We start from the raw sequence: 44,715 nt of genomic DNA, 5'->3' as shown, positions 1-44,715 counted from the left end.
GGCGTCGAGCGTCTTGCCGACCACACCGCGAATGTCATATGCCTTGAAGATGGATTGGGAGATCATCGATTCTCTCTCGGTTGCGTGCATGGAAAATAATCTGGCCGCCTTTCGCGCATGCCCGGCATCATACATGCGGGCCCGGCGCTGCAAGGAACGGGACGGCTGGAGCGGCCCCGATCCCACTTATAATCGCGGGTTTTGATGACGCGGATTCCGTCCATTTTAATGCCTAGCCGTTCCGCCGCCGCCACCCTGCCGCCCCCGGGCGCCCTGCCGGCCGCCTCGCGCGCGCGCGGCTGCCCCGCATGCTGAAGCGATTCGGCAACCCCGACGTCGCGAAGGCCGTCGCGAATCTCGTCTGGCTGGGGCTCGAACGGCTCACGCAGATCGGCGTCGCGATCGCGATCAGCGGTCTTCTGGCCCGTTATTTCGGGCCGGACGTGTTCGGCAAATGGCAGTATGCGAATACGCTCCTCCTCGTACTGGCACCGCTCACCTGGGTGTGCGGCGCCGAAATCCTGGTTCCGACCATCGTCCAGCGACCGCCCGCGCAACTCGGCGCGGTGCTCGGCAGCGCATTCGCGCTGCGCATCGGCGTGTCCGCCGCAGCGCTCGTCGCGACCTGGATCGCGATCGGCGCCGGCGCGTTCGACCCGCTCGTCGGCGCGATGCTCGCGGGCCTCGCGGTCACGATGGTGTTCCGCGAGCCGTTCGTCGGCGTGATCAACGCGTGGCTGCAGAGCATGACCTACAGCAAGCCGCAGCTCGTGACCAGCATGCTCACCGCGCTGGCGAAGGCGCTGCTCGTCTGGCTGCTGGTCCGCGCAGCCGCCGGCCCGGCCCGCTTCGCGTGGCTGTGGGCGCTGGAGGCCGCCGCGATCGGCTTCGCGCTGCTGCTCTACTACCGCCATCGTAACGGCGGCACGCTCGGCTGGACGTTCGACAAACCGCTGTTCAGGCACTTTGCCACCGCCGGCACCGTGTTCTGGCTCGGCCTGATCTGCATGTATCTGTTCCTGAAGCTCGACCGCCTGATGCTCGAGCGCCACGTGTCGTTCGCCGACCTCGGCCGATATTCCGCGGCCCAGCAGCTCAACGAGAACTGGATCACGCTGGCACTGATGCTCGCGCAGACCATCGCGCCCGCGTTCGTGTACCGCGTGCAGGACATCGCGCGGCTGCGCCGCAACATCGTCCGGCTGATCGCGATGACCGCCGGCCTGATGACGGCCGGCGCGCTGGTGCTGGACGCAGCCGCGCCGCTCATCGTCGGCAAGGTGTTCGGCCGCGGCTACGAGGCGTCGGTCGACATCTTCCGCTGGGCCGTCTGGCTGTCCGTGCCGGCCGGCATCGAGGCGATAGGCAATCTTATCGTTCTCAAATATCAAGCAAAATTCGTGTTGCTGGCGAAATGGGTGCTCGCGCTCGCGATCGCCGCGCTCGTCAACGTGTTCGCCATTCCCCGGCTCGGCCTGTACGGCGCGCTCGTCGGGCTGGCGGCCGGCTATGTCGCCGCCGCCGCCGTTAATTTTTATTACATTCGTTTCAAGCTGCGCCCATGACGCCTCCCGCTTGCCCGCCCCCGCTCGACGACGTGGCCGTGCTGATGCCGGCCTACAACGGCCACGACGACGTCGTCCGCACCCTCGCGTCGTTTCGCGAGGACGCGCCGGTGCACGTGCTGATCGTCGACGACGGCAGCACGCCGCCGATCGCGGCGCCCGACCTGCCCGGCCTCGTGGTCGAGGTGCTGCGCATGCCGCAGAACGGCGGCATCGAGCGCGCGCTCGAGGCCGGCATCGACGCGCTCGCGGCGCGCGGCTTCCGCTACGCGGCGCGGATCGACGCCGGCGACCTCGCCGCGCCGCAGCGCCTCGCGAAAGAGCGCGCCTATCTCGATACGCATCCGCGCGTGGCCTGCGTCGGCATGTGGACCCAGGTCGTGTCGCGTGCCGGCGAGCCGCGCTTCATGCTGACGCCGCCCGCCGATCCGCGCACGCTGCGCCGCACGCGCTTCCTGCGCTCGCCGCTCGTGCATCCATCGGTCATGTTGCGCATCGACGCGGTGCGCGAAGTCGGCAACTATCGGGCCAAGTACCGCGCGGCCGAGGATCTCGATCTTTTTTTACGGTTAATGCAACGCTACGATTGCGCGAACCTGCCCGAGCTCGGCCTCTATTACGAGCTCAACGAGGGCGGGATCAGCGCGACCAAGCGCCGCCGCCAGCTGATATCGACGCTCTCGCTGCTGCTGCGACACTTCAACGTTCTGAACCCGTACGACTGGGCCGGCCTCGCCAAGAACCTGCTGCATTTCGTGACGCCGTACCGTACGTTGCAGCAGATCAAGCGGACGCTGTTCGCGGCGCGCCCGTCCGCCTAGCCCGCATCCGGCATATTCGACGCTTTATTTTTTCTTTTTTTCATGTCAGCTACCTCCTCGCTGCGCATCGCGCTCGTCTGCAACACGGCCTGGGCGATCTACACGTACCGCCACGGGCTGATCCGTGCGCTCGTCGCGCGCGGCGCCGAGGTCATCGTGATCGCGCCGCACGACCGCACCGTGCCGCTGCTCGAGCAGATGGGCTGCCGCTACGTCGCGCTCGCCGTCGCATCGAAAGGCACGAGCCCGCGCGAGGATCTCGGCACGCTCGCCGCGCTGGTGCGCCATTACCGCGCGCTCAAGCCCGATCTCGTGTTCCATTACACGATCAAGCCGAACATCTACGGGTCGATCGCGGCGTGGCTCGCGCGCGTGCCGTCGATCGCGGTCACGACGGGCCTCGGCTACGTGTTCATCCAGAAAAGCCGCGCGGCCAGTGTCGCGAAGCGCCTGTACCGGTTCGCGTTCCGCTTTCCGCGTGAAGTCTGGTTCCTGAACCGCGACGACCTCGCAACCTTCACCGACGAGCAACTGCTTGCGCACCCCGACCGGGCGCGCCTGCTGCACGGCGAAGGCGTCGACCTCGAACAGTTCGCACCGGTTCCGCTGCCCGCCGGCCGTGGCCCGGTGTTCATCCTGATCGGCCGGCTGCTGTGGGACAAAGGCGTACGCGAATATGTCGAGGCCGCGCGCGTCGTGCGGGCCCGCTACCCGGACGCGCGCTTCCAGTTGCTCGGGCCGCTCGGCGTCGACAATCCGAGCGCGATCGGCCGCGCGGACGTCGACGCGTGGGTCGGCGAAGGCGTCGTCGAGTATCTCGGCGAGGCGCACGACGTGCGCCCGCACATCGCGGCGGCCGACTGCGTCGTGCTGCCGTCGTACCGCGAGGGCGTGCCGCGCACGCTGATGGAAGCGTCCGCCATGGGCCGCCCGATCGTCGCGACCGACGTGCCGGGCTGCCGCGACGTCGTGGCCGATGGCGAAACCGGCTTCCTGTGCCGCGTGCGCGACAGCGCGAGCCTCGCCGAGCAGTTGATCCGCATGATCGCGTTGCAGCCGGAAGGACGCATGGCAATGGGCGCACGCGGTCGACTCAAGGTTGAAGCCGAATTCGACGAGCAGACAGTCGTCGATCGCTACAGGCGTACCATTCATACGTTGACAGGCATCACATTCTGAAGGAGCACATGAGCAATGAGCGCTAAAGGCACCATCCTCGTCACCGGCGGTGCGGGCTACATCGGCTCGCACACGGCCGTCGAGCTGCTCGACAACGGCTACGATGTCGTGATCGTCGACAACCTCGTCAACAGCAAGGCCGAGTCCGTGCGGCGCATCGAGCGGATCACGGGCAGGACGCCGGCGTTCCACCAGGTCGACGTGTGCGACGAAGCCGCGCTCGCGAAGGTGTTCGACGCGCATCCGATCACGGGCACGATCCATTTCGCGGCGCTCAAGGCGGTCGGCGAATCGGTCGCGAAGCCGCTCGAGTACTACCAGAACAACCTCGGCGGGCTGCTCTCCGTGCTCAAGATCATGCGCGAGCGCAACGTCCGGCAGTTCGTGTTCAGCTCGTCGGCAACGGTGTACGGCGTGCCGGAGCGCTCGCCGATCGATGAATCGTTCCCGCTGTCCGCGACCAACCCATACGGCCAGTCGAAGCTGATCGCCGAGCAGATCCTGCGCGATCTCGAGGTATCGGACCCGTCGTGGCGCATCGCGACGCTGCGCTACTTCAACCCGGTCGGCGCGCATGCGAGCGGGCTGATCGGCGAGGATCCGGCCGGCATCCCGAACAACCTGATGCCGTACGTCGCGCAGGTGGCGGTCGGCAAGCTCGAGAAGCTGCGCGTGTTCGGCTCCGACTACCCGACGCCGGACGGCACCGGCGTGCGCGACTACATCCACGTCGTCGATCTCGCGAAGGGGCACATCGCCGCGCTCGACGCGCTCGCGAAGCGCGATGCGAGCTTCGTCGTCAACCTCGGCACGGGCCAGGGCTACAGCGTGCTGGAAGTCGTGCGCGCGTTCGAGAAGGCGTCGGGCCGCCCAGTGCCGTACGAACTGGTCGCGCGCCGCCCCGGCGACATCGCCGAGTGCTACGCGAATCCGCAGGCCGCCGCCGACCTGATCGGCTGGCGCGCGACGCTCGGAATCGAGGAGATGTGCGCCGACCACTGGAAATGGCAGGAGGGGAACCCCCGCGGTTTTGTATAATCCGCTGTCCATTTTTCGAGCGATCCCATGCTCAGCTTCGCATCCGGCTTCATCGTCTCCCTGCTCGTCACGCTGTTCATCGTGCGCTATGCGCATCTGCACGAGAAATTCTCGATCGACAGCGACCTGGCCGGCGTGCAGAAATTCCACGTGCGGCCGGTGCCGCGCGTCGGGGGCATCGGGATCCTCGCCGGCGTCGTCATTGCCGCGCTGCTCCTGACCGAGCGCTATCCGACGATCGCCGGCAGCATTCTCGGCATCGTGGCCTGCGGGCTGCCGGCGTTCCTGTCTGGGCTCGTCGAGGACTTGACCAAGCGCGTGTCGCCGCGCGCGCGGCTGCTGTGCACGATGGGCGCGGCCGCGCTGGCGTTCTGGCTGCTGAAGATCGCGGTCACGCGCATCAGCGTGCCGCCGCTCGACTTCCTGCTCCACTACGTGGCCATTTCGGCGTTCATCACGGTGCTCGCGGTCGCGGCACTGGCCAACGCGATCAACATCATCGACGGCTTCAACGGCCTCGCGTCGATGGTCAGCTTCATGATGTTCGCGTCGCTCGCCTACGTCGCATTCCACGTCAACGACGCGGTCGTGATGTCCGCGTCGATCATCATGATGGGCGCCGTGCTCGGCTTCTTCCTGTGGAATTTCCCGGCGGGCCTGATCTTCCTCGGCGACGGCGGCGCGTATTTCATCGGCTTCATGCTCGCCGAGCTCGCGATCATGCTGGTGATGCGCAATCGCGAGGTGTCGGCGTGGTATCCGGTGCTGCTGTTCATGTATCCGATCTTCGAGACCTGCTTCTCGATCTACCGGAAGAAGTTCATCCGCGGGATGTCGCCGGGGATTCCGGACGGCGTGCACCTGCACATGCTCGTGTACAAGCGGCTGATGCGATGGGCCGTCGGGACGAAGCATGCGCATGACCTCACGCGGCGCAATTCGCTGACGTCGCCGTATCTGTGGCTGCTGTGCCTCGTCGCGGTGATTCCGGCGACGCTGTTCTGGCGGCACACGGTGCACCTGTTCGTGTTCGTGGTGCTGTTCGCGCTGACCTACGTGTGGCTGTATATCAGCATCGTCAGGTTCAGGGCGCCGAGGTGGATGGTGGTGAGGAAGGAAAAGCGCGGGCATTGAGGGGTGGCGGCCAGCGTGTTACTGCTGGCCGCGGTCAACCACAGATCGCTAGCGTCCGGCAGTACTGGTACTCCAGTGCGGCACTTGCGCATAGATCACGACGTTACCATCGTCTTGAACGTAAGTAGCTGCCCCCGGATGCCCACTCGTACCAGAATTCCATAGCGCGGAGCCAGCCGAACTGTAGACGACTAGATTGCCGTCGGTCTGCATCGCCGCATACGCACCGGGATGATTGGAAGTCCCTGAACTCCATTGCGGAACCCCCTGGCGAAGCAGCACCAGATTGCCGTCGCCCTGCATGACCAGAACATTCGCGCCGTTGCCCGAAGTGAAATTCTGGCCGCTCACGAGGGTGGTGCCGCCATTCCAGACAGCAGGCCCGCTTGGAGAGTTCGGATAGCCAGTCGTAGCGGTCGCCGTGGAAAACAAAGGCACATGTGCCTCGTAGATCACCATGTTGCCGTCATCCTGTACGGCGAGATGTTGATCATAAGGCGTGCCGTTGGTCGACGAGGCCCACAGCGCCTTGCCGCCCGCTCCGTAAACAACGAAGTTTCCGTCAAGCTGGAAAGCGGCATATGCCCCCGGATTTCCCGATGTTCCGGAATTCCATATCGCAGCGCCATTAGCCACGTTGTAAAGCACGAGGTTACCGTCATATTGCATGACGAGTTCATGGTTCCTGGAGGCTGAATATAGTATCTGGCCCGGACTCAGCGTTGTTCCTTCGTTGAGATTGCCGCCGTAGATCGGCGTCGTGGGAACGCAAATCGCAGCATGCAATATGCTGACGTTCGGCGTGCCCCAACCGGTCACAAAGTCCCATCCCGGACCAGCACTATATGCACCGTTCGAACCGCTGGAGATATCGCTGAAAATGGACGGCGTCGCCGCTTGAAATCCATACAAGGCCGGCGGTGCGAATCCCGGATTCGCCGCGCAACTGCCGGAGAGGATGCGCGCCCAAGTCGCGGCAAACAACGGCGCGGCCAGACTCGTCCCGCCCCATTGCTGGGTTTGCCCCCCCACAATGATCAGCGCACCACTATTAGGATCAGCATCAAACGCAATGTCTGGCGTGCCGCGATTGGCTCGCCCATTGAGCGAAGGTACGTTCGACTGCCACGACGGAATGGGTTCCACGACGCTGATGCCGCCGCCACCCGCGTTCCATGCCGTCTCGCCGGCATAGCTTCCGTCCGCGTTCGTGTACAGCGTTGTGCCACCCAAGGCGGCGACGTACGGCGAACTAGCAGGATATTCCACAGAGGTTCCGGAGCAACCGTATGCAACACTGCCTGAATCGCCAGTGCTCACCGAGAATGTCTGCCCTTGCGCTACGGCGAGTTTGAGCATCTGGTCGATGGACGCAGTAGGCGCGAAGCTCTCGCATCCGCCAATCGACATGTTAATAACCCGAGCAGTATTGTCCGACACCGCCCGATTAATGGCGCTGGCCATATCGCTCCATGCGAAGGATGACGCAACATAGAAATTGAGTTGCCTCACGCCACCTGACATACCGACAATGCTTTGGCTATCGAGCGACCATTCCGCGTTCGCGCTCGTATCGGAACTTGGCGTTCCTGCATTGATTACCGAAACGGGTACAGCGGGCAACCGGTTGTTATTTGTGAATGTAGTCAGATCAGCAAGAGGTTGTGATAGATTTCCTTCGGCAATGATGCCCACTGTGATATTGCCGGCCGCCGGGGTGTTACCCACAGAGTAGATGGCGGGAAAGGCCGTGGGGTTATGCCCCGTCGTTACTGCCGCGGTTGTCGGCGACTCGCTCGCATAAGGAGCGCTTGTCGAGACTGAAGCCCGAATACCATGTGTGCGCAAGCGGGTCGCGGTATCCAAACCCAAAACGGACCGAACAATGCCGCTGATGGCACTGGGCACCGTCTCGGCGGTTGTGTTTATATGCGTTTGACTTCCATCGGCCATTGCGACCGATACCAATGTCGTCCGGAACGTGCCCGAAACCACACTGGCTGGCGCATCGGCTTCAACAAGCAGATTGTTGTCAGCCACCGTGATGTTCGTGAAGCCATTATTTTGCAAATAGGCTTTCACGGCGGAGACCTGCCCGGTAGTAGGTGCGTATCTCGCCGCGACTTGTGCCGAGCTAAGCACGGCTCCGAAGCTGGCATTGCCTGGCGTCCTTGCTTTCCGTAAAAAATCGTCGAGCTCGGCTTCGTTATTCAGCTTCATAACCAACGCAACGTGAATGGGTGCGGTAGCGCTCAACGGCGTCGAGCCCACAGCATTTCCCGCGGCACGCAGTGTTGATAACTTGTAAGCCTGCGCCGTAGCCGCAGCTGAATTATCGCCATCCCCGCAACCACCAAGCGCCAACGCCGCAAGCGCCCCGATCAAAGATCGTGCAATATGCCCGGTTTTCATTGGATTGGTCTCAATTTATTTATTAAATTTCTTACGGTTTCCTCTCTACCACAACAGCGCGTCGGCAATAGCGGCTTTTCATTGGCCCGCGACGTGTCCGATACATGAAGAAAGGAAGCAAGAGCGAACGCAAGTACCCCAGCTAATCAAGTTCTGCCCCGTCGCCAAACATACGCAGGAGCGTGCCAATAGTCAATCACCTCAACTCGGCTTCATCAAGATTAATGAATTGTTAAATTCAGACGTGTGATGGGGGCAATATTTGCACATTAATTTCTCAAACCGAATGCAAGCACAAGGATCCACCAACATTACGACTTGTATCGAACTTAATATATTCTGAAATTATTTGCCAAGCTTGCAACATGCACCAACGTACGTCACCCACCATCACTTGCCTGTCGCTACCCACCAACAAAAAAGCCGTTCAGCAACTTGCTGAACGGCACAGTTCCACAACACACTGGCTTGATTAGCGCGAGCGTATCAAGCCGATTCACCCGACACTACGCGCCTTCACACTCTGCAACACCGGCGCCACAGCCGTCTGATATTCAGGCACCCAGCGCCGGAGATCGCGCCGCACTTCGTCATCGGTGAGCACGCGGTGCTGCATCAGCCACGGCAACAGCTCGTCGATCAGATGGTCCGGCACTTCCCGCGCACGTGCGATCCGTAGTTTCGGATGCGGCGTGCGCGTGGTGGTCTCGTCGTCCGCGAGCAGTTCCTCGTAGAGCTTCTCGCCTGGTCGCAGTCCCGTGAATTCGATCCGAATCTGCCCTTCCGAGAATCCGTACAAGCGAATCAGATCGCGCGCGAGATCGACGATCTTGACCGGCTCACCCATGTCGAGGATGAAGATCTCGCCGCCGCGCCCCATGCTCGACGCTTGCAGCACGAGTTGCGACGCCTCCGGAATGGTCATGAAAAAGCGCGTGATCTCCGGATGGGTGACCGTCACCGGGCCGCCCTTCGCGATCTGCTGCTGGAACTTCGGAATCACGCTGCCTGCGCTACCGAGTACGTTGCCGAAACGCACCGTCTCGAACTGCGTGCGCGCGCTCGTCTGTTGCAGCGCTTGGCAGGCCATCTCGGCGAGACGCTTGCTCGCCCCCATCACGTTGGTCGGATTGACGGCCTTGTCGGTCGAGATCAGCACGAAATGGCGCACGTCGTGGCGGATCGCCGATCGCGCGACGCGGTAGGTACCCAGCACGTTGTTGCGCAGCGCCTGCCATGCGTTGTGCTCTTCCATCAGCGGCACGTGCTTGTATGCCGCCGCATGGAACACGATATGCGGGGCGTAGCGCGACATTACCTGGTCGAGCAACAGCGAATCCTTCGCGTCGCCGATGATCGGTATCACCGGCTGGTCGGGGAAGCGTTCCCGCAATTCCTCGGCGAGTCGATACATCGCGTATTCGGAGAGGTCGAACGCGACGAGTTGCGCAGGCGCAAAACGCAGGATCTGCCGACACAGCTCTGAACCGATCGAACCGCCCGCACCCGTCACCATCACGACGCGGCCGCGCAGCAGCGCTTCGACGTGCGGCGTGTCGATCGTCACGGCATCGCGTCCGAGCAAGTCCTCGAGGTCGATGTTCCGTACCTGGGACAGGAACCCCTGCCCTGGCATCAGCGCGGTCAGTGACGGCAGCACCATCGCCTTCACGCCGGCGCGCACGCACAATGTCGCAACGCGGCGCTGTGTTTCAACGGATGCCGACGGAATCGCGATGATCGCGTATTCGACCTTCATCGCATCGGTCCAGTGCTTCAGGTCGTTGAACGAGCCGAGCACCTTGTAGCCGTAGATCTCGCGCCCCTGCTTGGTCGGATCGTCGTCGAGGAGGCCCACCAGACGCCATTCCCCCGAGCGCGACAGTTCGCGTGCGAGGCTCGCACCGGCCGTGCCGGCGCCGAGCACGAGCACCGGCTTGCCCTGCCCGACGAGGCCGCCGTACAGGTAGAACTCCTTCGTCGCACGGTACAACGCGCGCGCACCGCCCATCGCGAGGAACAACATCAGCGGCGACACGAGCAGTACCGAGCGCGGAATGATCGGTGACGGCTGGAACATCACGGCCCCGATCATCACGATCACGCCGCCGCCGACCACCGCTTTCGAGATCCGGACAAGGTCGGGGAGGCTCGCGAACACCCACAGCCCCCGATACAGGCCGAACACGTGGAACATCAACGCGTAGACCGGCAATACCCAGACAAGCGCAGTCAGCGCGCCGCTCAGGAAATCAGGCGGAACGCTTCCGTTGAATCGGACGAGATAGGCGAACAACCATGCGGCGGCGACCGCCGTCAGGTCAAACAGGAAAGCGCTCAGCGAAAGCCATGATGCTTTGGATCGCAACATCGGCAGGAAACCTCAAGAGTTATTTTCGGCGGCCGACTGATACCGGCGCCAACGCATGTCGATCACCAATCCGATACATGCTAGGACGCCGTACCACGCGAAGAACGACAACCACTGCTGCAGTTCAGGGCGTCCCTTTGCCCAAACGGCGACGATTATGCCTGCGAGCATGATGAGGTACCAGTAAAGAGCAGTCCGGCGGTGACCTACGCCTGCCCGAACCATCCTTTGATAATAATGCTCCCGGTGGGCCTGCCAGAACTGTTCGCCACGTAACAAACGTCTCAAAAGTGTTACAGATGCGTCAGCAATAAAGGGCGCAAACACAAGCGCCGGAAACCAGATTGGCCACGCGCCTTCGCTCCAACCCCAGTAGCCAAGCGCGCCGGCCAAAAATCCCAGCGGAATCGAGCCGGCATCGCCCAGGAACAGCCGGGCCGGATGGAAATTCAGCAGTAGAAAGCCGAGCGCGGCGCCGGCGACAGCTGCGCCGGCCACGACTAGATCTGGCGATGGCATCGGGCCGGTAAGCGCCGCGATCGCGTACGCACCAAAGCCGAACAGCGCCATGCCGCCCGCGAGGCCGTCGGCGCCATCCATGAAGTTGTACAGGTTCGTTAGCCAGACCATCACGAAGCCGATGCCGATCAGCAGCCACCACGGCGCGTCGGCCGGAAATACAACGATTAGCGCGACAACCGCCGCAAGGTGCGCCGAGAACCGGACACGGGCAGGGAGCCCGCGCCGGTCGTCGATTTGGGACATCGCGGCAAGCCCGCCGGCGGCGGCGGCGATCAGCCACAAGTGCGGTGCCAGCGCGAGCAGCGCGACAACGCAGACCGGTACGATGCCCCATCCGCCGACGCGCGGCGTCGGCAGCGTGTGGAGCGAACGGTCGTTCGGAATATCGGTGGCAAGGCGCCACGCCAGACCGGTCGCCAGCAGGACGCGCAGGATGGCCGTCGAGGCGATGGCAGCGGCCAGCGCCACCGCGGCCGCTTCAGGCCACGTGGTTATCGGGAAATGCATGTCGGCTATTGTTGTGTATCGCGCGAACGATACCATGCGGCAGTCGCTTCGAGACCCTGTCTCGTCGTATAAGGCGGATGCCAGCCGAGCACTCGTGTAATCCGGCCCGTATCGAGTTCGAGGCTCCCCGTCAGGCGATCGATCGCAGCGCGGCGGCCAGTCAGCGTACCGAGCGCGCGCAGCACCGCGGACGGAACCGCGATCAGGCGGGCCGGCTTGCCGAGTGCGTCGCCGACCAGCCGTAACAGGCCCGTGACCGACGGCGCATCGTCGTCGGCCACGTGGAAGCACTCGCCGGCCGCGCGCTGATCGAGCGCGCATTGCAGCAGTGCGTCGGCCAAGTTGTCGACGTAGACGATGCTGCGGCGTGCCGCGATGGAGCCGAGCGGCAGCGGCGTCCCGCGCGCAACCGCGTCCATCATGCGCAGGAAGTTCGCGCGAACGGTCGGACCGTAGACGAGCGGGGGCCGAACGACCACGACCTCCAGCCCGTTCGACGCGCCGAACTGTACTAGCTGCCGCTCTGCGCGTAGCTTCGAGCGGCCGTACGCATCCTGCGGATCGGGAGACGCTTCCTCTGACAACGGCGCCCCGCCATCGCTCTCGCCAACTGCCTTGATACTGCTTGCATAGACGATTCGACGCACACCGTGATGGCGCGCGGCTGCGGCAAGACGCAGAGTGCCTGCGACGTTGGTCGCGTCGAATGCTGCGTCGGGATCGGGCGACTCGTCACGCATCACGTGCACACGGGCGGCGAGATGGATCACGCAGTCGGCAGCCAGACCTGCTGGCCAGCCTGCATGCAGGCCTTCGAAATCGGCAGCATCGTGCACCCATTCACGCACGCCGGCGACGCAACCGCCCGGACGCCTAACCAGGGCAGTTACGGTATGTCCGGCCCTCAATGCACGGCGGCAGAGCGCACGACCGACAAAGCCGTTTGCACCGGTAATGATCAAATGGCTCACCACAGTTTCCAGCCGAAGCGGTTGTAGAACTTGAGGGCCGATGCGGCAAACATCCGAATGTGCGCAAAACCTTTGCGAGACGCCCCCCCGCCATGATGAACGACGTGCATCCTCGGGACATACGCAACGTGGGACACTTCATGCGTGCGCAAACTGAGGTCGTAGTCCTCAAAGTACAGGAAATAGCGCGGATCGAAACCGTCAAGTTTCTTCAGGATGTCTGTGCGGTACAACATGAAGCAGCCGCTGACGATCGGCGGATCCCATATGACGTCTCGGTCGTTCACCATATCGCGCATTTCGTAGCGGGCGAGTCGATGAGCGAACAGTCGTCGCACGGCTGCCGGCATGAAAGCCCGGATCAGCAAATCGATGATCGCCGGATATCGTCGACACAAGTATTGGAGCGCCCCAGTGCCATCCCCCACCGAAGGCGCAACCAGCCCCACCTCGGGGTGCGCCATCAGGAAGTCGCAGCCGGAAATCAGCGCACTCCGATCCAGATCAATGTCAGGATTCAAAATCAAATGGAAGGCACTCGTCGCCAGATCGATCGCCATATTGTGGCCGCGCCCGTAGCCGACGTTACCGTGCCCGGAAATCACCCGGCACTGAACGCCATCCTCGGCGACCATGTCGATCGCGGGCCCAGACGGACCAAGGCCGCCGTTATCGACGAGAAATAGCTCAATCGCACATCCTGGATTCACGCGACGTAACTCGCGACACGCCGCAGCCAGACTGGCGAGCGTACGTTGGAGCAGCATGGCATCCGGGTGATAGACGACTATCGAAACAGACAGCCCGTTGGCCTGTGGGAAAGCTTGGGTGAAATCCATCGGGATCGATACACGTGTTCGATGCGAAGCGCTTGTTCAGACTAACAACGCGCCTCCAAGGTGCCGGATATCGCGTTGCATGTCGCGACCGAGCAAGATGACAAGAGTCATTGTAATGCACGTTACATCGCCTGAAGCCGCCCGTCCCTATGTCCGTCGCCACCCGACCGGTCTTTTCCGCAGCGTCGACCGAATCCGAGAGGCGATCATGACGCACGCGTACGATGCGAAACGCTCGAGCATCTCACGACCAAATGTCCACTAGCACGTCGACCGCCGCACCATGCGGGCAATCGGCTCTGAGGACAAAAACCGGCGCTCCTGATCAGGCCAGCCGCAGTTGATGCGGTGTGCGCGACTGGCCCGCCACATGAAAGCAAGCCGAAGCACCGCTTGGCGCCGCACGATTGTACTGAATGACCATCGTGCGGCCGGACATCAAGATTCAGATGGAAGCTCGGCGAGCTTCGCTTCACCGGCCCCAAGTTGTGACAAAAATGCTCGTAACGCGGGGCGATCCACGACATATCCGCTACAGTATTTGCGATCTGGATAAGAGACGCAGGTTAGCGAATTGCAAGGCGAACAGTTCACGATCGGACCGAGTATCAGGCACTCGCTGCGCTGTTCGACAAACCATTTCTTCGTATTGACATGCTTCGGATGTGTCGATCCATACATGCCAATTTGTGCAATATCGAGGATTGCAGCGAAATGCGATGTCCAGGAATCGACGCCAAGCAATGCGCGTCCATGCTCGAGAATTTCCCGCCACTGGGATGGCATATAGTTCTCGAGGATCGCATCGTCACATTGCGGCATCTTCCGATCAGATGCTCCGCCTATCTGTACCAGCAGGAATCCTGCGGCATGAATTTCGTCGGCAAGCTCGGTCAGAAGATGCTCTGGGATCGACTTCAGTCCCCATCCCCCCAACGGGTGGACAAAAATGACATTTTCACCCAGCGTGGCCCGATGATCCCGAGCGATGCGTCGCGCGTTTTCGCTCACCTCCGGGCGACGGTTCATCAGACGGGTATCACGGGGAAGTCCGACTTCTTCCAGCATATACTCGAGCAGGTTCACCCCAGTCTCGGACAGCCCCCTCGTGGGATGACAACGCGCAATGCGCGGCGACGCGTCATCCCGCTGCGCGACATACTGGTATGAACGCAAAAGCGTCGGATACGTCTCTTCGGCTGATACGACGCCGACGGGGATGGACTCGATCTCGAGCATGGGCGCGAATTCGCGAGCCCACGATACGAGTGAGCCGGCGACGTGCAATCGAATGCGACGACCAGTTTCCGCCACATGCGCTGCGACCTGCACCGCAAGTACCACATCTCCTCGATGAAACGGACACACCAGCTCGATGCGTTCGTCATGAACGGCCGTGCCCGCACGCTTGTCAAGAAGCCAGCGCCAATCATGCAAAGCTTCCCACGGCGCCACTGCGTCGGTCTCGGCTCCTCGCAACGAACGACTGGCGGCCGCACGCGTGCGAACGAGCGGCGTATCATGCGCATGCTTGCTCAACGAAAAGTCCGAAACTGCGACATCGCTGATGAATCGACCGTCGAGCAATCGACCTGTATCGTCCGCCAACGCTGACCGCTCGCCGCCGAAAATACCGTCGCAAAATGATGCGAGCCTCTCGATCAGCGGCCGCTCCGAAATCCGACCGCTGCCTCCCTGGTCGATCCGCACATCGAAGCTAGCGGACGTCCGCATCGCATGGCGCACGTTATCGCGGAGTGCGCCGGGGTCAATGGATCCGCCACGCAACTGCCCGTCCGGTCCCGCGGAGTGCGATACAGCGATAGCCGAGCATTCCGACGCCAATAGCAACTTGATCAAGTAAGTGAAGCATCGACCAATCGGCACGTTATTTCGTCCGACAATCCACGAGTACGGCTGCGCGGTCGCCTGCCAACCACACTCGATCGCATCGGCAAATCGCAGTTCCTGTCGTTCATACGAAACGACTTTGAAACGCGTCATGGGCAACCGCCGGCCCCATGCGGCAACGTGATCGCGGATCGCGACAAGACGCGGCTCTTCCGCTGTTGCATCAACGATAACGAATTCGCCAAACTCGAGTCCCTCGCGTTGTATCGCATCCACCGTCTGCGCGACGTTATCGAACGGAGCGACGCTCATCACAATAACGGCTGACTGTTTCGCCACCGCCGCGACGGCCGCGGCATCGATCGCATGACTCCGATCGAATTCGACACCGGCAGATGTGAGTTCGCTCTCAATGGCTCCCCAATCAACCGACAGCGGGGGGGGCGGTGTAACCAGAGCCGCCTTTAGCCGATCCGCCAAACCAGGAGCCACACGCCGCACGACCCGTTTCAGTTTGCTGGAAATTCGTACGTTAGCCAAAGCTTCAACCTCTCCCACCGTTACATCCGTTGTCTGTTCTGGGCGGGAATGCCAGCGAATAGTCTTCTGATGTAATAGTCAAATTCGGGTTGTAGAAGGGATCGTGATCGATAATATCGCTCCAGCGGGAACGCATATACGCGCGCTCTTTTGCGTCGCGTTCGATCTGCGCGGCGCTCAGGTTCTCTCCTCTGGAAACGGACTCAAGATGATACAACTCGGCAAACGGGGTATAGACGATATCGTAGCCGGCTTCGCGAATCTTCAAGCACAAGTCGACGTCGTTGTATCCGACCGTCAAGTTGACCTCATCATATCCACCTGCTCGATCGAATGCATCTCGCGTCACGAGCATGCAGGCCGCCGTTACCGCAGAGACATTCTGAACCAACATCGGCCGACCAAAATAGCCGACCGAATCGCGCGGGAAGTGCCGATGTCCGTGCGCTGCAACACCATACACGCCGAGTACAACACCAGCATGCTGGATATTCTCGTTTGCGTAAATCAGCTTCGCGCCGACCGCGCCGACATTCTGCTGACTGATTTGTGAGACCATCTCGGCAAGCCAGTCCGAATGAATGACCTGAACGTCGTTATTCATGAACCCCAGAATCGACCCGGTCGCAATCTCGACGGCGCGATTGTTCAATTCGGAAAAATTGAATGGCCCGGATACCCGGAGGATGCGAACCCGCGGATCCATCGATATCTCACTGAAATATTCGAGGGTCTCGGGCTGTTCACTATCGTTATCGACGACGACGATCTCAAGCTCGGGATAGTCCGTCTCATGAAGAAAGCCGTTCACGGCTACGCGCAATACATCGAGGCGATCCCGTGTCGGCACAATCAGCGAGACACGCGGCAATTTTTCGGGCAGCAAGCGCTTGATCCGCCACCAGCCGGGGAAGCGTTCGATTGGCAGCACCTCGGATGTGGGTTCGACTTCGCGGAAGTACTCGACCAGCGCGCGGCGGGCGGTGTTCACCGACTTGTCGGGATTGTCGGTCGAGAAACTCGTCACGCCCGGAAAAATACGCCAGTGGTACAGGACTCGCGGAATATGTCGAATTCGGCTAGCTTGCGTGTGCGGCAGAAAACGCAACGCAAAATCGTAGTCCTGACTTCCTTCAAATCCGACACGGAATCCACCGATCTGCTTGGCAATCGAAGTGCGATATACACCCAAGTGCGCAATGAAGTTCTGTGAATAAAAGAGCTCCCGATTCCAATCAGTTTTGAAATGCGGATCGTGACGACGATCGTTTTCATCGACCTTATCCTCGTCCGTATAGATCAGGTCGACGTCAGGATGAGAGTTGATCTCCGCAGCGATCATATAAAGCGCGTGAGCGGGCATTGCATCGTCATGGTCCATCAGAGCGACAAATTCACCCCGAACGATTTCCAATGCAGAATTACTCGCCGCCGAAATATGACCGTTCTCCTCCCGAAACACAACGCGAATGCGGTCGTCTTTTCCAGCGTACTCCTCGAGTACCGCGCGTACCTCCGGATTCGTCGACGCGTCGTCTGCAATACACAGCTCCCAGTTGCGATATGTCTGGGCACGGACGCTGTCGAGTGCCTTACGCAGATATTTCGGCCGTGAATTGTAGACCGGCATCAAAATGGAGATAAGGGGCTTGACCGGCAGTGCATTGCCGAGTGACGTGTAGCGCGCAACATCTGCCTCGCTGAGCGTGTCGTGCTCTGCAACCCACGCCTGATATGCGTCCCGATCGTACTTTCCAACGACTGCGTCCCGAAGTGTGGCCTTCACCTTGCCGAATTGACGACGTGCCAATGCTCCGATCACGGCGCGGCGCCGCGTCGCATCGAGTGCGCGCCATCCCTCGTACGCCAGCGCAGCCTTGCCAAGCGGGCGCACGGTCAATGCGCGAATTTCGAACGTAATGCCTGCACGATCGGTCGGATCGAATCTCAGCGAACGGACGTCAGGGGGCAACGCGATAAGGCGTTTGATTGTGCCATTGACGGAATCGGAGATCGGGTAGGCGTGGGTCTGCTGGCCGCCATCACCAGCAAACGCATATATGACGGGCCTCGGGAACGCTTCGTCGGTACGCATTTCGAGCGTCACCATCGCCCAGCCTGGCGCAAAGCCACGCCAGTTCGGGCGTACTGCGAATTGCGGATCATCTCCTATACTCACATAGCGATCATTTTCCGCGCGCAAATGCTTGACCGGAACGATGCTGGGTTGCCCGAGCATGCGCACGATTCGAAGCGGAATCAATGCAATCCGCACGCTTCGCCGCAGCATGGACGTGACGAATCGCACCGGTGCCGTCAGTCTCCAACTGAAAGAATGGCGATACGCTTGAACAGCTGCGTTAAGCCGGCCAACCTCACCGCTAAGCCGAGTCACCGATTCCCGCAGCTCCTGGCCTTCAGCCCGCAGCCCCGCAATTTCCCTGTGTGCCCCTTCGAGAGCCGCCCGGGCACAATCACGACTGCGTTCTGATGCCTCGAGTTGCGCGAGTGCGTCCTGAAGTTGTTCCACATTGGATTTCCATTGATCGCGCTGTGCGTTCAACTCCCGCGCCATCTCATTGAGCGCTTGTCGTCGTTGTTCGGCTAGTGCAAGCACACCCTCGTTGTCCTCGCGGACCCGTGAAAACGCCGCTTCCAGCGAGTCGCGCCCCTCCCGAAATTCCGAGATCTCGTGCTGGCGAGCCGCAATGACGCGCTGGAGTTCCACGACAAGATCGGCCTCGTTGATGTCAGCCTCGAATATCCCAGTGGTCAGCTTAGGCAAGTCAGCGTCCGACGCTACGGCGATGAGATACATCGGGTCCACTAACCCCGGCGCGCACTCGACTCGCTCCTGATGCTTTGCATAGCTTTGGGTCCTCGTATCGAGGTTTTCGGCCAAAAGAACGGAACCGTAGGCGATACGCTGACCGTAAATCGCAGAACGACTGAAATATCGGCCCAACAAATCGATAAATTCGTCGCGCGTCAACTCCTTGACGTGATATGGATTCGAAAAGCCCGGGATGTCCGAGTACACGCGCTTGTCCGGGCTCGACATGATCAAGAATCCGTCTGGCCTCAATACGCGCTTGATCTCCGCCATCATCTCGTCGTGCTGGTCGTGGTGTTCGATCGTTTCGAAGCTCACCACGACGTCGACCGAGGCATCATCGAGGGGAATCGACGCCGCGGAACCTGATCGATAATGCAAATTGTCGGCACCATATCGCTGCTGAGCGTGGGCGACAGCATCCTCCGCGATATCGACACCGACCACGCTGCGCGCCGAACCGGCGAGCAGGGACGATCCGTATCCTTCGCCACTCGCAATGTCGAGCACGTCTTTGTCAACGCAAAGGGCAGCGGCACACAGATATCGATGCAAATGCTCGAGTTCGATATTTCCGTGCTGATCAGGCACGAAACGTTCGCCGGTATATTCCATACTTCTCCTGCAGCAAATGCATACCGCGGCTAATCAAATTGACCGATGCGCGGCGGAAATGCGAGCGTAAAAAAACGTCCATCTTGGATCGCGAGATTCGGGTTATACGACGGGTCGCTTTCCAGCGCCGCACCCCATACCCTCCTCATGAAACCGGCCTCGCGCTCCAACCGTTGTGCGCGTTCACCCGCCACGTCGCTGCCTCGGCTAGCCGATTCGTGATGGCAAAGGTTTGCATACGGCACGTAAACATTTCGGTAGCCGGCCTGACGCAGCCTGAGACACAGGTCAACATCGTTATAGGCCACTTTAAGATCTTCATTGAGGCCACCGACCTGCCGATAGCTTTCTGCACGCACGACGAGGCAGGCCGCGGAAACAGCTGCAACTTCGTGCGCGAGCTTGGCGCGCCCAAAATATCCGAATTCGTGTCGGCCGACACGATGATGCATGTGCCCTGCGACTGCCGCGCCTGCAAGTACAACACCGCCATGCTGTAGTGTATCGTCGGGATACCAAAGTGCCGCTCCCACTGCACCAACATTAGGCTGCGTAGCGTACCCGACCAATATTTCAAGCCAGTCGCAATCGGTAATCTCAATGTCGTTATTGAGAAGACATAGCAGTGAGCCGGTCGCATGTTCAGCCGCCTGATTGTTCAGGGCCGAGTAGTTGAAGGGCCGCCCGTCGCGTATCACCGTCACGCCTCTCAGCCGCGAATACCGTTCCAGCAACGCGAGCGCTACCGGATCGGCCGTACCGTTGTCAACGATCAGGATTTCGTAGTGAGGATAGCGCGTGTGCGAACGGAGCGTATCAATGCAACGCTCCAGCAATTCGGGGCGATCTCGCGTCGGGATGATGATTGACACGCAAGGCGCGGGGTGCGGAACCGTAAAGCAAACACGATGCATCGACGAATGAGCGGCCAACGGCTCAACCGTGGCGCTCTGGCCGGCACGACTCAGATGCTCTTGCACCGCGCGCATTGTAGCCGCCCTCACATACGGTTTGGTGGCGATGCTCATCGCGGTACTTTGTTCCGTCGATCTCCAATGGTATAGAACGTGCGGAACGTGAACGATGGAGTCGCGCCCGACGCGCTCCGCGCATCGCAATACGAGGTCGTGATCCTGGCTTCCTTCGAATCCAGCCCGAAACGCGCCGACCTCTCGCACCAGAGCAGTGTCGAACACACCCAGATGCGAGAAGGCGTTTTGACCAAGCATCAGAAACGGATCCCAATCGCCCTTGAAGTATGGTTCGACCCTTTCGCCGTTTGCGGTGAGCTTATCCTCGTCGCTGAACAGCATGCGCGCACCCGGATAACGATGGAGATACAGCACCACCATAAAGAGCGCGTGTTCCGCAAGCCGATCGTCGTGATCGAGCAACGCGACAAACTCGCCCGATGCAAGTGCTAATGCATCGTTACTGGCTGCGCAGATGTGTCCGTTTTTTTCCCGATGTACAACCTTGATGCGCGGGTCATCTTGCGCGTACTCCTCAAGAATAAGTCGAACATGGGGTACAACCGATGCATCGTTGCAAATGCAGAGTTCCCAATTGGGATAAGCCTGCCGCCGCACCGATTCGATCATTTCGCGCAAAAATTCCGCAGGCGTATCGTATGCGGGTACAAGAATTGATATCAACGGCCGCCGATCAAACTCGTTCATCCGATCGATAATCCATTGCCGCTGCGGGCCCGCAATCGTGTCGAACTCGCCAACCCAGCGCTTATAGTCCGACAGCGCCATGGCTCGACGAAGCACGCTGAGTGCGCTGCGCTTGACGCCTTGCGCGCGAACGAGAGCCGCGATGCGGCGCAGCGTCGGCACGATGCCACCTCGGGCCTGCATTGCCTGACGCAGCGCACGCCACCGGTCACGAGAAAAACAGCTCTGGATATCGAGACGCATCAATCAGACTTCGAGCTCGTAGGCCGAAATGACTTCGTCGACGGGGCCAAAGGCGCGCACGCGGCCATTCTCCATCCAGAGTGCCTTATTACAGACTCGCCGGATCTCCGAATTGGCATGCATTGCGAGCACCACGATCTCTGCGCGACCATGCAGTTCGTTAAGACGGGCCTGCGCCTTGTGCATAAATGATGCATCGCCGACGCCCATGACCTCGTCCAGCAATAGAATTTCCGCATCCACAGCCGTCGACACGGCGAATGCGAGTCTCACCCGCATACCACTGGAGTAGGTGCGCAATGGCAAATCGAGATAATCATTCAACTCGCTGAACGCAGCAATTTCCGCCGTCTTCTCGCGAATCTCGGCGTCCGTCATCCCCAGAAGCAGGCCGCGAAGACGAATGTTCTGCATGCCGGTGGAGTTATCGTCCATTCCCAAACTGATGTCGAGCAAAGGAACGATCTTCCCTTCGCTTGTCACGGTTCCCAGCGTCGGCGGGTATATCCCCGCCATCGTCCGCAACAGCGTCGATTTGCCTGCACCGTTTCTCCCGATGAGACCGATGCGATCGCCTTTGTCGAAACGCACGTCTACGTTGTCGAGCGCTCGCACTACAATCACCCCATCATTGCCCTCGGCAATCTTGTTGCGCCGTCCCATACGCAGCACTTGTTTTTTGAGCGAGCGCCCCTGGACGTCGTAAATGGGCAGATCAAGTGTCGCGCCCTTCAATTCGATGAATGCCATGATTTCCCCTCAGATCCAATACGGGATGCGCTTCAAGTAGCGTCCCGTCAGCGCGAGCGCGACACTCCAGCCAATCACGGCCATGCCTATGGCAACAGACCACGTCACAGCGCTTGGTGCCTGTCCGATAAGCGGCGCCCGGACCAGCTCAATCAAATGGGCAAGCGGATTGAAATCTACGATGAACGAGAATCGGGTCAATGCGTTCGGTCGATAGATAATGGGGGTAACATAGAACGCAATCTGAATGAGCGCCGCAATGATCTGCGGTAAATCACGAAAGCGGGCCGACAGCAATCCCGCGATCATGGCAATCCAAAGCGCGTTCACCATGAAGAGAATGAGCGCGGGGATGAACAGCGGCAACATTTCCCAATTCGGACTACCGTAAATCAACAGCAGCACAAGCACAATCACGAAATTGTGCACGAAGATCACGAGATTTCGCCAAACGACTTGGAATATATAGATCAGCTTCGGGGTCGCCGCCTGCCGGATATAAGTTCCGCTGTTGATATAAGCGAGGCTGCCTTCGGACACAGTCTGCGCGAACATAGTCCACATGACGAGACTGATCGCAAGGAACGGCAAATATTCGCTCATCTTCTGGCCAAACAGCGAACCATAGACGATACCGATCGATGCAATCATCACGCCCATGCTAATCGTCAGCCAGAACGGACCAACCCGCGAGCGCGCATAACGCTGCCGAACCTCCAGCCAGCCAAGCAATGTCCATAGCCGATAGGCTTTGAGACTTTTTATCAAATCATCAAATGCGTTTTTCATCAGTGGATTATGTTCATTAATACCGTGCTGCCCTACATAGAAAGCAAACGCTTGCCCTAGCTGCTACAAAGCGCCCCCATTCGTCCGATCAAACCATGCCACACGCCGCGCAGCGCCATTCGAACGTGTTCGCGACGGGGCTTGAGCCACAGGCCGTAAATCACGAGTCTCGCCGGCATCTTGAGCAATTCATTTGCTTTCCAGCTCCACGGCATATAGCCTCTTTTCGAAAGAGCGACAGCATTCCGAAACAAGTAATAGTGACGTATCGCGCTGTGGCTTGGATAATTCCTGCCGAACACATTGACAGGTTCGCCGCCAAGCTCGTGAGCGAGACGCAGGTTAGGGGCGCCGAGCACCTCAAAGCCTGCTCTTCGCGCCCGCACGCACCACTCCACGTCCACGAAATCAATGAACAGCGACTCGTCCATCGGGCCAACGTCATCCCATGCACGCAGATTGATACACGAGCCCGACGTGATCAAAAAGTCAACGGGAAGTAGCCGATCCCCCACCGCCGGAACGCGTTCCAGTCTCGGGAACGAGAATCGTACAAACGGAGCGACTCCGCCCAACCGGACGTCCTCATATGCAGGGCCGACCACTGCTACCCTTCGTCCCGCTTCGAGCTCTCGCATCAATGCTGCCGGTAGCTCAACGAACAGGTGTTCGGCCGGTTGGCTGTCCTGATCGAACAGCAGCGCACAGTCGCACCCGTTTGCCCGGACAAAATCGACTCCTTGGTTCAATGCTTTGGCGATACCCAAGTTATTGCCGTTGGCAATGTAGTGCACGCCACCGTCCAGGCCAAGCGCGCTCGGCAGTTGCAGTCGCTCCGAATTATCGACAACAACACAGCGGCCGTATCGTGCCAACCGATTCGCCCGGGCAACGCAACCCGCGTCCGGGCGATAGAAAACGATGACGATACCGATCATCATCGAGTTATACAGCGAGCACGAGCGATGCATTGCGTGCCGAGGCTCGTGCTTGGCTAGGCAAGGGCCCCGGAGTGTCGGAAACCCGGCCAGCATTGCTCGCGCTTCCATACGCGCACGCCGCACCGAACACACTTCGGGAGCGAGCAGCCCCAACGGTGAAAAGCGCTTGCGGCGAGCTGCGCCACGTCGCATCTCTGTAATTGTCCACGGCGGGTCGACCTCAGGCTTCGGTTGCAAAGAGTTCGTCGTAACCAATCGGAGAAGTACCGATCCTTCCGACAACGACCCCCGCCGCGCGATTTGCATATTCAACGGCGTTCGGGAGCGGCACTCCCGCACCGATCATCGCAGCAACAGTGGCAATGACAGTATCACCGGCGCCAGACACGTCGAACACTTCCCGCGCACGCGCGGGAACGTGCAGTTCTCCGTCATCGCTGTAGAGCGTCATGCCCTCCTCGGAACGAGTCAACAAGATTGCCTTGAGCGCGAACCGCTCACGCAATTGCTGTACTCGGCCGCGCAACTCGTCCTCAGTACGCCATTGCCCAATCACCTCGCGCAACTCCGCGCGATTGGGCGTAATAAGCGACGCCCCGCTGTAGCGCTCCCAGTCCGCTCCTTTTGGATCGATGAGGACACTCTTCCCATGCTCGCGAGCGATCGCGATCATCCGTGAGACGTGGGTCAATCCTCCCTTCGCATAATCCGACAGCAGAACGACTGAAGCGTCCCGGACGCTCTCCTCGAAACGAGACAATCCCGCGAGCAATATCTCTTTCGCAGGAGGTTCTTCAAAATCGGCCCGCAACAGCTGCTGCTGACGCGCAAGAATGCGCAACTTGATGATCGTCGCGATGGACGCATCACGCTCCGCCAGTACATCAACCTTGCTCTCTTCAAGCAAGCTCATGATCCGTGCGCCTGGCTCATCGCAGCCAATCACACAAATCAGTGACGCACGCGCGCCGAGCCCCACGATATTGCACGCGACGTTCGCGGCCCCCCCCAACCGCTCCTCGGTACGCTGGACATGCACCACCGGCACCGGCGCCTCTGGAGAAATCCGGTCTACGTTACCGAACCAGTAGCGGTCCAACATGACGTCACCGACCACCAATACGCTCGACCGCTGCATCTGCTCAAGCGGAATGGCGGCGCCATTGGGAAATTTCGCGCCGGATGCGACACCACCACAATCACCGAAAATCATGAACACTCCAATTCCTTACCCGGCTTCCGACAATGCTCATTGCCCGGCAAGGCAGAGCCGGAGCGCTTGCTCCCAATCAGGCGCCTCGAGACCAAAGGTTTGCACGAGCTTGGCACTGGACAATCGCGAATTGGCCGGTCGCGCTGCAGGGGTAGGATAGGCCGTCGTCGGGATAGGCTTGACGATCGGCTTGTTCGGCAAATGAGCGTGCGCAAAAATCGCTTCTGCGAAACCGCACCACGACGTGGCACCTGCCGACGTTAGGTTATAAATACCGGAGTGCGCCTCCCACCATTCGCGCTCGTCCGCGACGCGACTTTGAGCGAGAATCTGCGCCGACATCGCAGCAATCGTAACCGACCATGTCGGCGCTCCGACCTGGTCGGCCACCACACTCAGTTCATCTCGCTCTGCGCCCAGCCGGAGCATGGTCCGCAGAAAGTTTTTCCCACGCGAGCCATATACCCAGCTCGTACGAAAAATGAGATGCGGGCACCCTACCGCGGCGATCGCTTGCTCGCCCGCAAGTTTGCTTTTGCCGTAAATGTTCTGCGGATTGACCTGGTCTTCCTCGATGTACGGAATGCTCTTGGTACCATCGAATACATAGTCGGTCGAATAGTGAATCAGTACAGCACCAATCCGCAGGGCTTCCTCGGCGAGCACGCCAGGTGCTTCGGCATTGATGCGCATCGCCCCCGACACATCGGATTCGGCGGCGTCGACTGCCGTATAGGCTGCAGGGTTCATTATCAGACCGGGCTTGATCTCGCGCACAACGCGAGCGACCTGCTTCAAATCACTCAGGTCAAGCGCGCTCCGATCCAGCGCGACGACGTTCCCCAGCCCCTGCAAGGAGCGCATCAATTCGAATCCAACCTGCCCGTTCACGCCGGTCAGCAGGATCGTCGGCTGCTTACGTGCTGTCATGGCTGGCCTCATTCGTAGCAGTCTGCGTCTCGCAACCGCTTGCCCGCCGCATCCTTCGCGGCCAGCAGCGGCTCGAAATCGATCGGCCACTCGATCCCGATTTCGGGATCGTTCCAGACGATGCTGCGCTCGTGCTCCGGGAACCAGTAATCGGTCGTCTTGTAGAGGAACTGCGCAGCCTCCGACAGCACGACGAATCCGTGCGCAAACCCGGGCGGCACCCACAATTGCTTGTGGTTGTCGTTCGACAGCACCACCCCGACCCACTTGCCGAAGTTCGGCGAGTTCTTGCGAATATCGACAGCGACGTCGAACACTTCACCCTCGACAACACGCACGAGCTTGCCCTGCGCATGCTGGATCTGATAATGCAACCCGCGCAGCACGCCCTTCGACGACCGCGAATGGTTGTCCTGCACGAATTCGACGCCGGGTTCGACCTGCTCGGCGAATTCCTTCCCGTTGAAGCTTTCGTAGAAGAACCCGCGCGCGTCGCCGAACACCTTCGGCTCGATGATCTTGACTTCCGGCAGCGCCGTCGCCGTTACTTGGATGGCCATGCGACTTGATCCGTGAGAATGTTCTTGAGGTACTGCCCGTACGCGTTTTTCGCGAGCGGTTGTGCAAGCTTCAGCACCTGCTCCGCGTCGATCCAATCGCGGCGGTATGCAATTTCTTCCGGGCACGCAACCACGAGACCCTGCCTTTTCTGCAGCGTCGCGATGAAGCTGGCCGCCTCGATCAGCGAATCGTGCGTACCGGTATCGAGCCACGCATAGCCACGCCCCATGATCTCGACATTGAGCGAGCCATCCTTGAGATAGCGCGAATTGACGTCGGTGATTTCCAACTCGCCGCGCGGCGACGGCTTGATGTCGGCCGCGATATCGCACACGCGATTGTCGTAGAAGTACAGACCGGTCACCGCATAGTTCGAACGCGGCTGCGCAGGCTTCTCTTCGATCGACACGGCGCGGAACGAATTGTCGAATTCGACGACGCCATAACGCTCCGGATCGTGCACGTGATACGCAAACACCGTCGCGCCGCTTTCCTGCGCATGCGCGCGCTCGAGCTGCTTCGCGAGATCGTGGCCGTAGAAGATGTTGTCGCCGAGGATCAGCGCCGACGGATCGTTGCCGACGAATTCCTTGCCGATGATGAACGCCTGCGCAAGCCCATCCGGCGATGGCTGCACCGCGTATTGAATGTTCATCCCCCACTGGCTGCCGTCGCCGAGCATCGACTCGAAGCGCGGCGTATCCTGCGGGGTCGAGATGATCAGTACGTCACGAATGCCCGCGACCATCAGCGTCGATAGCGGATAGTAGATCATCGGTTTGTCGTACACCGGCAACAGCTGCTTCGACACGACGTGCGTGATCGGATACAGCCGCGTGCCGGACCCGCCCGCGAGGATGATGCCTTTACGTGCCATCGCGTTTCTCCTCAGGTGCGTTTCGCATAGTTGGTCTCGACCCACTTGCGGTACTCGCCCGATGCAACCTCGTCGACCCAGACCTGATTGTCGAGATACCAGTCAACCGTTTTCGCCAGACCGGTCTCGAAGGTCTCCGCGGGCTTCCAGCCAAGCTCGCGCTCGAGCTTGCGCGCATCGATCGCATAACGGCGATCGTGGCCGGGGCGATCCGTCACGTAGGTAATCTGGTCGCGATACGAACCGGCTGCCTTCGGGCGTGCCTTGTCGAGCAGATCGCACAGCGTGTGCACGACCTCGAGGTTCTTCTTTTCGTTCCAGCCGCCGACGTTATATGTCTCGCCCGGCACGCCGCGCGCCAGCACTTCGCGAATCGCGCTGCAGTGATCGCCGACATACAGCCAGTCGCGCACGTTTTGGCCGTCGCCGTACACAGGCAACGGCTTGCCGGCGAGCGCGTTCGCAATCATCAGCGGAATCAGTTTCTCGGGGAACTGGTACGGACCATAGTTGTTCGAACAGTTCGTCGTCAGCGTCGGCAAACCGTACGTATGATGGTATGCACGCACCAGATGATCCGAGCCGGCCTTGGTCGCGGAATACGGGCTGTTCGGCGCGTACGGCGTCGTCTCGGAGAATTGCGGATCGGTTGCCGACAGCGAGCCGAACACCTCGTCGGTCGACACGTGCAGGAAGCGGAACGCCGCCTTGTCGGCGTCGTTCAGCCCGTTCCAGTACTGGCGGGTCGCCTCAAGCAGCGTGAACGTGCCGACGACGTTGGTCTGCACGAAATCGGCCGGGCCGTGGATCGAGCGATCAACGTGGCTTTCGGCGGCGAAGTGCAGCACCGCGCGCGGCTTGTGCTCGGCGAACAGGGCGTCGAGCGCCGCGCGGTCGCAGATGTCGACGCGTGCAAACACATGCTTCGCATCTCCGTCAAGCGATTGCAGCGTCCGCAGATTGCCCGCATACGTCAGCTTGTCGACGTTCAGCACAGCCTCGTCAGAGTCACGGAGCCAGTCGAGTACGAAATTGGCACCGATAAAGCCCGCGCCGCCCGTAACCAGAATCATGAGGTTCCCTCGTTGGTAGTGTGCGGCGCGCATTCCAGGCGCCGCCGCATCAAATTCGAAGCAAGTGGCCATGGTCGCCACGTCAGACCGGGAATTTTAACCGGTCGGCATGACCGCCAAAGTCATGAAGTGCTAATTTTGTCCGGGAAAATGACAATTATAGGGAGCCAGCCGTCGCAAAAGCCATGCCGCTAACAACTTGATACAGCGCTCCGCACCCTTGTCGAGAATGGAATTTCCTGTTACATCAATCACATTTCGGAGAACGACGTACGCGACATTTCGGTGAAATTCCGAGTGTTTTTCCCTTATGCGAGAAACCTGCAGGATCCGCCTCTCATGACCCGCCCCCCCATCGCCATCGGCGACATCCAAGGCTGTCATTCAGCTTTCCAGTCGCTGATCGAAAAGCTTTCAGCCCCCGCCGACACCCCACTCTGGATCGCCGGCGACATCGTCAACCGCGGCCCTGACTCGCTCGCCGCGCTGCGTGCGATGGTCGACCTCGGCCCGCGCGCGACCGTCGTGCTCGGCAACCACGACCTCCACCTGCTCGCCGTCTCGGCCGGCATCCGCACGGAACGCCCGGGCGACACGATCGGCGAGATTGTCGACGCGCCCGACGCCGATGCACTGCTCGACTGGGTGCGCCACCGCCCGTTTACGCACTTCGAGGACGGGATGCTGCTCGTCCACGCAGGCGTGTTGCCGCAATGGGACACCACGCTCGCACTGGAACTCGCGGACGAGCTGCAACGCGCGCTGCGCGCCCCCGATTGGCGCGACACACTGCAAGGCCTGTACGGCAACGAGCCGAACCAATGGAGTCCGAACCTCAAGAAACGCGACCGGATGCGCGTCGCATTCAACGCGTTCACGCGCCTGCGCTTCTGCACACCGGACGGCGCGATGGAGTTCAAGGCGAACGGCGGCCCCGACAGCGCGCCGCCCGGCTACGTGCCGTGGTTCGACGCACCGGCGCGCCGCACCGAAAACGTGACCGTCGTATTCGGGCACTGGGCCGCGCTCGGCCTGATGCTGCGCGACAATATCGTCGCGCTCGATTCCGGATGCGTGTGGGGAAATCGGTTGTCGGCCGTACGACTGACGGCCGACCCGGCGCAACGCACGGTCACGCAGGTGCAGTGCGAAGCATGCCGTGCGCCGGGCGGCGAATAGCCTGCCCGCGTCGCACCGGGGCGCAATGAAGCCTTACCCCTCGCGCCCCGCCACCGGCTCCTCGGCCGCCGCATCGCCCGTGGCCCCGGCACCGACTTCGGTCACCGGATACGCATGCTTCTCGAGCTCCGCGAGCGCGTCGGGCGACGGCTTGCCGACCTTCGCCTGCATCGCCTCGAGCGCAGCGGCGATCGCGTCACGCGCGGCGGCAGAGGTCGCGCGACGGTCGCCACCCGGCGCAATGGGCTCGCACACGTACAGATGCGCGACCAGCGGGCCGCCGCGCAACACCATGTCGAGCGACTTGCCGAGCGACAGTTCGCCCGTATAGGCCGGCGTGACAGACTGCCGCCCCTGGGCATCCTCGTACATCAGGCAGATCGGCTGCACCGCGCAGCCTGCCGACACCGCCGCCTGGAACAGGTTCGCGTGAAACGGCAGCAGCCCCTGCCCATCCGACGTCGTGCCTTCCGGAAACACGCACATCACGCCGCCGTTGCGCAGCCGCTCCGCCATCTCGTGCATGACGCGCATCGCCTCGGTACGCTTCTCGCGCTGCAGGAACACGGTGTCGAGCTTCTCGGCCAGCCAGCCGACCACCGGCCACTGCCGCACCTCGGCCTTCGACACGAACGGCGTCGGCCGCCACGCATTGACGGTGTAGATGTCGAGCCACGACACGTGGTTGCCGACGACGAGCGCGCCCGCGTCGAGGCGCGCGCCGTCGTTGTGGACGACGAGCCGCATCCCGCAGATCCGCAACAGCTTGAGCGACCAGCGGCGCGTGAGCTCGAGGCGCCGCGGGGCGCTCACGTGCGAAAAGCGCAGCGCGACGGTCGCCATGCCGCGCAGCAGGTGAAAGACGAGACGCAGCTTGCGAAGTGCGATCATGGCGAAGATCCGGCGTGGTTCAGTGGCGCTCGAACGCGACCTGCCCGGCCACGAGCGTCGCACGCACGCAAGCCGGCAGTTCGTAGCCGAGGAACGGCGAATTGTGACCCTGGCTCTTCAGCGCGCGCGGCTCGACACGCCAGTGCGCGCGCGGATCGAACACGCACAGATCGGCCGCGCCGCCTTCGGCAAGACGCCCGGCCGGCAGTTGCAGCACGTCGGCCGGCGCCGCGGTGATGCGGCGCAGCGCCTGCGCGAGCGGCGTCCTGGTTTCGTCGGCCCACTTCACCGTCAGCGACAGCAACAGTTCGAGCCCCGTCGCACCGGGCGTCGCTTCGGCGAACGGCAGCAGCTTCTCGTCGTCGTCGACCGGCGTGTGATCGGAGCAGATCGCATCGATCGTGCCGTCGGCGAGCGCCGCGCGGATCGCTTCGCGATCGCGCTCGCCGCGCAGCGGCGGATCGAGCCGGAACTGCGAATCGAAATAGCCGATGTCGACGTCGATCAGATGCAGGTGATTCACGCCGACGTCGCAGGTCACGGGCAGCCCCTCGGCCTTCGCCTCGCGCACGAGCGCGAGGCCCGCCGCCGACGACAGCCGCGCGAGGTGCACGCGCGCGCCCGTCACGCGCATCAGTTCGAAGATCGTGTGCAGCGCGATCGTCTCGGCCGCGACCGGCACGCCGGACAGCCCGAGCCGCGACGCGAGCGCGCCGCTCGCCGCGACACCGCCACGGCCGATGAACGCGTCGAGCGGACGCAGCCACGTCGTGTAACCGTAGGTGCTCGCGTACTGCAGCGCACGCAGCAACACCTGCGTGTCGCGCACCGGCACGTTCGCGTGCGTGAAACCGACGCAGCCCGACTCGGTCAGCGCGACCATCTCGGTGATCACTTCACCCTTGAGGCCGACGGTGAGCGCGCCGAGCGGATGGACGTTCGCCTGGCGGAGGTTGCGGGCGCGGAACTTGAGCATCTCGACGAGGCCCGGCTCGTCGAGCACGGGGTCGGTGTCCGGCGGGCACACGAGGGTCGTGACGCCGCCGGCGACGGCCGCGGCCATCTCGGACGCGAGCGTCGCCTTGTGCTCGTAGCCGGGCTCGCGCAGGCGCGCGCACAGGTCGACGAGACCAGGGGCGACGATCAGGCCCGCCGCGTCGATCGTCTTGTCCGCGTTGAAACCGGCCGGCGCCGCACCAGCCGCCGCGATCGCGGCGATCTTGCCGTCCGCGACGAATACGTCGGCCTGCCGTTCGGTGCCGGCGACCGGGTCGATCAGCGTGCCGCCTTGGATATGAATCTTCATGCGCTGTCTGTGAATGCGTTGAATGCGTTGAATGCCTGGATAAGGATGCGCGAAGACGGGCTCAGTCGCTGTTGCCGGCAACGATGCCCATCACCGCCATCCGCACGGCGATGCCGAACGTGACCTGGTTGAGGATCACCGACTGCGGACCGTCGGCGACCTGCGAGTCGATCTCGACGCCGCGGTTCATCGGGCCCGGGTGCATCACGATCGCGTCGGGCGCGGCGAGCGCGAGGCGCTCGGGCGTCAGGCCCCACGTCTTGAAGTATTCCTGCGCGGACGGCAGCAGCGCGCCGCTCATTCGCTCGTTCTGCAGGCGCAGCATGATGATCACGTCGACGCCCTTCAGCCCTTCGTCGAGGTTGTGGAACACCTTCACGCCCATCTGTTCGAGACCGCCTGGCAGCAGCGTGCGCGGGCCGATCGCGCGCACTTCCGGCACGCCGAGCGTGGTGAGCGCGTGAATATCGGAGCGCGCGACGCGCGAATGCAGGATGTCGCCGACGATCGCCACGCGCAGCTTCGTGAAGTCGCGCTTGTAGTGACGGATCGTGTACATGTCGAGCAGGCCCTGCGTCGGGTGCGCATGACGGCCGTCGCCGGCGTTGATCACGTGCACGTGCGGCGCGCAGTGCTCGGCGATCAGATACGGCGCGCCGCTCGACGCGTGGCGCACGACGAACAGGTCGGCGTGCATCGCCGACAGGTTGTTGATCGTGTCGAGCAGCGACTCGCCCTTGCTCGTCGACGACGCGTTGATGTTCAGGTTCAGCACGTCGGCCGACAGGCGCGTCGCGGCGATCTCGAAGGTCGTGCGCGTGCGCGTCGAGTTCTCGAAGAACAGGTTGAACACCGATTTGCCGCGCAGGAGCGGAACCTTCTTCACCTCGCGGTCCGTCACGCTGACGAACTGCTCGGCCGTATCGAGAATGTGGTTGACGATCGAGCGCGGCAGCCCCTCGATCGACAGCAGGTGTTTCAGCTCGCCGTTTTTCGTGAGCTGCGGGTTGCCCTTCAGGAAACCGTAGCGGAACCGCTCGGGGCTCGCGGCAGCAGCGGGATTGCCGGTGCGGCCAGTGGTGTCGGTAGTCATGGTGTGCGTGATTCCAACTATGCAAACGGGCCGCGGCACGAACCGGCGGCCCGGGATACGGTTTCGCGGTTCAGTCAGGCGCCGTGCGCCTCGATGCGCAGCGTCAGCTGCGCGGCTTCGTCGCGCGCGAGCACGAGCGTCGCATCGGCCGGCACGTCGAGCGTGCCGCCCGCGAAGCGCGCGGCGACCGGCAGCTCGCGGCCGCCGCGATCGGCGAGCACCGCGAGCTCGACCGCGGCCGGACGGCCGTAGTCGAACAGTTCGTTGAGCGCGGCGCGCACGGTGCGCCCGGTGTACAGCACGTCGTCGACGAGCACGATGCGCGCGCCGTCGACGTCGAACGGCAGCGACGTCGGGCTGGCCTGGCTGTGCAGCCCCTTCTTCGCGTAGTCGTCGCGATGCAGCGCGACGTTCACGACGCCGAACGCCGGCGCGCCGAGATCGCGCGCGAGGCGCTCGGCGAGCCACGCGCCGCCGCTGTAAATGCCGGCGAGCCGCGGGCCGCCCGGCTCGGCGAAGGCCGTGCCGTATGCGTCGCGGATCTGGTCGAGCAGGACGCGGTAGAGCGCGTCGGCGTCAATGGTGCTCATGGTCGGACAATTGATCGAGATACTGTTGAAGGATCACGCGCGCGGCCTCGGCGTCGAGCATCTCGGCACGTGCGCGCCCGCGCACGTTGCGCTCGCGCAGCCCGGCCTCGGCCTCGACCGACGAATAGCGTTCGTCGACCCACGTGACGGGCAGCCCGAAGCGGCCGTTCAGCTGGTTGCCGAAGCGCTTCGCCTGCTGCGTCATCTCGTGCGGCGTGCCGTCCGGATGCATCGGCAGGCCGACGACGAGCGCGTCCGGCCGCCATTCGGCCAGCAGGTCGCCGACCGCCTTGAAGCGGTGTTCGCGGTTCAGGTTCTGGATGACGACGAGCGCGCGGGCCGAGCGCGTCAGCGCATTGCCGATCGCGACCCCGATTCGCTTTTCGCCGTAGTCGAACGCCAGGAGCGTCGCATCGCGCGCGCTCGCGCCACTCATGCGTGCCCTGCTTCGCCGGACAGCATCGACGAGCTGACGCCGAGCAGGCCCAGTGCGGCTTCGAAGCGCTCCTCGGCCGGCGTGTCGAACACGATGCGCGGATCGGCGGCGACCGTCAGCCAGCCGTTGCGGGAAATTTCTTCCTCGAGCTGACCGGCGCCCCAGCCTGCATGGCCGAGGGTCAGCAGGAAGCGTTTCGGGCCGGTGCCCGTCGCGACCGCCTCGAGCACGTCCTTCGACGTCGTCATCTCGAGCCCGCCCTCGACCGACATGGACGAGCTGTAGTTCGCGCCCTCGACCGGCTCGTGCAGCACGAAGCCGCGCTCGGTCTGGACCGGGCCCCCGAAGTACACGGGGATGTGCAGCAGCGGCTCGATGTCGAGCTTCAGGTCGATGCGGTTGAACAGCGATTCGAGGTCGATGTCGGTGGGACGATTGATGACGAGGCCGAGCGCGCCGCGCTCGCTGTGATCGCAAAGATAGACCACCGTTCCCGAAAACGTCGGATCCGCCATGTTCGGCATGGCGATCAGGAACTGGTTGGTGAGATTGATGCGATCGGAAGGCTTTGACATGGTTTGAATTTTAGCAAAGACGCCGCGACCTGACCGGGCCGCGATCAACAAGCAACGCCGCGCGACGCTGGCAACGACGCACGCGGATCACACGGCACTCTAACACGCGCGCGGGCGCTGTCGGCAGCGTGTTGCCGACCCGCGCGACAAGGGCTGCCGCTGCGGTCGCGCCCCGTCGTGCGTCAGGTCCGGCCGAGCGCCGCGCCGAGCGCGCCGGACACCGCTGTCAGGTCCGGCGGCGCCACCCCCGCGGCGATCTTCAGCAGCGCGGCGCGCAGCATGTCGGACGCGCGGGCGTGTGCATCGAGCCCGCCGTCGGCGAGCGGCATGCCGTGCGCGGCACGGCGCCACGCCAGCCCGAGCGTGTCGGCCAGCAGCGCCGCATGACCGAGCCCGAGCGCGCACGCGGCCGCACCGACCCGGTAGGCGGCCGCGGACGCGCGCCAGGCGGCCCCCGCATCGGCCACGGCCGGATCGACGGCCAGATCGGCCATCGACGCGTCGGCCGTCTGCAGGAAATCCTCATACGCATGCGCGTTGACGGTCACGACGCCGAGCGCACGGGTCGGCGCGACGGCAACCGCGTCGTGCTCGGCCCGCGCGGCATCGGTCTCCCACAGCGCTTCGGACGCGGGCGTGCCGGCGACGTGCCAGTCCACGGTCAGCCCATAGTCGTGCAGCACGTCGACGAGCGCGACGTCTTCCGCGGCTGCGCCGAACAGCGCGAAATCGCGCCACAACAGTGCGACCGTCTCGCGCACGAGCTCGGGCGGCGCGCTGCGCCGGCCCTGCGCCTGCTCGCCGAGCAGCAGGTTCGTCCGCGCGAGAAAGCGCTTCAGTTCGGGCGCGCCGGTCGCGCGCAGCGCACGCTGACACGCTGCCGCGAGCCGCCAGAAATCGTACGGGCCGTCGTCGGCCAGCGCAGCCTGCATCGCATCGAGTTCGTCGAGCGCGGCGTCGGGCGCGCCGTGCTCCGCACGCAGCACGCCGAGCAGCGCCTGCTCGTAGCGGGCGCGTACCCGGGTCGCGATCTCCTCGGGCAGCGCGCGCAGCGTGGCCGGCGGCACCGCGCGACCGACGAGCGCGAGCGCGTCGAGCGGCGTGCTCGCACGCGGGTCGGCGGCGCTTTGCGCACGCAATGCACGGAAATGATCGAAGAGAACGGACGAACAGGCGAGTTCGCGTAGATTGTGGCGGCCGACGGCCGCGCGGAAGTCGCGCAGCGCGGCCCGCCAGCCGGCCGAAGCCGGCTCGGCGGCGACGAACGGCGCGGCGGCCGACAGTTGCCCGGCGAAACGGGCGGCCGGCAGCCAGCCTGCCTCCGCCAGGACGGCGGCAGCGGCCGACAGCGGCGTGGCCGCGTCGCCCCGGTGCTCGAATGCGTCGGCGGCTGCCGCGAGCCACGCGTCGGCCGCGCGCACGGCCCCGCCACGCGGGTTGGGCAGTGCGTCAGGGTGGGAAACGTTGGCCGGATCGGACGTCATGGACACGCGCGCCTGTCATCGTCAAGTCGCTCGCGCCGGCCGCGGCGCACGAGCGCCGGGCAACTGCGAGGCCGAAGCGGTGTGTCCGTGGGCCAAGGGTCCGGTCAGATCTGGACCATCTCGAAGTCTTCCTTGCGAGCACCGCATTCGGGGCACGTCCAGTTGATCGGGACGTCTTCCCAGCGCGTGCCCGGGGCGATGCCCTCTTCGGGCAGCCCGGCTTCTTCGTCATAAATCCAGCCACAAATCAGGCACATCCAGCTCTTGTATTCCATCTTAAGCCGCGTCGGGAAAAGTCGGTAAATTCGGGAGCCATGATGGTACCGTGTCGGGGCCGGACTGCCTAGCAATCGCGCTGGAGTACGGCGACTACGTTGCGCTGCGCTAAAAATTCCGTCGTGCGGGCCGGATTCCGCCGCATAATGACTGAAAAGTGCGGCCTGCCGGGCAACACGGGGCCGAAACGCCCACCTCGCCTCGCCGTCCGCAGCTCTGTCGCTTCCCTGTTTTTTTCTTGCCCCATTTTTACATGTCCAGCAACGCCCCTCCGATCGTCCTCACCTTCGGCCTGTCCGATCCCACCGGCGGTTCCGGCCTCCAAGCCGATCTGATGACCCTGGCGAGCATGGGCTGTCACGGCGTGTCCGTCCTGACCGGCTACACCGTGCGCGACTCCGCCGCCTGCGAGGAAGTGACCGGCCTCGATCCCGATGTCGTCGCCGCCCAGGCGCGCATGCTGCTCGAGGACATGCCGGTCGCCGCGTTCAAGATCGGCGCCGCGACGCGCGCGGAAGTCGTGAGCGCGATCGCGGAAGTGGTCGCCGACTACGACGGCGTGCCGCTCGTGCTCGCACCGGACTTCACGCTCGACGACGAGCACGTGCTCGCCGCCGACGACCTGCGCGAATCGATCGCCGACCTGCTCGCGCCGCAGACGACACTGCTGGTCGCCGACCACGCGACGCTGATCGCGCTCGCGCAGCCGGACGGCGATGCCGAGGCGCCGAATCTCGACGCGGCCGTGTCGCACCTGCTGTCGCAGGGCTGCGAGTACATCCTGTCGTCGGAGACGGGTTCGCACCGGCTCGTCAACACGCTGTACGGCGAGGAAGGCCAGCTTCGCGAAGACATGTGGGATCGCTCGCCGCACCGGCTGATGGGCATCACCGACACGCTCGGCGCGGCGATCGCGGCACTGCTCGCGAACGGCCAGGAGCCGCCCGAAGCGGTGCGCGAGGCGCAGGAATACCTGTACCAGGCCGCCCGCGACGCGTTCCGGCCCGGCATGGGCGCGTACCTGCCCGACCGGTTCTTCTGGGCGCGCAGCAACGATGAGGAAGGCGGGCGTCCGGTGACGGAAAGCAGCAAAAGCTCGCCGCGAATCGCCCGGCATTGACGCCCGCGCGGCGGCCCCGCGCCGCCGTTGCGCGCCGCCTGCTCTCGCATCGGGGCCGCATGTCCGGCCCTTTTTGCGCGCATATAAAAAAAGACCCGCATCGCTGCGGGTCTTTTTCTTTGGCTGGAACGCGCATCGCTGCGCGCTCCGGACACCATCGACCGAAGTCGATTACATGTCCATGCCCATGCCGCCCATGCCGCCCGGCATGCCGCCCGGCATCGGTGCATCTTCCTTCGGCAGCTCTGCGACAGCTGCGTCCGTCGTCAGCAGCAGGCCTGCGACCGAAGCTGCGTTCTGCAGTGCGGTGCGCGTGACCTTGGTCGGGTCGACGACGCCGGCTTCAACCATGTCGACGTACTCGCCCGTCGCTGCGTTGTAGCCGTAGTTGCCCGTGCCTGCTGCAACTGCTGCGACCACGACGCTCGCTTCTTCGCCACCGTTCGTGACGATCTGGCGCAGCGGCTCTTCCATTGCGCGCAGCACGATCTTGATGCCTGCGTTCTGATCGGCGTTCGCGCCGGTCACGCCTGCGATCGCGGTACGTGCACGGATCAGCGCAACGCCGCCGCCCGGGACGATGCCTTCTTCAACGGCAGCGCGGGTTGCGTGCAGCGCGTCTTCGACGCGTGCCTTCTTTTCCTTCATTTCGACTTCGGTCGCAGCGCCGACCTTGATCACTGCCACGCCGCCGGCCAGCTTGGCCACGCGCTCTTGCAGCTTTTCACGGTCGTAGTCCGACGTCGCTTCTTCGATTTGCGTGCGGATCTGCTTGACGCGCGCTTCGATGTTCACGGCTTCGCCTGCGCCGTCGATGATCGTCGTGTTTTCCTTGCCCACTTCGATGCGCTTCGCCTGGCCCAGTTCAGCCAGCGTTGCCTTCTCGAGCGTCAGGCCGGTTTCTTCCGCGACGACTTGACCGCCGGTCAGGATCGCGATGTCTTCCAGCATCGCCTTGCGACGATCGCCGAAGCCCGGCGCCTTGACCGCAACGGTCTTCAGGATGCCGCGGATGTTGTTGACGACCAGCGTTGCGAGCGCTTCGCCTTCGACGTCTTCAGCGATGATCAGCAGCGGACGGCCTGCCTTCGCGACTTGTTCGAGCACCGGCAGCAGATCGCGGATGTTCGACACCTTCTTGTCGTGCAGCAGCACGAACGGGTTTTCGAGGACGGCGACTTGCTTGTCCGGGTTGTTGATGAAGTACGGCGACAGGTAGCCGCGGTCGAATTGCATGCCTTCGACGACGTCGAGTTCGTCGGCCAGCGACTTGCCGTCTTCGACGGTGATCACGCCTTCCTTGCCGACCTTGTCCATCGCTTCAGCGATGCGATCGCCGATCGACGAGTCGCTGTTCGCCGAGATCGAGCCGACCTGTGCGATTTCCTTGTTCGTCGTGCACGGCTTGCTGATCTTCTTCAGCTCTTCGACAGCCGCTGCGACTGCCTTGTCGATGCCGCGCTTCAGGTCCATCGGGTTCATGCCCGATGCGACGTACTTCATGCCTTCGCGAACGATCGATTGCGCGAGGACGGTTGCCGTCGTCGTGCCGTCGCCTGCGTTGTCGCTGGTCTTGGAAGCAACTTCCTTGACCATTTGCGCGCCCATGTTCTGGAGCTTGTCCTTCAGCTCGATTTCCTTCGCGACCGACACACCGTCCTTGGTGACCGTCGGGCCGCCGAAGCTGCGCTCGAGCACGACGTTGCGGCCCTTCGGACCCAGCGTGACCTTGACTGCGTTGGCGAGAATGTTCACGCCTTCGACCATCTTCGAACGGGCGGAATCGCCGAATACGACGTCTTTAGCTGCCATCTTCAAACTCCTTGAATTCTTGAGAATATGTTCCGCAGTGGACGCTTACTTGGCGTTGACCACGGCCATGATGTCTTCTTCACGCATGACCAGCAGTTCCTGGCCGTCGACCTTGACGGTCTGACCAGCGTACTTGCCGAACAGCACGCGATCGCCGACCTTCACGTCGAGCGCGATCGGAGCGCCCTTGTCGTCACGCTTGCCCGGGCCGACCGCGAGGATCTCGCCTTGATCCGGCTTTTCAGCAGCGGCTTCGGGGATGACGATGCCCGAGGCGGTCTTGGTTTCTTGATCCAGACGCTTGACGATCACGCGATCGTGCAAAGGACGAAGGTTCATATTCACTCCTCTCTTGACTGAGATTGAAGAACGCTTAGGGAATCTGCCCGGCGGGTCGCCCGGCAGAGAATTGTTAGCACTCTCGTGCAGCGAGTGCTAATTATATGGACGGGTTTTGACAAATTCAAGAAGGGAAGCCGGAGGTTTTTTCGTGCGAGGCAGAACGACGGAAAAACGGGGAATAACCACAAAAAACCATTTAAAACAATTACATAGCCTCAATCCCGCAGACCGAAAGCGGACGGGATACGGGAAATCCCGACCCTCGCCCCAATTTGACACGGGGCGAGCACCGAGTTCCCGCGGTCGTCCGGCATCGCATGAAAAAGGCTGCCCGGACGCCACGGGGGCCCAAACGGCGGCCACGGGATCGTCACATGTCCGGACAGCCCGCCACTGGCTGGAACGTCCGGCCGTCGGTCACGACCGTCGCGCCGAGCAGACGCGCGAGGCCTTTCGCGCCTTCGCGCATCACGACGTCGTGATTCCAGGCGAACAGCGGGCGCGCGATCGGCTCCAGCCAGTTCATCCAGCGCTCGCGCGTGCGGATGTGCCAGTCGTAGCGCACGACGGTGCCCGCACCGTCGCCGGCGAACGACCAGCGGCCGTCGCCTTCGATCGCGCCGCTCGCGCGACCTTCGAGCACATGCGGCCGCTCGACGCGCAGCACGCGCATGTCGAAGGTCAGCCGGTACGGCAACGCGCCTTTCCACGTGTATCGCTGCAGCGCGCCGACGCCGCGCGCGTCGCCGCGCTCGATCTCGACGGTCCGCACGACACTCTTCCACCAGTCAGGCCAGCGATCGACCTGGTAGATCGCGTCCCAGACACCCGCGACGGGCGCGTCCACGCGCCACGTCGTCGAAAACCGGTATTCCGCCATGCTGCCTCCGGCGCGAATCAGAATCGGGATCAAGCGCGCGATCAGGGCGCGAAAAAGCGGGCGGGAAACATGACGTCGATCTCGACGTCGTCGAGCGTCACCGTTTCGAGCGGCGCGCCGTCGTCATCCGCGAAGCTGACGACCTTCAGCGGAAAGCCGTCCTCGGCGTCCAGCCACAGACGATAGCGATGCACGCCGTCAACCACGTGCGCGGGCGCGCCGGTCACCGATACGCGCAGCGCGGTACGGCCGCCGATGGTTTCCTTGCCTTCCGTCACGGTCGCACCGCCCTGCTGCAGCGCGTGCACGTTGCGCAGCAGCACGCCGACATCCGACCGGTCGACGCGATGGCCGCTGCGGTCGCGCAGGAGCGGATTGGACGGCGACAGCGTCAGCGCGGGCAAAGCATGCTCGCCGAACGGGCGCAGCCGCACCTTGCCTTCGCCGGGATCGTACGCGAGCACCGCGCCGTGATGCGGCGACACGAAGTCCATCCGGACGAAACCGGGTTTCCGGTAGGCATAGTGGAATTCGGCGTGCTCGCCGCTTCGCACCGACGAGCGGATCGTCGCGCGGTACGAGTGGACCTGATCGAAATGCGACTGCGCGATGGTAACGGGATCGGCTGTCATGCTCGCTCCTAACAGGCTCGCGGCCAGCAACGCGGCGATCACGGCGCCGCCTCGACGTCGAGCACGCCTTCCATTCCGCGCTCGCGATGGCTGCGCAGGAACAGCAGCCGATGCGTGCAATAGTAGGCGAAGCGGCCGGGCGCCGTCGGTGTGAAGCGCAATGTGCGCGGCGTCGTGCCGAGTTCGGTGTGCACCGCGATCCCGGCCTGCGGCGCGTCGATCTCGAAACTGTGCGGCACGATGCCCGGTTCGGCCGATACGGTGAGTTCGACCGGCACGTGCGCGCGGACGATCACGTGGTTCGGGCGAAAGAAATAGCTGCCGCCGACGATCGTCACGCGCTGCACACCGTCGGCGTCGACCGGCACGCGCACCGGCGCATCGCCGTCCGCCCGCGCAAGCCCGGCGCTCGCCACGAGCGCCACCGCCACCATCCCCGCCTTCGTGTTCATGCTGGCTCCCTGCCGACGTCGCGCGCGTCAACCCTTCCACGCGTCGGTCGGTCCGCCGAGCGCGCCGCATGCTTCGATCGCGAGCTCGCGCAGCCGTCGTTCGTCGGCGCGTCCGGAGAGCGCAAAACCCATGCCGCGATCGGACCAGAAATACGTGTCGCGGCCGCCGGCCGACATCGACTGCGGCGCGAAGCGCCGCGCATCGTAGGCCGTCATGTAGAGCGTCACGCGCTTGCCGTCCGCGCGCTGGTACATCAGTTGCGCGGCCGGCCCCGCGTCGCCCGGCAGCAGCCGGCCGCCCAGCAATGCATATCCGTATTCGTCGAGCGACGGCGCGCGCACGGGCCGCCCGAGACGCGCGGACAGCCACGCGGCAAGGCGCGCCGGATCGCGTGCGTCGACCTCGACCGGATGCTCCCGATCGGCCGCGTACACGGCGTACGCGACGTCCGCGCGCGCGGCGAAGGCCGGCTCGGCACCGAACGTCGTCCAGCCCGCGTGCAGCGCGACGCCGATCACCAACCCGGCCGCCAGTCCCGCGAACGCATACGCGACGCCGCGCCAGCGCGGCGCGCGCCGCTGCACAAACAGCGCGGGTGCGGCGGCGGGCAGCGGGAACAGCGCGTGCAACGCGTCGCGCTGCGCGCCGTAATGCGCAAACCGGTCGGCTTCGCGCGGATCGGACCGCAACCGTTCGAGCACCTCGCGGCGCTCCTGTCCGGACAGTTCGCCGTCGAGCAGCGCCGACAGCAATGGCGCCGATGCATCGGCTCCGCCGTCCCGATCATCCGAAGGTTTGCGCGGATCGTCGTCCATCATGTCTTCCCGATCACCCGTAACGTGGCCGCGCCGCGCGCCGGCGACTCGCCGGACAGCAGCGCACGCATCTGTTCACGCGCCCGCGACAGCCGCGACATCACCGTCCCCATCGGCACGCCGAGCACCTGCGCGGCGTCGCGGTAACTCAATTCCTCGAGCGCGACCAGGAGCAGCACCTCGCGCTGCTCGACGGGCAGCCGATACAGCGCCCGCTGCACGTCGCGCAGCAGCAGGCCGCCGATCTCGTCGGTCGGCGCGGCCATCGTCTGCCATGGCGCGGTCGCATCGTCGACCGCGATCTCGTGCCGCGCGCGCAACTGGTCGATGAAGCGGTGGCGCAGCAGCGTCAGCAACCACGCACGCAGGTTTCCGCCGTCGCGCGGCGGCCGGTTCAGCGCGCGCTCGAGCGTGTCCTGCACGAGATCGTCCGCCCAGGCCCGGTCGCCCGTCAGCGCGCGCGCATATCGCGTGAGATGCGGCAGCCACACCAGCAGGTCCGATTCGTAGCTCATCCGGATGCCTCGCGCATCGCCGCGCCGTCAGTCCGTCCGTCGGTTCTCAGGGGCGCGCGACGTGCCACATGCCGCCGATCCCGTCGCCGCCCGCATCGCCGGCCTTGCGGTCCATCTTCCAGCGATACAGGGGACGGCCGTGGTAAGCCCATTGCTTCCGGCCGTCGTCGCGCGTGACGAGGCTCAGTGCACCCGACGCCTTGTCGTATCCGTCGGCGAGCGCCGGCGGCCAGTTGGCCGCACAGGTGCCGGTGCAGGTGCTCTTGCCCGGCGCGTCGTGATCGAACACGTACAGCGTCATGTGATCTTCGTCGACCAGTTTCCCGTCACCGGCCTGCGGCGGCTCGGCGGCCGCGGGCCGCGCGATCGCGGCCGTCAGCGCGATGGCGAACAGCATCGTCTTCATTCCCGTTCTCCTTGGCATGGCATCGCGGCACGGTGGCGCCGGACGGGACGTCGACTTCGTGATGACCATTGTCCCGCTGTCCGGCCGCGGCAAGACTCGGTATGTAAACGGACGAATCCGGCCGGTTATTCCGTGCCGCCTCACAAAGCGACGCCATTCCGCACGGGAAACACTTCGGGAGCCCAAAGAAAACGCGGCATGACATTGCTGTCATGCCGCGAGGTACGACCCGTTGCGCGCGGCAGGCGGTGGGCCGCCGCCGCGCGTTCCGGCCGGTTACTTCGGCAATGCGCCAGTCACCGCCTGCAGCAGCGTCGACACCGGTGCGAGCGGGTTGTTCGCGGAGCCGTTGCCTGAGTGCGGCGTGACCGACAGGCTCGGCGTGGAACCCAGCGCCGTGCCCAGCGTCGTGCCGACAGCATTGACGACCGTTGCCGTCGCGTTGCCGGTCGTCGACACCAGCGAACTGGTCGCGCCCGCCGTGCTGCCGGCCGCGCTCGCGCCGGAGCCGAGCAGGCTGCCGCCCGCCGCAGCCGTCGAACCGGCCGCGCCCGACAGCGCGCCGGCCGCCTGCCCGAGGGCTACCGGACCGTTCGCGAGGGCGCCCGTCACCGAACCGAGTGCACCGGTCAGTGCGCCGGCCGGGTTGCTGCCGCCGGTCAGACCGCTGACGAGGTTCGTGATCGGCGCGATCGGGCTGCCGCCTGCGCCCGACAGCGTGCCGACGACCTGGTTCACGACGCCCTGCACCGGCGCCAGCGGGTTCGTGCCGCCGAGGTTGCCGAGCGCGCCCGTCACCGAGTTCACGGCACCCGTCAGTGCACCGGCCGGATTGCTGCCGCCGAGCGTGCCGACCACCTGGTTCACGACGCCTTGCACCGGCGCCAGCGGGTTCGTGCCGCCGAGGTTGCCGAGCGCGCCCGTCACCGAATTGACCGCGTTGCTCAGTGCGGCTGCCGGGTTGCCGCTGCCGAGCGTGCCGACGACCTGGTTCACGACGCCCTGGACCGGGGCCAGCGGGTTCGTACTACCGAGGTTGCCGAGCGCGCTCGTGACCGAACCGAGTGCGCCGGTCAGCGCGCCGGCCGCGTTGCCACTCGTCGGCAGTGCGTTCTGCAGGCCGCTGACGAGGTTCGTGATCGGCGCGATCGGGCTGCCGCCTGCGCCCGACAACGTGCCGACGACCTGGTTCACGACGCCCTGCACCGGCGCCAGCGGGTTCGTGCCGCCGAGGTTGCCGAGCGCGCCCGTCATCGAGTTCACGGCGTCCGTCAGTGCACCGGCCGGGTTGCCGTTGCCAAGCGTGCCGGCGAGTTGCGTGACGGCGCCTTGTACCGGTGCCAGCGGGCTCGACGCGCCGCCGAGGTTGCCGAGCGTCCCGGTGATCGTATTGACCGCGTTGCCCAGCGCACCGGCAGGATTGCCGCTGCCCACCGTGCCCGTGACCTGGTCGACGATGTTCTGGATCGGTGTCAGCGGGTTCGTGCCGCCGACGTTACCCAGTGCACCCGTGACCGTGCCGAGGGCACCGGTCAGCGCACCTGCCGGATTGCCACCGCCGAGCGCGCCCGTCACTTGATTGACGACGCCTTGAACCGGGGCCAGCGGGTTCGCACCGCCACCCACGTTACCCAGCGCACCCGTCACCGTGCCCAG

The 44,715-nt window shown here is 63.4% G+C and carries 40 protein-coding genes; 7 read left to right on the top strand and 33 right to left on the bottom strand.

From position 1 onward, the window contains the following. Nucleotides 1–308: 308 nt before the first annotated feature. Genes WS75_RS16715 through WS75_RS16695 form a run of 5 tightly spaced genes read left to right on the top strand, consistent with a single transcriptional unit; the run spans nt 309 to nt 5,737 of the window. Nucleotides 309–1,565 carry a lipopolysaccharide biosynthesis protein gene (locus WS75_RS16715; protein ID WP_059681483.1) on the top strand — a complete coding sequence of 419 codons (1,257 nt, stop codon included), beginning with the start codon at nt 309–311 and terminating at the stop codon, nt 1,563–1,565. Then, complete coding sequence (locus tag WS75_RS16710) at nt 1,562–2,386, top strand: glycosyltransferase (RefSeq protein WP_059681482.1); 825 nt, start codon at nt 1,562–1,564, stop codon at nt 2,384–2,386. The genes WS75_RS16715 and WS75_RS16710 overlap by 4 nt, the downstream gene beginning before the upstream one ends. A gap of 42 nt (nt 2,387–2,428) precedes the next feature. After that, nucleotides 2,429–3,565, top strand: a complete 1,137-nt coding sequence (locus WS75_RS16705; protein WP_059681481.1) for a glycosyltransferase family 4 protein — start codon at nt 2,429–2,431, stop codon at nt 3,563–3,565. A gap of 15 nt (nt 3,566–3,580) precedes the next feature. Further along, nucleotides 3,581–4,603 carry a UDP-glucose 4-epimerase GalE gene (gene galE / locus WS75_RS16700; protein ID WP_059681480.1) on the top strand — a complete coding sequence of 341 codons (1,023 nt, stop codon included), beginning with the start codon at nt 3,581–3,583 and terminating at the stop codon, nt 4,601–4,603. 27 nt (nt 4,604–4,630) lie between these two features. Then, nucleotides 4,631–5,737, top strand: coding sequence for an MraY family glycosyltransferase (locus WS75_RS16695; RefSeq protein WP_059681479.1), 1,107 nt, complete (start codon nt 4,631–4,633; stop codon nt 5,735–5,737). A 48-nt stretch (nt 5,738–5,785) separates the two neighbouring features. Here the strand turns inward: WS75_RS16695 and WS75_RS32305 are convergent, their stop codons facing one another. The 16 genes from WS75_RS32305 to rfbB form a co-directional block, all read right to left on the bottom strand. Beyond that, nucleotides 5,786–8,149 carry a protease pro-enzyme activation domain-containing protein gene (locus WS75_RS32305; RefSeq protein WP_082729635.1) on the bottom strand — a complete coding sequence of 788 codons (2,364 nt, stop codon included), beginning with the start codon at nt 8,147–8,149 and terminating at the stop codon, nt 5,786–5,788. Between the two features lie 496 nt (nt 8,150–8,645). After that, a complete protein-coding gene (locus WS75_RS16690; protein ID WP_059681478.1) occupies nt 8,646–10,520 on the bottom strand; it encodes a polysaccharide biosynthesis protein in 1,875 nt (624 codons plus the stop codon). A 12-nt stretch (nt 10,521–10,532) separates the two neighbouring features. Next, nucleotides 10,533–11,549 carry an MraY family glycosyltransferase gene (locus tag WS75_RS16685; protein WP_059681477.1) on the bottom strand — a complete coding sequence of 339 codons (1,017 nt, stop codon included), beginning with the start codon at nt 11,547–11,549 and terminating at the stop codon, nt 10,533–10,535. A 5-nt stretch (nt 11,550–11,554) separates the two neighbouring features. After that, on the bottom strand, nt 11,555–12,520 hold the full coding sequence (locus tag WS75_RS16680; RefSeq protein WP_059681487.1) for a UDP-glucose 4-epimerase family protein: 966 nt from the start codon (nt 12,518–12,520) through the stop codon (nt 11,555–11,557). Then, a complete protein-coding gene (locus tag WS75_RS16675) occupies nt 12,517–13,359 on the bottom strand; it encodes a glycosyltransferase (RefSeq protein WP_059681476.1) in 843 nt (280 codons plus the stop codon). The genes WS75_RS16680 and WS75_RS16675 overlap by 4 nt, the downstream gene beginning before the upstream one ends. A gap of 438 nt (nt 13,360–13,797) precedes the next feature. Beyond that, nucleotides 13,798–15,768 carry a glycosyltransferase family 9 protein gene (locus WS75_RS33640; RefSeq protein WP_156429814.1) on the bottom strand — a complete coding sequence of 657 codons (1,971 nt, stop codon included), beginning with the start codon at nt 15,766–15,768 and terminating at the stop codon, nt 13,798–13,800. Next, on the bottom strand, nt 15,755–19,198 hold the full coding sequence (locus WS75_RS16660) for a glycosyltransferase (RefSeq protein ID WP_082729634.1): 3,444 nt from the start codon (nt 19,196–19,198) through the stop codon (nt 15,755–15,757). The genes WS75_RS33640 and WS75_RS16660 overlap by 14 nt, the downstream gene beginning before the upstream one ends. A gap of 29 nt (nt 19,199–19,227) precedes the next feature. Beyond that, nucleotides 19,228–21,120 (bottom strand): glycosyltransferase family 2 protein, encoded by a 1,893-nt coding sequence (locus WS75_RS32300; RefSeq protein WP_082729637.1) that lies wholly within the window; start codon nt 21,118–21,120, stop codon nt 19,228–19,230. A gap of 3 nt (nt 21,121–21,123) precedes the next feature. Then, on the bottom strand, nt 21,124–21,870 hold the full coding sequence (locus tag WS75_RS16640) for an ABC transporter ATP-binding protein (protein WP_059681469.1): 747 nt from the start codon (nt 21,868–21,870) through the stop codon (nt 21,124–21,126). Between the two features lie 9 nt (nt 21,871–21,879). Continuing rightward, nucleotides 21,880–22,659 (bottom strand): ABC transporter permease, encoded by a 780-nt coding sequence (locus tag WS75_RS16635; protein WP_059681468.1) that lies wholly within the window; start codon nt 22,657–22,659, stop codon nt 21,880–21,882. A gap of 56 nt (nt 22,660–22,715) precedes the next feature. Beyond that, complete coding sequence (locus tag WS75_RS16630; RefSeq protein ID WP_257129401.1) at nt 22,716–23,600, bottom strand: glycosyltransferase family 2 protein; 885 nt, start codon at nt 23,598–23,600, stop codon at nt 22,716–22,718. A gap of 220 nt (nt 23,601–23,820) precedes the next feature. Continuing rightward, nucleotides 23,821–24,813 (bottom strand): D-glycero-beta-D-manno-heptose-7-phosphate kinase, encoded by a 993-nt coding sequence (gene rfaE1, locus WS75_RS16625; protein WP_082729636.1) that lies wholly within the window; start codon nt 24,811–24,813, stop codon nt 23,821–23,823. A gap of 36 nt (nt 24,814–24,849) precedes the next feature. Beyond that, a complete protein-coding gene (gene rfbD, locus WS75_RS16620; RefSeq protein ID WP_059681485.1) occupies nt 24,850–25,743 on the bottom strand; it encodes a dTDP-4-dehydrorhamnose reductase in 894 nt (297 codons plus the stop codon). Nucleotides 25,744–25,751: 8 nt separating this feature from the next. Beyond that, nucleotides 25,752–26,303, bottom strand: coding sequence for a dTDP-4-dehydrorhamnose 3,5-epimerase (rfbC, locus tag WS75_RS16615; protein WP_059681466.1), 552 nt, complete (start codon nt 26,301–26,303; stop codon nt 25,752–25,754). Then, nucleotides 26,288–27,181 (bottom strand): glucose-1-phosphate thymidylyltransferase RfbA, encoded by an 894-nt coding sequence (gene rfbA, locus WS75_RS16610; RefSeq protein ID WP_059681465.1) that lies wholly within the window; start codon nt 27,179–27,181, stop codon nt 26,288–26,290. The genes rfbC and rfbA overlap by 16 nt, the downstream gene beginning before the upstream one ends. Nucleotides 27,182–27,192: 11 nt before the next feature. Then, the gene (gene rfbB, locus WS75_RS16605) at nt 27,193–28,254 is read right to left on the bottom strand and encodes a dTDP-glucose 4,6-dehydratase (protein ID WP_059681484.1); all 1,062 of its coding nucleotides are present in this window, start codon (nt 28,252–28,254) and stop codon (nt 27,193–27,195) included. Nucleotides 28,255–28,593: 339 nt separating this feature from the next. Between rfbB and WS75_RS16600 the strand changes: the two genes are divergently transcribed. After that, entirely contained in the window at nt 28,594–29,433 is an 840-nt protein-coding gene (locus WS75_RS16600; protein ID WP_059681464.1) for a symmetrical bis(5'-nucleosyl)-tetraphosphatase, read from the top strand. A gap of 33 nt (nt 29,434–29,466) precedes the next feature. Here the strand turns inward: WS75_RS16600 and WS75_RS16595 are convergent, their stop codons facing one another. The 8 genes from WS75_RS16595 to WS75_RS16560 form a co-directional block, all read right to left on the bottom strand. Further along, on the bottom strand, nt 29,467–30,324 hold the full coding sequence (locus WS75_RS16595) for a lysophospholipid acyltransferase family protein (RefSeq protein ID WP_059681463.1): 858 nt from the start codon (nt 30,322–30,324) through the stop codon (nt 29,467–29,469). A gap of 19 nt (nt 30,325–30,343) precedes the next feature. Further along, complete coding sequence (locus WS75_RS16590) at nt 30,344–31,630, bottom strand: dihydroorotase (RefSeq protein ID WP_059681462.1); 1,287 nt, start codon at nt 31,628–31,630, stop codon at nt 30,344–30,346. Between the two features lie 61 nt (nt 31,631–31,691). Continuing rightward, a complete protein-coding gene (locus WS75_RS16585; protein WP_044846292.1) occupies nt 31,692–32,723 on the bottom strand; it encodes an aspartate carbamoyltransferase catalytic subunit in 1,032 nt (343 codons plus the stop codon). 74 nt (nt 32,724–32,797) lie between these two features. Next, complete coding sequence (pyrR, locus tag WS75_RS16580) at nt 32,798–33,313, bottom strand: bifunctional pyr operon transcriptional regulator/uracil phosphoribosyltransferase PyrR (RefSeq protein ID WP_059681461.1); 516 nt, start codon at nt 33,311–33,313, stop codon at nt 32,798–32,800. Next, a complete protein-coding gene (gene ruvX / locus WS75_RS16575; protein ID WP_059681460.1) occupies nt 33,300–33,749 on the bottom strand; it encodes a Holliday junction resolvase RuvX in 450 nt (149 codons plus the stop codon). Before ruvX ends, pyrR begins: the two co-directional genes overlap by 14 nt. Then, entirely contained in the window at nt 33,746–34,324 is a 579-nt protein-coding gene (locus WS75_RS16570) for a YqgE/AlgH family protein (protein ID WP_059681459.1), read from the bottom strand. The genes ruvX and WS75_RS16570 overlap by 4 nt, the downstream gene beginning before the upstream one ends. 182 nt (nt 34,325–34,506) lie before the next feature. Then, nucleotides 34,507–35,808 (bottom strand): hypothetical protein, encoded by a 1,302-nt coding sequence (locus WS75_RS16565; RefSeq protein WP_059681458.1) that lies wholly within the window; start codon nt 35,806–35,808, stop codon nt 34,507–34,509. Between the two features lie 104 nt (nt 35,809–35,912). Continuing rightward, nucleotides 35,913–36,083, bottom strand: a complete 171-nt coding sequence (locus WS75_RS16560; RefSeq protein WP_004186709.1) for a rubredoxin — start codon at nt 36,081–36,083, stop codon at nt 35,913–35,915. Between the two features lie 254 nt (nt 36,084–36,337). Between WS75_RS16560 and thiD the strand changes: the two genes are divergently transcribed. Next, nucleotides 36,338–37,204, top strand: a complete 867-nt coding sequence (thiD, locus tag WS75_RS16555; RefSeq protein WP_059681457.1) for a bifunctional hydroxymethylpyrimidine kinase/phosphomethylpyrimidine kinase — start codon at nt 36,338–36,340, stop codon at nt 37,202–37,204. 171 nt (nt 37,205–37,375) lie between these two features. Here the strand turns inward: thiD and groL are convergent, their stop codons facing one another. The 9 genes from groL to WS75_RS34180 form a co-directional block, all read right to left on the bottom strand. Continuing rightward, entirely contained in the window at nt 37,376–39,016 is a 1,641-nt protein-coding gene (groL, locus tag WS75_RS16550) for a chaperonin GroEL (protein ID WP_059681456.1), read from the bottom strand. 45 nt (nt 39,017–39,061) lie between these two features. Next, nucleotides 39,062–39,355: a co-chaperone GroES gene (locus tag WS75_RS16545; protein ID WP_011544732.1), complete on the bottom strand. Its 294-nt coding sequence runs from the start codon at nt 39,353–39,355 to the stop codon at nt 39,062–39,064. A gap of 373 nt (nt 39,356–39,728) precedes the next feature. After that, complete coding sequence (locus tag WS75_RS16540; RefSeq protein ID WP_059681455.1) at nt 39,729–40,238, bottom strand: SRPBCC family protein; 510 nt, start codon at nt 40,236–40,238, stop codon at nt 39,729–39,731. A 41-nt stretch (nt 40,239–40,279) separates the two neighbouring features. Continuing rightward, nucleotides 40,280–40,912: a LolA family protein gene (locus WS75_RS16535; protein WP_059681454.1), complete on the bottom strand. Its 633-nt coding sequence runs from the start codon at nt 40,910–40,912 to the stop codon at nt 40,280–40,282. Beyond that, entirely contained in the window at nt 40,909–41,322 is a 414-nt protein-coding gene (locus WS75_RS16530) for a hypothetical protein (protein WP_059681453.1), read from the bottom strand. The genes WS75_RS16535 and WS75_RS16530 overlap by 4 nt, the downstream gene beginning before the upstream one ends. A gap of 27 nt (nt 41,323–41,349) precedes the next feature. Continuing rightward, nucleotides 41,350–42,138 (bottom strand): anti-sigma factor family protein, encoded by a 789-nt coding sequence (locus WS75_RS16525; RefSeq protein ID WP_059681452.1) that lies wholly within the window; start codon nt 42,136–42,138, stop codon nt 41,350–41,352. Next, nucleotides 42,138–42,653 carry a sigma-70 family RNA polymerase sigma factor gene (locus WS75_RS16520; RefSeq protein WP_059681451.1) on the bottom strand — a complete coding sequence of 172 codons (516 nt, stop codon included), beginning with the start codon at nt 42,651–42,653 and terminating at the stop codon, nt 42,138–42,140. The genes WS75_RS16525 and WS75_RS16520 overlap by 1 nt, the downstream gene beginning before the upstream one ends. Nucleotides 42,654–42,699: 46 nt before the next feature. Further along, nucleotides 42,700–43,059: a COG4315 family predicted lipoprotein gene (locus WS75_RS16515; protein ID WP_059608124.1), complete on the bottom strand. Its 360-nt coding sequence runs from the start codon at nt 43,057–43,059 to the stop codon at nt 42,700–42,702. Nucleotides 43,060–43,335: 276 nt separating this feature from the next. Next, nucleotides 43,336–44,715: beta strand repeat-containing protein (locus WS75_RS34180; RefSeq protein WP_059681450.1), on the bottom strand; the 1,380-nt coding region annotated here is incomplete at its 5' end.

The sequence above is a fragment of the Burkholderia sp. FL-7-2-10-S1-D7 genome, from assembly GCF_001524185.1.
In the GTDB taxonomy this organism is placed as follows: domain Bacteria; phylum Pseudomonadota; class Gammaproteobacteria; order Burkholderiales; family Burkholderiaceae; genus Burkholderia; species Burkholderia diffusa.
Note: the sequence above shows the minus strand (reverse complement) of the source record. Positions and strands in the feature narration are given on the sequence as shown.

Bases quoted from the DNA above. Each gene is read 5' to 3' on its own strand.
- WS75_RS16635 (WP_059681468.1), bottom strand. From the start codon at position 22,659: ATGAAAAACGCATTTGATGATTTGATAAAAAGTCTCAAAGCCTATCGG.
- WS75_RS16540 (WP_059681455.1), bottom strand. From the start codon at position 40,238: ATGGCGGAATACCGGTTTTCGACGACGTGGCGCGTGGACGCGCCCGTC.
- WS75_RS16595 (WP_059681463.1), bottom strand. From the start codon at position 30,324: ATGATCGCACTTCGCAAGCTGCGTCTCGTCTTTCACCTGCTGCGCGGC.
- groL (WP_059681456.1), bottom strand. From the start codon at position 39,016: ATGGCAGCTAAAGACGTCGTATTCGGCGATTCCGCCCGTTCGAAGATG.
- WS75_RS16660 (WP_082729634.1), bottom strand. From the start codon at position 19,198: ATGGAATATACCGGCGAACGTTTCGTGCCTGATCAGCACGGAAATATC.
- pyrR (WP_059681461.1), bottom strand. From the start codon at position 33,313: ATGAGCACCATTGACGCCGACGCGCTCTACCGCGTCCTGCTCGACCAG.
- WS75_RS16695 (WP_059681479.1), top strand. From the start codon at position 4,631: ATGCTCAGCTTCGCATCCGGCTTCATCGTCTCCCTGCTCGTCACGCTG.
- WS75_RS16565 (WP_059681458.1), bottom strand. From the start codon at position 35,808: ATGACGTCCGATCCGGCCAACGTTTCCCACCCTGACGCACTGCCCAAC.
- WS75_RS16710 (WP_059681482.1), top strand. From the start codon at position 1,562: ATGACGCCTCCCGCTTGCCCGCCCCCGCTCGACGACGTGGCCGTGCTG.
- WS75_RS16630 (WP_257129401.1), bottom strand. From the start codon at position 23,600: ATGATGATCGGTATCGTCATCGTTTTCTATCGCCCGGACGCGGGTTGC.
- galE (WP_059681480.1), top strand. From the start codon at position 3,581: ATGAGCGCTAAAGGCACCATCCTCGTCACCGGCGGTGCGGGCTACATC.
- WS75_RS16715 (WP_059681483.1), top strand. From the start codon at position 309: ATGCTGAAGCGATTCGGCAACCCCGACGTCGCGAAGGCCGTCGCGAAT.
- WS75_RS16530 (WP_059681453.1), bottom strand. From the start codon at position 41,322: ATGAACACGAAGGCGGGGATGGTGGCGGTGGCGCTCGTGGCGAGCGCC.
- ruvX (WP_059681460.1), bottom strand. From the start codon at position 33,749: ATGAGTGGCGCGAGCGCGCGCGATGCGACGCTCCTGGCGTTCGACTAC.
- WS75_RS16690 (WP_059681478.1), bottom strand. From the start codon at position 10,520: ATGTTGCGATCCAAAGCATCATGGCTTTCGCTGAGCGCTTTCCTGTTT.
- WS75_RS16705 (WP_059681481.1), top strand. From the start codon at position 2,429: ATGTCAGCTACCTCCTCGCTGCGCATCGCGCTCGTCTGCAACACGGCC.
- WS75_RS16640 (WP_059681469.1), bottom strand. From the start codon at position 21,870: ATGGCATTCATCGAATTGAAGGGCGCGACACTTGATCTGCCCATTTAC.
- WS75_RS32305 (WP_082729635.1), bottom strand. From the start codon at position 8,149: ATGAAAACCGGGCATATTGCACGATCTTTGATCGGGGCGCTTGCGGCG.
- rfbB (WP_059681484.1), bottom strand. From the start codon at position 28,254: ATGATTCTGGTTACGGGCGGCGCGGGCTTTATCGGTGCCAATTTCGTA.
- WS75_RS32300 (WP_082729637.1), bottom strand. From the start codon at position 21,120: ATGCGTCTCGATATCCAGAGCTGTTTTTCTCGTGACCGGTGGCGTGCG.
- rfaE1 (WP_082729636.1), bottom strand. From the start codon at position 24,813: ATGATTTTCGGTGATTGTGGTGGTGTCGCATCCGGCGCGAAATTTCCC.
- WS75_RS16520 (WP_059681451.1), bottom strand. From the start codon at position 42,653: ATGAGCTACGAATCGGACCTGCTGGTGTGGCTGCCGCATCTCACGCGA.
- WS75_RS16600 (WP_059681464.1), top strand. From the start codon at position 28,594: ATGACCCGCCCCCCCATCGCCATCGGCGACATCCAAGGCTGTCATTCA.
- WS75_RS16545 (WP_011544732.1), bottom strand. From the start codon at position 39,355: ATGAACCTTCGTCCTTTGCACGATCGCGTGATCGTCAAGCGTCTGGAT.
- WS75_RS16585 (WP_044846292.1), bottom strand. From the start codon at position 32,723: ATGACTACCGACACCACTGGCCGCACCGGCAATCCCGCTGCTGCCGCG.
- rfbA (WP_059681465.1), bottom strand. From the start codon at position 27,181: ATGGCACGTAAAGGCATCATCCTCGCGGGCGGGTCCGGCACGCGGCTG.
- WS75_RS16590 (WP_059681462.1), bottom strand. From the start codon at position 31,630: ATGAAGATTCATATCCAAGGCGGCACGCTGATCGACCCGGTCGCCGGC.
- WS75_RS16675 (WP_059681476.1), bottom strand. From the start codon at position 13,359: ATGGATTTCACCCAAGCTTTCCCACAGGCCAACGGGCTGTCTGTTTCG.
- WS75_RS16515 (WP_059608124.1), bottom strand. From the start codon at position 43,059: ATGAAGACGATGCTGTTCGCCATCGCGCTGACGGCCGCGATCGCGCGG.
- thiD (WP_059681457.1), top strand. From the start codon at position 36,338: ATGTCCAGCAACGCCCCTCCGATCGTCCTCACCTTCGGCCTGTCCGAT.
- WS75_RS16560 (WP_004186709.1), bottom strand. From the start codon at position 36,083: ATGGAATACAAGAGCTGGATGTGCCTGATTTGTGGCTGGATTTATGAC.
- rfbD (WP_059681485.1), bottom strand. From the start codon at position 25,743: ATGACAGCACGTAAGCAGCCGACGATCCTGCTGACCGGCGTGAACGGG.
- WS75_RS16570 (WP_059681459.1), bottom strand. From the start codon at position 34,324: ATGTCAAAGCCTTCCGATCGCATCAATCTCACCAACCAGTTCCTGATC.
- WS75_RS16525 (WP_059681452.1), bottom strand. From the start codon at position 42,138: ATGGACGACGATCCGCGCAAACCTTCGGATGATCGGGACGGCGGAGCC.
- rfbC (WP_059681466.1), bottom strand. From the start codon at position 26,303: ATGGCCATCCAAGTAACGGCGACGGCGCTGCCGGAAGTCAAGATCATC.
- WS75_RS16685 (WP_059681477.1), bottom strand. From the start codon at position 11,549: ATGCATTTCCCGATAACCACGTGGCCTGAAGCGGCCGCGGTGGCGCTG.